Genomic DNA, 54,192 nt, shown 5'->3' with positions numbered 1-54,192 from the left:
AATTGCCCAGGCGCGCGGCGACCAACTTCGGTCGCCGCTTCCCGGTGGTGATCCACCCGAACGCCAGTCACGGCAACCCGGAATGGAGAGTAGCGCGGGCGCCCTGCGGGCCCCGCGCCGGGTCCGGCTCAGAACTCGGTCTGGATCCAGTCCATGTGGGCACGCAGCTCCTTGCCCGTGGACTCGACCTGCGACTTGGCCTGCTCCTCGCGCATGCGCAGGAAGTTCTCCTGGCCGGCGCGGTTCTCGGCGATCCACTCGCGGGCGAACTCGCCCGACTGGATCTCCTCGAGGATCTTCTTCATGTTCGCGCGGGTCTCGTCGGTGATCACGCGCTTGCCGCGCGTGTAGTCGCCGTACTCGGCCGTGTTGGAGATCGAGTAGCGCATCCCCGCCAGACCCTTCTCGTACATCAGGTCGACGATCAGCTTGAGCTCATGCAGGCACTCGAAGTAGGCCATCTCGGGCGAGTAACCCGCCTCGACCAGCGTCTCGAAGCCGGCCTGGACCAGCTCGGAGGCGCCGCCGCACAGCACGGCCTGCTCGCCGAACAGGTCGGTCTCGGTCTCGTCCTTGAAGGTCGTCTCGATGACGCCGCCGCGGGTGCAGCCGATGCCGCGCGCGTAGGCCAGGGCCAGCGCCTTGGCGTTGCCGGTCGCGTCCTGGTGGATCGCGATCAGGCCCGGGACGCCGGAGCCCTCGGTGTACTGGCGGCGGACCAGGTGACCGGGGCCCTTGGGCGCGGCCAGCGCGACGTCGACGCCGACGGGCGGATCGACCTCGTTGTAGTGGACGCTGAAGCCGTGGCCGAACATCAGGAGGTTGCCGTCGGCCAGGCCGTCGCGCACCTCGGACTCGTAGATCGCGCGATGCTTCTCGTCGGGCGTCAGCATCATCACGATGTCGCCGCGGCTGGACGCGTCGGCGACGCCCAGCACCTCGAAGCCGTGGTCGCGCGCCTCCTGCACGGACTTGGAGTCCTCGCGCAGTCCGACGACGACGTTTACGCCAGAGTCCTTGAGGTTCAGCGCGTGGGCGTGTCCCTGCGAGCCGAAGCCGATGATCGCGACGGTCTTGCCGTCCAGGAGTGAGAGGTCCGCGTCGTCGTCGTAGTACATAGGACGTCTGACCCTACAAGGCGCGACCCCAATTCCCCCGGCCCGCGGCGGCCTGCGGCACGTGCTCGACACCGGGCTGACGGCCCTCGGGCGCGACCGCCGGCTGCTCGTCGTGGCCTGCGCGGCGGCGCTGCTGACCGGCGTGCTGGAGACGGTGATGCTCTACCTGATGGGCACCGTCGCGGTGGCCATGACCAACGGCACCCAGCGGGCCGAGATCTCCGCCGGGCCGCTGCCGTCGGTGGAGCTGTCGATCGGCGCGGCGGTCGCGCTGTCCGGTGCCGCGCTGCTGGTGCTGGTCGCGGTGTCGATCCCCGCCGCGCGTCTGCTGGGGTTGCTCACGTCGCGGGCCAGCGTCCGCCTGCGCACCCGCCTGGTGCGCAACTACCTGCAGACCACCGTGGGCTATCGCGCCACGCATCGCGAGGGCTACGTCGAGCAGCTGGTCGGCGAGTACGGCCAGCTCGCGGACCTCGCCGTGGTGCAGGTGGTCACGCTGATCGTCTCGCTGTGCACGCTGTCGATCCTGCTGCTGGCCGCCGTCGTGGCCAGCCCGCTGGCGGCGCTGGGCGCGGTCGTCGTGCTGACGCTCTCGACGCTGGCGCTGCGCCCGCTGACCACGCGCACGACGCGCTTCTCGCAGCGCTCGCAGGCGGTCAACCAGGAGGTGGTCAGCCGGGTCGGCCAGGCCACCAGGCTGTCGGACGAGATCGCGGCGTTCGCGGTCGGCGGCGCCGTGGCCGACGACCTCGAGCGCGACATCCGCCGCTCGGGCACCTTCGTGCGCCGCATCCGGGCCGAGCAGCGCCTGATCCCGGGCCTGTATCAGTACATCGGGCTGGGCTCGGTGCTGGTGCTGATCGCCCTGCTGGTGGTGCTCGAGCCCGACGGCCTGCCCGCGCTGGCGCCGCTGATCCTGCTGCTGATCCGGGCGCTGATGTACATGCGCCAGACGATCGTCGCGTCGCGCATGGCGGCCGAGCTCGTGCCCTACATCGACACGCTCGACGACGAGCTCGTGCGCATGCGGGCCAACCGCGAGCCGCAGGAGGGCGTCGAGCCGGCGGCGTTCACCGGGCTGCGCCTGGACGGCGTCGGGTTCGCCTACCCCGGCGCCGGGCCGGTGCTGGCCGGCGTCGACCTGACCATCGCGCCCGGCGAGATGCTCGGCGTGATCGGCGCCTCGGGCAGCGGCAAGTCGACGCTCTCGCAGCTGCTGCTGCGGCTGCGCGCGCCGACGAGCGGCACGATCCGGGCCGGCGACGTCGACCTGCGCGAGGTGGCCCCGGCGGCGTGGGCCCGCCTGGCCGCGTACGTGCCCCAGGACAGCCGCCTGATCCTGGCCACCGTCGCCGACAACATCCGCTTCTTCCGCCCGGGCGACGACGAGGCCGCCGTGCGCGTCGCGGCGCGGGCCGCGCACCTGGAGGACGAGATCCTGGCGCTGCCCGACGGCTACGACACGCTCATCGGGCCGGGCGCGCGCGACCTGTCGGGCGGGCAGCGTCAGCGGCTGGCCATCGCCCGCGCCCTGCTCCAGTCGCCCAGCGTGCTCGTGCTCGACGAGCCGACCAGCGCCCTGGACGCGCACTCCGAGCAGCTGATCGGACGCACGCTGTCGGAGCTGAAGGGCCGCGCGACGATCGTCCTGGTCGCCCACCGGCCGGCCACGCTGGAGCTGTGCGACCGGATCGTCGAGGTGGCCGACGGGACGCTGCGCGAGCTGCCGCGCGTGGGCTAGCTGCCCCGACGACGCCTCCCGCCACCCCATCCGTTGTCCGCTCGGACCCGCATTCCGGGTCGAATCGGACAACGGCCGGAGCGGCGGCGCGGTTCTAGGCCTCGGCGCGGGCCACGTGGGTGGCCGCGGGGATCTCGGCGGTGCCGTCGTCGGCGACGTACGCGGCCAGGCGCGCCTGCGCGCCCTCCATGACCTCGTCGCGCGTGGCCGGATCGAGCGCCACCAGCGCCGGGCCGAGCGACGGGGACATGTCGATCTGGCGGTCCCACCAGGCGTCCAGGTCTGGGAACGGGAAGGTGAAGGCCACGGTGTCGAGCACGACGTCGGTGAACCCCGCGTCGCGCAGCCGCTCGCCGATCGCGTCGCGGTCGCGCCAGGAGAACGGGCCGGGTGCCGTCGGGTCCGGCGCGGGTGCCAGGCCGCGCTCGCGCAGCTCCGCGCTGACGACGGAGTTCCACGGGTTGGCCTCGGGCTCGGCCCAGGCGGCCAGCGCGATCAGGCCGCCCGAGCGCAGCACGCGGCGCGACTCCAGCAGCGCCGCGTCGGGGTCGGCCAGCAGCATGTAGCCCCAGCGCGCGAAGACGGCGTCGAAGGACGCGGTCTGGCCGTCGATCCACTCGGCCTCCATGTGCTGGGCGTCGACCACATCGGACAGCCCGCGGGCGGCGGCGCGCTCCTTGATCGCCTCGACCATCGCCACCGCGCCGTCGGTGAGCACGGCGCTGCCGCCGGGGCGCAGCAGATCGGCCACCAGCAGGCCGACGTCACCGGGGCCGGCGGCCAGCTCGAGCACGCGCTGGCCCGGCTGCGGCGCGATCGCCTCGACGATCCACTCGCTGACCGGGCGCGTCGCCCGGTCCCACGCGTCGGCCTCGGACACCCACCCACGCGCGGCGCCCTCCCACGCGTCGCGCGCGTCGGCGCGGAACTGCTCGGGATCGTCGATCGGCATGGTCGGGACGCTACAGCGCGCGGCGCAGGAGCTTGCCCGACGTGGTGCGCGGAAGCGCGTCGACGAACGCGATCGCCTTGGGCACCTTGAAGGCGGCCAGGCGCTCGGCCGCGAACGCACGCAGCTCGGCCTCCGTCGCCGCGCCCCGCAGCACGACCGTGGCCACGACCGCCTCGCCCCACTGGGCGTCCGGGCGCCCGTGCACGGCGGCCTCGGCCACGGCGGGATGCGCGGCCAGGACCGCCTCGACCTCGGTGGGCGCGACGTTCTCGCCACCGCTGATGATCGTGTCGGCCTTGCGGCCGGTGATGTGCAGGCGGCCGCGGCGGTCGATCTCCCCCAGGTCGCCGGTGCGCAGCGTGGCGCCGACGCCCGGGGACACCGTCGGGCCGCGCACGATCACCTCGCCGTCGGGGGCGATCTCCACGCGGGTGCAGAACAGCGGCACGTCGGCGGTGGCGATCTGCGAGCAGGCCTCGGTCATCCCGTAGGTCGTGGTCACCGGGACGCCGGCGGCGGCGGCGCGCTCGAGCAGCGCCGGCGGGATCGCGGCGCCGCCGAGTAGCACCGTGCGCAGGTGCGCGGGATCGTGCCAGCCGGCGTCCAGCAGGCGGGCCAGCGTCGTGGGCACCAGCGAGACGAGCGTGGCCGTGCGCAGCTCGCGCAGCGCCGCGTCCACGTCGAAGCGATCCAGCACGCGCGCGGTGGTGGCGTAGATCGCGCTGCGCACGACGATCGACAACCCACCCACGTGGCTGAGCGGCAAGGGGCACAGCCAGCGCTCGTCGGGATCCAGGCCCAGCGCCACGGCCGACCCCAGCGCACTCCACAGCCAGTTGCCGAAGGTCAGCTCGATCGGCTTGGGCGCGGCGGTCGAGCCGCTCGTGTGCAGCAGCGCCGCGGGCGCGCGCAGGTCGTGCGTGTCGGTCAGCCGGGTCGGTCCGGGCGTCCCGTCGGCCAACGGGGCGTCGATCACCACGCGGCAGCTGCGCTGCACGTGGGCGCGCTCGGCGTCGCCCAGCCGCGGATCGACGGGCACGATCACCGCCCCCACGCCCCACACGGCGTGCAGCGCCACGACGAACGCGGTGCCCGGCGCCAGCGCGATCCCGACGAGGTCGCCGTCGCGCACGCCCGCGGCGCGCAACTGGGCCGCCCCGGAGCGCGCCCGGGCGATCAGCTCGGCGTACGTCAACCCGTTGACCGCCTCGCGCTGGGGGTGCGCCCGCGCGGCCCGATGCAGCCACGCCTCGACGACCATGGAAGCAGACTAGCTCTGGCCACGTCTCCCCAGATAGGTTCGCCACCCAGGGCGAACGCAACCATCCGTAGGAGGCGCAGTTGCAGGGGTTCAGGACATTCACCGTCGCCGCGTTGGCCGTGGCCGTGGCCGCCGTCGCCGTCACCGCCGCCCCGGCCCACGCGGCCGGGTTGGGCGCGGGCACCGGCCCCAGTGCCTTCACGCTGGAGACGCTGGTCAGCGGCGCCTCCGACGACCCGCGCGTGATGATGCTCGACGACCAGAACGCGCTCGTCGCGTTCGGCACCTACGCGGCGACGCCGTCCGGGCAGATCCGCGTCTGCAAGGTCGGCCCGGTCCCCGCGGCCGCCTGCGCCGCCGCCGGCCCGATCCTCACCCCCGGTCCGTCGCAGGTCGGCACCCTGGCCCTGCACCCCGGCCTGACGCCCGGCACCGTCTACCTGACCAACGGCACCGCCAACGAGACCGAGCTGTACACCTCGACGGACGGCGGCACGACGTTCACCGGCCCGGTGCGCATCTCCACCTACGCCAACGCGCAGGACTTCCTGGTGCTGCCCGACGGCCGCCTGGCGCTGGTCGGCGCGGGCAACGCCAACCCGGCGCTGGCCGTCCACTTCGTGGTCGTGCCGCCCGACGGCTCGGGCCTGACGACGCCGGGCTTCTCCATCCCCGGCGACATCGTCCAGCGGGGGATCGCCTACAACGGCGGCCGGTTCGTGATCCTGGGCAGCGGCTACGACTCGGTCGGCAGCTCGAACATCCAGGCCCACTACGCCGTCTTCAGCGGGACCGGCGATCCCAACAGCCAGGCCAACTGGACGGCCGGGACGCTGGCCTACAGCTCGACCGAGGCGCCGAACATCGCCGAAGGCGCGGGCGGCGTGGTCGCCCTGGGCGAGTCGGGCGGCAAGGTCCAGGCCTCGGTGCTCAGCGGCACGACGTTCGGGCCGTTCACCACGCTCGAGGACGACGCCTACCTCCCGAACATCACCGGCGACGCGTCGGGTCGCTACACGGCGACCTGGCAGGTCAACAGCGTCGGGCTGCGCATGGCCACCTCGCGCGACGGCACGCACTGGAGCAAGCCGATCACGATCAACCCCGATCGCCAGTTCCAGACCGACACCGCGCGCACCGCGGCGGGCAACGGCCTGGCGGTCACCCGGGCCAGCGGCGCCTACATCGCCACCCGGCTGTACGGCCAGGTCGACCTGACCCTGAAGGCGTCGCCGACCAAGGTCAAGAAGGGCAAGAAGTCGACGCTCACCGCCACGCTGCACAACGAGGGCGGGACCGGGATCTCCGGGGCCAAGATCACGTTCAAGGTGGGCTCGAAGTCGGTCGGGAGCGCGACGACGAACGGCTCGGGCCAGGCCACGCTGAAGGTCAAGCCGTCCAAGTCGACCAAGTACACGGCGGCGTTCGCCGGCAGCACGACGCTCGCCTCGTACACGTCGAACTCGGCGAAGGTCAGCGTCTCCTCCAAGTAGCGCGACGGACAACGGACGCGCGGCGCGGGCGGATAGCCTGCGCCGCATGTCTGTCACCTGGACCCCGGCCGCCGAGTACGAGGACATCAAGTACGAGCTGAGCGGCGACGGCATCGCGAAGATCACGATCAACCGCCCCGAGGTCCGCAACGCGTTCCGGCCGCAGACGGTCATCGAGCTGATCGACGCGTTCGAGAAGGCGCGCGAGGACCCCGGCGTCGGGGTGATCGTCCTCACCGGCGCGGGCGACCTGGCCTTCTGCTCCGGCGGCGACCAGCGCGTGCGCGGCGACACCGGGTACCTGACCGAGCCCGGGCAGCCCGAGGCGGTCGGGCGCTTCCACGTCACCGACCTGCAGGTCCAGATCCGCCGGCTGCCCAAGCCGGTGGTGGCCATGGTGGCCGGCTACGCGATCGGCGGCGGCCACGTGCTGCACCTGATCTGCGACCTGACGATCGCCGCCGACAACGCGCGCTTCGGGCAGACCGGCCCGCGCGTCGGCTCGTGGGACGGCGGCTTCGGCGCCAGCGTGCTGCGCGATCTGGTCGGGCCGAAGAAGGCCAAGGAGATCTGGCTGCTGTGCCGCCAGTACGACGCCCAGCAGGCGCTCGACATGGGCCTGGTCAACACCGTCGTGCCGCTCGAGCGCCTCGAGGAGGAGACGGTGCAGTGGTGCCGCGAGATGCTCGCCCTCTCCCCCTTCGCGCTGCGGCTGGTCAAGTCCAGCTTCCACGCGCACGAGGACGGCTACGCGGGCATCCAGCAGCTGGCCCACGACACGAACCTCCTGTTCTACGGCGCGCCCGAGGCGGCGGAGGGTCGCGAGGCCTACAAGGAGAAGCGCGCGCCGGACTTCTCGAAGTTCCCGAGACGCGCATGAGGATCTGGCTCATGGCCGCCCGGCTGCGGACGCTGCCGGCGGCCGTGGCCCCGGTGCTCGTCGGCACCGCGCTGGGGATCCAGCAGGGCGACTTCGACGGTTTCGCCTTCGCGGCGGCGCTGCTGGGCGCGCTGTTCATCCAGGTGGGCACGAACCTCTCCAACGACTACTCCGACGCGCGCCGCGGCGCCGACACCGAGGACCGCCTCGGCCCGGTGCGCGTGACCGCCGGCGGCCTGGTGCCCCCCGCGCAGGTGCTGCGCGCGACCTACATCAGCTTCGGCCTGGCCGTCCTCTGCGGCATCTACCTGATCGTCATCGCCGGCTGGGTGATCCTGGCCATCGGCGCCGCGTCGATCATCGCCGGCGTGCTCTACACCGGCGGCCCGCGCCCGTACGGCTACGAGGGCCTGGGCGAGCTGTTCGTCTTCCTGTTCTTCGGGCTGGTCGCCGTGTGCGGCTCCTACTACGTGCAGGTCGAGGAGCTCAAGTGGCAGGCGTTCGTGGCGTCGGTCCCGGTCGGCCTGATCGCCGCGGCGATCCTGATCGTCAACAACGTCCGCGATCTGGAGACCGACCGGCGGGCCGGCAAGCGCACGCTGGCGGTGCGGATGGGCCGCACCCGCACGCGCGTCTTCTACGTCGTCGTGCTGGCCATCTCCTACCTGACGCTGATCCCGCTGGCCCTGGGGCTGACCGCCTGGGTGCTGCTGGCCGTGCTCAGCGTGCCGCTGGCCGTGCGGCTCGTGCAGATCGTGCGCACGCGCACCGACGGACCTGCCCTCAACGGGGCGTTGGCCGGAACCGGACAGCTGCAGCTCGTGTTCTGCGTGCTGCTGTCGGCCGGCATCCTGCTGTCGTGAAGGTCACGCTGCGCACGCGCACGCTGGAGCTGCGCGAGCCGATGCCCACGGCCTGGGGCGAGCTGCGCACGCGCGACCTGATCGAGCTGGAGCTCGAAGGCGCCGACGGGCTGATCGGGATCGGCGAGGCCGCGCCCCTGCAGCACTACGACGGCGTCCCGATGGAGGCGGTGCTGGCCGCGCTGCGCGCCTACGTGCCGGTGCTGGAGGACGGCGACGACGTGCGCGGCGACCACCTGTACGACCGCTGCCGCGCGACCGCGGATCTGCCGCAGGCCCTGGCCGCCGTCGACATGGCGCTGTGGGACCTGGTCGGCAAGCGGCGCGAGTCGCCGGTCAGCGCGCTGATCACCGACGTCGTCGCGCCCTCGGTGGCGGTCAACGCCTCGATCGGCGCGGTCGATCGCGCCCGCGCCGCCGAGCTGGCCGCGCAAGCGGCCGGCGACGGGTACCGCTGCGTGAAGCTGAAGGTGGGCATCGGCGACGACGCGGGCCGCGTCGCCGCGGTGCGCGCCGCGGCCGGACCGGCGATGGCCCTGCGGCTGGACGCCAACGGCGCCTGGGACGTCGAGCAGGCGGTGCGCACGATCGAGGCGCTCTCGCCCGCGGGCCTGGAGCTCGTCGAGGAGCCGGTGCACGGGATCGACGCGATGCGCGCGGTGCGCGAGCGCACGGCGGTCCGCGTCGCGCTGGACGAGACCGCCGCCGTGCCCGGCGCGCTCGCCGCGGGGGTGGCCGACGCGGTGTGCCTGAAGCTCGGCCGCGGCGGCGGGATCAGCTCGCTGCTGGTTCAGGCCACGCTCGTGCGCGCCGGTGGCGCCGAGGCCTACCTGGCCTCGACCTATGACGGCCCGCGGGGCATCGCCGCCGCGGTGCACGCGGCGGCGGCCCTGGGGATCGAGCTGCCCTGCGGGCTGGCCACGCTCTCGCTGTTCGCCGACGAGACGCTGGCCGCCGCGCTGCCGGTGGTCGACGGCATGATGGCCACGCCGACCGGCCCCGGTCTGGGACTGGGCTAGGCGCCTAGTGCCCTGACACTAGGAGCGCAGCGTCGCCGCGCGGGCGGCGGCGATCAGCGCCGCGACCACCGCGAACGCACCGGCGGCCAGGAACGCCGCGGGGACGCCGGCGCCGCTGATCAGGATGCCGCCCACGGCGCCACCGGCGGCCAGGCCGGCGAACAGGCCCGAGCCCAGCCAGGTGAACGCCTCGGTGGTCGTGCCCTCCGCGGCGACGGACCCGACGAGCGAGTAGAGCGTCGCGAACATCGGCGCGGCGATCGCACCGGAGGCCGCCAGCATCAGGCCGAGCGTCCACAGATCGGGCATCAACGCCAGCGCCGCGGTGGGCAGCGCGGTGGCCGCGACGAGCAGCACGAGCGCGCGCGCCTGATCCTCGGGCGCGCCGCGGCGCGCGGTGACCAGCCCGGCGATCAGGCTGGGGATCGACCAGACGGCGAGCAGCACGCCGAGCGCGGCGTTGCTGCCGGCGTGGTCGGCGGCACCGGCCAGCGCCACCTCGGTCGCGCCGTAGGCGCCGCCCATGCCCGCGGCGACGAGCAGCAGCGTGCGGATGCCGGGCACCGACAGCGCGCCGCCGCGCGGGCGGGCCCGCACGTCGGCGGGGACGTCGCGCGACTCCGGCGAGGCGGCGAAGGCCAACGTGCCGGCCAGCAGCGCCGCGGCGGCGCCGAGCAGGCCGAAGGCGGGCGACAGCGCGGCCAGCGCGGTCACGAAGACCAGCGGCCCGAGCATGAAGGAGATCTCCTGCAGCGCGGCGTCCAGCGCGAGCGCGCCGTGGCGGTCGTCGGCGGACAGGTTGCGTCCGAACAGCGCGCGCAGGCACGGGGCGATCGGGGGCAGGGTCAGGCCGGCGACCAGCGCCAGCGGCAGCAGCACGAGGGGGCTCGTGCCCGCCGGCAGGACGCCGCCGATGGCCAGCGCGGCGGTGGCGATCGTCGCGGTCACGGTGAGCACGCCGGTCTGCCCGCGGCGGTCGATCAGCCGGCCGAGCAGCGGCGCGCCGGCGGCCATGCCCAGGCCGAGCACGGCCGAGACGAGGCCGGCCAGGGCGAACGAGCCGCCCAGGTCGCGGGCGCGCAGGATCAGCAGCAGGCCCATGGCCGCCTCGGGCGTGCGCGCGACCATCGAGAGCGCGAGCAGCCGGGCGACGCCAGGGGCGCGCAGCGGGTGACGACGGGTGGAGGTGACGGGGACAGCGACGGACATAACTGATGAACAGATTAACAGCTATCCATGCGCACGCACGGATCGCGAGCGTGCGATCCGTCACTCCTGCGGGCGGTCCGCGGCGCCTACGGCGCGAGGCGCTCGCGCAGGGCGTCGTCGAGCATCGCCGTGGCGGTGTCCATGTCGACGAAGCCCCAGCGCAGCGACGGGCCGAGCCCGTCGATCAGCGTGGTCAGCAGCAGGGCGGCGCCGGCGCCGTCGACGCCCGCGCGCACCGACTCGTCCTCCAGGCCCGCCGCGATCAACTCCTGGATGCGGGTGGACCACGCGTGCTGGCGCTCGAGGATCACGTCGCGCAGCTCGGGCGCGACCATGCCGTGGGTCCACAGCTCCTGCCACAGCCGCCAGCTCAGGGCGACGATCGGGTCGCCCTGGGAGTCCAGGCACAGGAGCAGCTCGATGCGCAGCGCGGCCAGCGCGTCCGGCGCCCCCGCCGAGCGCTCCGTGATGACCGCCGTGGCGCGCTCGTCGGCCTGCACGAACGCCGCGCGGATCAGATCGTCGCGCGAGCGGAAGTGGTTGGAGACCAGCGGCTGGGAGACGCCGGCCTCGTCGGCCACGTCGCGCACCCGGAAGCCGCCCACGCCGCGCGCGGCGATCGCCCGACCGGCCGCCTCGACGATCTCGGCCCGACGGGCCTCGGCGCTCATCCGCTGACTCATGTGACCGCCAGCGTAGAGACCGAGGCCCGGAGGCCGTCTAGAACGGGTACGTCGCCGGCTCGGCGCGCTCCGTCGTCCAGCGCCACTGGCTGAACTCGTGCAGGTTGGCCTCGCCGCCGAAGCGCCCGCCGTTGCCCGACGCGCCCACGCCGCCGAACGGCACGCGTGCGTCGTCGGCCACCGAGCCGTCGTTGATGTGGGCCATGCCCGTGTTCAGGCCGTTGGCGATCGCCCGTCCGCGACCCGGGCTGCTGGTGAAGATGCCGGCCGACAGCCCGTACTCGGTGTCGTTGGCCAGCGCGATCGCCTCCTCGTCGTCGGAGAAGGTCATCACCGGGGCGACCGGACCGAAGATCTCCTCACGCCAGCCGCGCATGTCCGGCTTCATCTCGGCCAGCACGGTGGCCGGGAAGTACGGCGCGTTGCCCTCCCCGCCGGCCAGCACCTGCGCGCCCTGGCCGATCGTGTCGGACACGATCGACTGGACCTTGTCGAACTGGCTGGGGTTGATGATCGGCCCCAGCGCCACCTGCTCGGTGTTGGGGTTGCCGACGGGCAGGTGCGCCGCCCGCGCGGCCAGCTTCTCCAGGTACTCCGCGGCGACCTTCTCGTGCACCAGGTGGCGGCCGGAGGCCATGCAGATCTGGCCCTGGTGCAGGAACGAGGCCCACGCGCCCGAGGACGAGGCCGCGTCCAGGTCGGCGTCCTCCAGGATGATGAAGGAGCTCTTGCCGCCCAGCTCCAGCGACACGCGCTTGAGGTTCTCGCCGCAGGAGGCGCCGACCTTGCGCCCGGCCGCGGTCGAACCGGTGAACGACACGAACGTGATCTCGGGCGCGGTGCACACCGCCGCGCCGGCCTCGCGACCGCCCGGCAGGACGTGCAGGACGCCCTCGGGCAGCCCGGCCTCCTCGAAGATCCGCGCGAACACGTAGCCGCCGCACACGGGCGTGTTCGGATCGGCCTTGAGCACGACGGTGTTGCCCAGCGCCAGCGCCGGGGCGACCGAGCGCATGCCCAGGATCAGCGGGAAGTTCCACGGCGTGATCACGCCGACGACGCCGATCGGCACGCGCTGGGCGATCGACAGCTTGCCCTCGGTGGGGATCACCTCGCCGCGCAGGCGCGGCGCCAGCGACGCCGCCTCGCGCAGCTCCTTGATCGCCTCGCCGACCTCGAAGTCGCCCTTGGGCTGGATCGAGCCGCCCTCGCGGACGATCCAGCCGGCGATCTCCGCGCGGTGGGCCTCCAGCGCGTGCGCCGCCTTGATCAGGATCTCGGCGCGCTCGTAGGGGTCGGTGGCGGCCCAGGCGGGCTGCGCCTTGTGGGCCAGCGTGGCCGCGCGATGGACCTCCGCCGGAGATGCGCTGGCCACGTCGGCCAGGGTCTCGCCGGTGGCCGGCTCGGTCGTCGGCGCGGTCTCACCGGCGTCGATCCAGCCGCTGCTGAAGAGCTTGTTGAGGATGTGCGGCCCGAGCAGTTCGGGCGCCGCGGTCGCTGCCATGGTCTCTCTCCTCCTGGGGTACGAAGTCTTACTGTCAGACGTTATCGCGGGCCGTCAGTCGGTGTCGACGTATTGGCGGGCGTAGAGCGCGACATGCAGCGTCAGCAGCACGTCGGCGTCGGACAGGTCGACGCCCAGCAGCTGCTCGATGCGGGTCAGCCGGTGGTACAGCGCCTGGCGGTTGAGGTGCAGGGCGCGCGCCGTCTCGGCCTTGCGCCCGCCGTTGGCCAGCAGCGCCTCCAGCGTGGGCAGCAGCACGAGCTTGCGCTGGCGGTCGTGCTCCATCAGGGGGCCCAGCACGCGCTGGACCAGCGCGGCCAGGTCGGCGTCCTCGCGCCAGGTCCACAGCAGGCGGCGCAGCTCCAGCGCGGGCACGTCGTGCCAGGGGCGCTCGGGCAGCCCCACGGCGCTGGCCGCGCTCTCCTCGGCCAGGCGCAGCTCGGCGCCGGCGGCGGCCGGGGGCACCGTGCGGCCCACGGCGAGCGTGACCGTGCCCGCGCCCAGGCGCCGGCCGAAGGCGGCGCGCAGCGCCTGCGCGGCGTCGTCGGCGGCCGGCCCGCGCTGCTCGGCATCCCGCAGCGCGATGACGGCCAGCACCGTGCTCGTCGTCGTGCGCCGCCCGACCACCGCCTGCAGCCCGCGGTCGGCCATGCGCTGGCGCGCGTCGCGCAGCGCGGTCGACCACTCGGCGGGCGCGGCGGTGAGGCCGGCCCGCAGCTCGGCGGCCACGGGCAACAGCAGGTCGGGCGCGGTCTCCAGCCCAGCGGCGACGGCGGCGCGGGCGACGTGATCGGCCTCGATCCGCCCGTCGGCCAGGTTGGCCAGGAACGAGCCGCGCTCGCGCGCGACGAGCTCCTCCTCCTGGCGGGCGCGCAGCAGCGCCAGCGCGACGATGTCGGCGGCGTGGTCGACGACCACCCCGGCCAGCGCGTCGAAGGGCGGGCGCAGGTCGCCGACGATCAGGCGGCCGTCGGACTGGTGGGCGCCCATGCGCACCGCGCCGGCCCGGACCGTCGGCCCGTCGGGCGCGCGGCGGCTGGTCTCCCACACGTCCAAGGCATCCAGATCGGCGTCCGGCGCCGGCGCGTGCGACAGCAGCCGCCCACCCGGGCCCTCCAGGAACACCGGCGCGTGCAGCGTGGCGGCCAGCGCGGCCAGCACCTCGGGGATGCCCTGGCCGTCGAGCATCAGCCCGGTCAGGCGCCGCTGGATCTGCTCGCCGCGACGCAGCAGCGCGTAGTGCGAGGAGACGATCTCGGTGTGCACCGCCTCGGTCACCGTGACGAAGGCGATCTCGCGGTGCAGCGCGACGAGCGGCAGGTGGTTGCGCCGGGCGGCGTCGAGGATCGGGCCCGGCATCTCCGAGAACGCGGTCCCCAGCTCGATCACCAGCGCGGCGACCTGCTGCTCGGCCAGGCCGTCGACGTAGCGGCGCTGCTCGCCCGCCTTCGTGCCGATCGCCATGCCCGTGGTCAGGAGCATCTCGCCGCCGATCAGCAGCGACGCGATGTTCGCCACCTCGCCGGCGTGGACCCAGCGGATCGGCCGGTCGAGCCGGTCGTGGCCGGCCAGCACCTGCGGCATGCCGCGGCGCATCACCGGCAGCGCCAGCGCCTGGCGGACGGTCATCTCCGGCTGGATGTCGGCCACGGTCGCGCGCTCCACGCGGCGTAGTCTGACGCCTGCCGTCCGCGTCAGCGCGGGGGCAGGCGAACGACGGGCACCGAAAGCAGCACGGGGGTGTTCGGCGACGCCATTCGCACGTCACATTGCGCCTCGCTCCCGCGCCCGGGCGCCGAACCGTCATTCAGTCGCGCTGAGCGCCACACAGGCGCGAGTCGTTTCTCGCTCCCGCTCAGCGAGAGCGATCGTTCGTCGTTCAGCCAGCGAGGTCCGGATGGACCGACTCGGCCTCGTAGTCGAGGACCGTCGAGGCGAGGCGTTCGCCGATCAACGGTCCGAACTTCATGAGGTTCGACCCCGAGAAGGCGATCACCCGGCCGGCCCGGCGCGCGGCGAACCCGTCGTCGTCGGCGTCCAGGTAGGGCGCCTTCACCGACACGCAGCGGATCTCGTCGACCGGGGTCGGATCCAGGCCAGGCAGGTGCTGTGGGATCCACTCGGCGTGCTGGGCGTAGACGCCCGGGATGTACTCGTCCATCGACATCGCCTCGATCGGGACGTGCTGCGTGGAGTACTCCAGGCCCATGGCGAACCGGCCCGTCGTGCCCAGCGGCAGGCCGTAGCCGTTGCCGCCCACGATCACGCAGGCCGACGGGAGCACGTTCGGGCCGGTGTAGGTGAGGCGCACGTGGTGGAAGAAGCGCAGCTCCATGTCGATGCCCACGGTCAGTGCGAGCGGCTGCGTGTCGACGCCGGCGCACACCACCACCCAGTCCGCGCTCAGCGACGAGCCGTCAGCCAGGACGACGGCGCCGTCGGCGGAGACCGAGCGCACGTCCGCGATCCGCACGTCCACCCGCGACGCCAGGGCCTGCAGCGTGCGGCGCACGCGGATCCCGCCGGCCAGCGGATCGAGCAGTCCAGACGCGTACCCGTGCGCGTCGCCCATGATCGGGACGCGCTGCGCGATCTGTGCGCCGGTCAGCGGCTCCCAGGGCGCGCCCACGGCGTCCATCGCCACCGCCCGCCGGTCGGCCGACTCCGGCCCGGCGAGCACGAGCCCCTCCTCCCCCAGCAGCCGCCCGGCACCGAGCTCCGCCTCCCAGCGGCGCCAGCCGTCACGGGCGGTGAAGGCCAGCTCGCCCAGGCGCGGGGTCATGTGGGCGATGCGGAAGATCCGGGCCAGGCCCGCGGACTGCTCGGCCCCGATCGCCTCCCGCTCGAGCACCGTGACGTCGACACCCCGGCGCGAGAGCTCGTACGCAGCGCCGAGACCGCAGATCCCGGCGCCGACGACGATCGCCGACGGGCTCAGACGCCCACGCCCATGTACGCCCCAGCGTCGGCCAGCACCTCGCCCAGGCGCCCGACGATGTCGTCGAGCAGCGCCACGTCGGCGATCAGCGGCGGGGCGATCTGCAGCACCGAGTCACCGCGGTCGTCGCAGCGGGCGATCACGCCCGCCTCGAGCAGCCGCTTGGGCAGGAACCCGCGCAGCAGCCGGTCGCGCTCCTCCTTGGTGAACGTGCGGTTGGCCTCGTCGCCGACCAGCTCGATGGCCCAGAAGAAGCCCCGGCCACGCGTGTCGCCGACGATCGGCAGCGACCGCAGGCCGGCCAGCTGGTCCTCGAGGTGGCCCTCCAGCGCGTAGACGTTCTGCAGCAGGCCCTCGCGCTCGAAGATCTCGATGTTGCGCAGCGCGACCGCGGCGCACACCGGGTGACCGGCGAACGTGATGCCGTGGCGCAGCGCGCTGTTGGACCCGTGCAGCGACTCGGCCACGTCGTCGCTGACCATGACGGCGCCCATCGGCAGGTAGGCCGACGTGATGCCCTTGGCCGTCGTGGCCATGTCGGGCACGACGCCCTCGCGCTCGATGCCCAGCCACTCGCCCAGGCGCCCGAAGCCGCAGATGACCTCGTCGGAGACCAGCAGCGCACCGATCTCGTCGGCGATGTCGCGCAGCCCCTGCCAGTAGCCCGCGGGCGCGGTCAGGCAGCCGCCGGCGTTCTGGACCGGCTCGGCGATGATCACCGCGACGTTCTCGGCGCCGAGCTCGTCGATCGTGGCGCGCAGCTCGCCCAGCAGCCGGGCGCAGAACGCCTCGGGGTCGTTGCCGTCCGGCGCGCGGAACGCGTTCGTGTTGGCCACGTGGGTGACGTCCACGGGCGACGGACCGAAGAGCTCCTTGAAGGCGGGCACTCCGGTGAAGGACAGCGCGCCCAGCGTCACGCCGTGGTAGGCGTTGCGGCGGGCGATCGCCTTCGTGCGCTGCGGCTGGCCGATGGCCACGAAGTGCTCACGGGCGATCTTCCAGGCCGCCTCGACGGACTCCGAGCCGCCGTTGGTGAAGAACACGTGGTTGAGGTGGCCGGGCATGCGCTCGGCCAGCGCGTCGGCCAGCTCGATGGCCGGCGGGTGCGCGGTGGCCCAGTTCGTGTTGAACGGCAGCGCCTGCATCTGGGCGGCGATGACCGACGTCATCTCCTCGCCGAACGAGTAGCCGATCTGGGCGCAGAACAGCGACGACAGCGCGTCGACGTAGCGGTTGCCCTTGGTGTCGAACACGTACGGGCCCTCGCCGCGCTCGATGACCAGCAGGTCGCGGTCGTCGGCGTAGGCGGCCGAGTGGTTGGTGAAGTGCAGGAGCAGATGCTCGCGCGCGTTGTCCTGAAGCAGCTGGTGGCTCATCGGTGGTGGTTCCTCACGCTCGCAGGTCGGCGGCCATCTCCCGGAACACGCTGACGTAGGCGTCGATCGCTTCGTCGGTATGCGTCACCGACAGCGTCCACTCCTCCTCGCGTCCCGGCGTCATGAAGATGCCGCGGTTGGCGTTGTAGAGCCAGGCCAGATCCGCCAGCTCGGCGTCCTGGTGCTCCTTGAACGTCTCGTAGTCGATGACCTTCACCGGGGCGAAGGTCACGCAGCCCTTGGAGCCGACGCCGACCGCGTAGCCGGGCAGCTCGAACTCGTCGACGACCGCCTGGCACCCGCCGACGATCCGGTCGTTGAGGTGGTCGAGGTGGGCGTAGGCCCCGGGGGTCAGCACCTCGAGCAGGCTGGCGCGTGCGCTGGCCATGCCCAGCGGGTTCCCGTTGTAGGTGCCCACCTGGTAGACGGTCCCGTCCTCGACGATCGCGGCGACCTCCTCGGTCATGCCGATCGCGCCGGTGGGCAGCCCGCCGCCCAGGGACTTGGCCAGCGTGACCATGTCGGGCACGACGCCGAAGCGCTCGACGGCACCGCCCGCGGCGATGCACAGGCCGGTCTTGACCTCGTCGAAGATCAACACGATGCCGTGCTTGGCGGTGATGTCGCGCACGGCCTGCAGGTAGCCGTCCTCGGGCAGCACGACCCCGAGGTTCATCATCGCCGCCTCCATGATCACGCAGGCCGGCTTGCGGCCCTGGCGATCGAGCTCGACGATCCGGCGCTCCATCGACTCGGCGTCGTTGAAGTGGACGGCGAAGACGTGGTCGACGGTCGACTGCGGGATGCCGCCGCCGTAGGGCAGCGACACCGGGTGGTCGTGGTCGCCGATCTTGTCGTACTCGACGCCGATCGAGACCATCACCGTGTCGTGGTGGCCGTGGTAGCTGCCGAAGATCTTCAGGACGTCGTCGCGGCCGGTCAGGGCGCGGGCGATGCGGATCGCGTCCATCGTCGACTCCGAGCCGGAGTTCGTGTAGCGCCAGCGCGGAAGCTCGAAACGGCGCACGAGCTCCTCGGCCACGACGATGGCGTCCTCGGTCGGCGCGGCGAAGTGCGTGCCCTGGGCGTAGCGGGCGTTGACCGCCGCGCCGATCGCCGGGTGCGCGTGGCCCTGGACCATCGAGCCGAAGCCGTTGTGGAAGTCCCACAGCTCGTTGCCGTCGACGTCCCACACCTTCGGGCCGTCGCCGCGCTCCAGGTAGATCGGCCAGGGATCGCGCACCTGGTAGTTGGAGGCCACCCCGGCGGCCAGCGGCTGGCGCGCGCGCTCGTACATGCGCCCCGAGCCCGGCGTGCGCTCGTCCAGCTGCTTGGCCTCGCGCTCGGTCAGCTCCGCGATGCGCTCGCGGGAGATCGACGTGGCGGTGGTGGTCATGACTCCCCCAGGTTGAACATGACGTGCTTGACGCGGGTGTACTCCTCCAGCGAGTACGCCGACAGGTCCTTGCCGTACCCGGACTGCCCGAAGCCGCCGTGCGGCATCTCCGACAGGAACGGGATGTGGTCGTTGACCCAGACGCAGCCGAAGTTCAGCTCGCGCGTGAAGCGCAGCGCCTGGGTGACGTCCTGCGTCCAGATCGACGACGACAGGCCGTAGACGCAGTCGTTGGCCCAGGCCAGCGCCTGGTCGGCGTCGGCGGCGCGCTGCACCGAGACGACGGGGCCGAACACCTCGCGCTGGACGATCTCGCTGTCCTGCGCGGGGCCGGCGACGACCGTCGGCTGCACGAAGAACCCGCGCTCGCCGGTGGCCTGGCCACCGGTCAGCACCTGCGCGCCCGCCGCGGCGGCGCGCTCCACGAAGCCGAGCACGCGCGCGCGCTGGCGGGCGGAGATGACCGGACCGAGCTCGACGTCGTCGGCGAACGGGTCGCCCACGACGAGCGACTCGACCGCGGGCACCAGGCGCTCGAGCAGCCCGTCGTAGGCGCCGTCGGTGGCGATCACCCGGCAGGCGGCGGTGCAGTCCTGGCCGGCGTTGAAGAACGAGGAGACGCGCAGGTTGGCCGCCACCGCGTCGAGGTCGGCGTCGTCGAGCACGACGACCGGGGCCTTGCCGCCCAGCTCGAGGTGCACGCGGGCCAGCGTGTCGGCGGCCGCGCGAGCGATCGCCTGGCCGGTGCCCACCGACCCGGTCAGCGAGATCATCCGGATCGCCGGATCCCTGACCAGGCTCGTGCCGACCGGATCGCCGTGCCCGGTGACGACGTTGAGGACGCCCGCGGGCAGCACCTGCGCGGCCAGCTCGGCCAGGCGGATCGTGCTCAGCGGGGTCAGCTCCGACGGCTTGAGCACGATCGTGTTGCCGGCGGCCAGCGCCGGGCCGATCTTCCAGATGGCCATGGCCAGCGGGTAGTTCCACGGGGTGATCTGCCCGACGACGCCCAGCGGCTCGCGGCGCACCATCGACGTGTAGCCGTCGAGGTACTCGCCCGCCGCCTTGCCCTCGAGCACGCGCGCGGCACCGGCGAAGAAGCGCAGGTGGTCCGAGCAGGCGGGGATCTCCTCGGCCGCCGCGGCGCGCGGCTTGCCGGCGTTGCGGGCCTCCAGGTCGGTCAGCTCGTCGGCGTGCGCGTCCAGCAGGTCGGCCAGCGCGAGCAGCGCGGCGGCGCGATCCGCGGGGGTCGTGCGGCCCCAGTCACGCGCGGCGGCGGATGTGGCGGCGACGGCGCGGGCGACGTCGTCGACGCCGCCCAGGGGCACCCGCGCGATCACCGCCTCGGTGGCCGGGTTGATCACGTCCTCGAGCGCCCCGGCGACCGCGGTGACGGTCTGGCCGGCCACGACGTTGCCGAAGGTGACCTGCTCGGTGGCGCTCATGTGCAGATCATGCCCGTTCGAACGTCGTTCGACATACGGACAGGTCGTCGGAGCCTGCGCTCATCTTCCCGACACCAGGTCGGCCAACCGGGCCAGACGGCTGTCCCGCCCGCTCGCGCGAGCCGATTCGCGGCGGTCGGCGGCCCGGTACAGCCCGTAGACCAGGTGCGCCCCCAGCCAGCGCAGCGGTTCGGGCTCCCAACGCCGCGCGGTGCGCCCGACCCAGGGCAGCGCCGTCCGCTCGCTGTCGCGCTCCAGGACCAGGTCGGCCAGCGTGCGCCCGGCCAGGTTCGTCGTCGAGACGCCGTTGCCGACGTACCCGCCGGCGATCCCCAGACCGGTCGCCCGATCCAGCCGCACGGTCGGCGACCAGTCACGCGGAACGCCGAGCACGCCGCACCAGGCGTGGTCGATCGGCACCGGGGTCGCCGCCGGGAAGAAGTCGTGCAGGAGCTCGATCAGCTGGCGCGCGGTGGCCGCCTGGGTCTGCCCGTTGTGGTCGGTGCGCGAGCCGAAGCGGTAGGGCACGCCCCGGCCACCGAAGGCGATCCGCCCGTCGGCGGTGCGCTGCGCGTAGATGTAGGCGTGGGCCTCGTCGCCGAGCACGGCGGGTTGGGCCCAGCCGATCTGGTCCCACACGTCCTCGGGCAGCGGCGCGGTGACGACGATGGCCGAGTTGAGCGGCAGCCAGTCGCGCTGGTGGCCGGCCAACGACGCGGTGAACCCCTCCAGGCAGACGAGCACCGTGGCGGCCTGGACCCGCCCGCGCGGCGTGGTCGCGGCCCCCGCGGCGACCGACGTGACCGGCGTGGACTCGTGGATCGTCACGCCGAGGCGCTCCACGGCGGCGGCCAGGCCCCGGACCAGCTTGGCCGGCTGGACCCGGGCGCAGTGCGGGTTCCAGGCGCCGGCCTGCGCCCCGTCGACCCGGATGCGCGCCTCCAGCGCGGCCCGGTCCAACGGCAGCAGGTCGTGGCCCGGCTCGGCCAGCTCCGCCTCCAGACGAGCGACCTGGGCGGCGCTGCGGGCCACCTTCAGCTCACCCGCCTTGACGATGTCCGCGTCGATCCCCTCCCGCGCGCAGACGGCGATCACCTCGTCGATCGCGCCCCGCAGCGCGTCGCGGGAGAGCCGATCGGCCGGACCGTTGTGGTGGTCGCTGAGCCAGCCGCCGTTGCGCCCCGACGCGCCGAACCCGGCGAACTCGCGCTCGAGCACGACGATGTCGAGGTCGGGCTGGGCGCGCTTGAGGTAGTAGGCGCTCCACAGCCCGGTGAAGCCGGCACCGACGATGCACACGTCGGCCCGGCGGTCGTCGGGCAGCGGCGCGCGGCGCGTCGGCAGGCCGATCTGGTCGTACCAGAAGGAGACCGCGCCGTTGCGCATCAAGGGCGCAGCGCCCGGGCCAGCGCGCCCGGTGCCTCCAGCGGGAGAGCGTGCCCGACGCCGGCGATCACCACCACCTTGGCCCAGGGCATGCGCGTGTGCAGGCGCCGGGCGATCTCGCGGTAGCGCTCGTCCTCGGACCCCACGACGATCGTCACCGGCAGGTTGAGGTGCGCCAGCCGCTCCCACACGTGGGGCATCGCACCGGTGCCGAAGCCGCGCAGCGAGGCGGCCAGCCCGGCCGGGTCCTGGGTCAGCCGCTCGGCCCGCGCCGCGGCGCGCGCCGCGTCGCCCTGGGTGGCCCACAGCGGCAGCGCGCCCCAGCGGTCGGCGAACGCCTCGATCCCGTCGCGCTCGAGGTCGTCGGCCAGCGCCTCGTCGTCGGCCCGCCGGGCGGCCGCCTTCTCGGGGTTGCGGATGCCCGCGGTGGTGGAGATGAGGATCAGGCGGCGGATGCGCTGCGGCGCGGCCAGCGCGACGTGCAGCGCCAGCCGCCCGCCCATCGAGTAGCCGGCCAGCGCGAAGCGCCCCGGGGTCAGCGCGAGCACGTCGGCCACCAGCTGGTCGGTGTCGATCGGCCGCGCGGCCGCGTTGGCGCCGTGGCCGCGCAGGTCCGGCGCGATCGTCTCCAGGTCGGGCGCCCATTCGGCCAGCCGGGTCCGCGTGGCGGCCCACGCCGCGGAGGTCTGCGTGAAGCCATGCAAGAGCACGAGCGGGTCGGCCATGAGCACACGATTACAGTCCTGGTCGCCGCCATGTCCGCCCGTGCCGACAGCCACCTGCTCCTGCGCGCCTTCGTCGACGAGCTCGTCCGCTGCGGCGTGACCGACGCCGTCACCTCCCCGGGCTCGCGCTCGACCCCGGTCGTGCTGGCGCTGGCCCGCGCCGCCGGCCTGCGCGCGCACTCGCAGGTCGACGAGCGCGCGGCGGGGTTCTTCGCGCTGGGGATCGCCAAGGCCACGCGCCGGCCGGTGGTCATCGCCTGCACGTCGGGCACCGCCGCGGCGGAGTACCTGCCCGCGGTGATCGAGGCCCACGAGGCCGGGGTGCCGCTGCTCGTGCTGACCGCCGACCGCCCGCCCGAGCTGCGCGACGTCGGCGCCGGCCAGACCGTCGATCAGGTCAAGCTCTACGGCAGCGCGGTGCGCTGGTACGTCGATCTCGGGCTGCACGAGGCGACGCCCGCGTCGGTGCGCTTCGCCCGCACGCTGGCCTGCCGGGCCGTGTGGGCGACCAGCGGCGCCGCCGGGCGGCCCGGCCCCGTCCACGTCGACGTGCCGCTGCGCGAGCCGCTCGTGCCCGTCGCCCCGCTGGAGGACGATCCGCAGCCCGGCCGCCCCGGCGGCGCGCCCTGGCTGGCCCGGCCGGCGGCGGCGCCCGCGTCCAGCGCCGGCACGCTGACCGCCGCGGTGATCGACCACGCGCGCGTCCTCGTGGTGGCGGGGCGCAGCGAGCGCGACCCGCACCTGCCCGACGTGATCGAGGCGTTCGCCGACGCGGCCGGCGCGCCGCTGCTGGCCGACACGCTGTCGGGCGCGCGCCGCTCGCCCAACGCGATCGCCCACTACGACGCGCTGCTGCGCGACGGGCGCTTCGCCGCCGCGCAGACGCCGGACCTGGTGCTGCGCGTGGGCGATCTGCCGACCTCCAAGCCGCTGCGCGGCTGGCTGGCCGCGCTCGATCCGTCGATCCCGCAGCTGGCCTTCGATCCGGAGGCGGTGTGGCACGACCCGGAGGGGACGCTGCACGCCTCGCTGACCGGCGACCCGGGCGCGTCGCTGCTGCACGCGGCGGCCGACCTGGCCGAGCGCGGGCTCGGACGGGAGGGCGGGCCGTGGCTGGACAGCTGGCGCGCCGCCGACGCGGTGGCCGCCGAGGCGATCGGCGCGACGCTCGGGGGCGAGGCCCTCAACGAGCCGCTCGTGGCCCGCACCCTGGCCGCGGCGCTGCCCGCCGGCGCCGTCCTGTTCGTCGCCTCCTCGATGCCCGTGCGTGACCTGGAGACGTTCACGGCCGCGCGCGAGGACGCCCCGCGCGTGCTCTGCAACCGCGGCGCCAACGGGATCGACGGGACGGTGGCCAGCGCGCTGGGCGTCGCCGCGAGCGGCCCGCCGACGACGCTGCTGATCGGCGACGTCGCGCTGGCCTACGACCACAGCGCCCTGCTCGCCCTGACCCGTGGCGGCGCGCCGCTGACGATCGTGCTGATCGACAACGCGGGCGGCGGCATCTTCGACTTCCTCCCCGTCGGCAGCCCCGGGCAGGCCGACGTGTACGAGCGCCACGTGGCCACGCCGACCGGCCTGGACCCCGAGCGGATCGCCGCGCTCTACGGGCTGGAGTACGCCCCGGTGGCCACCGTCTGCGCGCTGCGCGACGCCGTCGCCGCGCCGGCCGCGACCGCCCGCCTGCTGCACGTGCGCACCGTGCGCAGCGAGAACGTCGCGCTGCACCGCCGCGTGTGGGACGCGGTGGCCGCCGCGCTGTGACGGTCAGTCGCTGCGGCTCAGGTCGCCCGAGCCGTTGAGCGTCGAGCGCACCTCGGGGTCGCCCGCGTAGTCGATGTCGCCGCTGCCGTCGATCGTGGCCTGGAGCGCGCGGTCGACCGACACGCCGGCGTCACCGCTGCCCTGGATCGACACGGCCGCCTCGGCCGCGCGCAGGTCCTCGAGATCCAGATCGCCGGAGCCGTTGACCGTGGCGTGCAGCGTCTGGACGCGGCCGTGCGCCTCGACGTCGCCCGAGCCCTGGATCGACAGGTCCAACGCCGGCACCGCGCGCTCGCCGAGCTCGAGATCCAGATCGCCCGAGCCGCGCACCTCGCCCGAGGTCAGGCGCGGCACGACGACGTCCACGCGCAGCTCGTGGCCGCCGAAGCTGACCGTGTGGTGATCGTCGCGCCCGATGACCAGCGTGCCGTCGCGCACCTCGGTGCGCACGTCGTCCACGGCGTCCTGGCCGCCGCGCACGACGACGCCGGCGCGGTCGCCGAGGCGCACGTGGACGTCGGCCGAGCCCTGCACGCTGACGCGCTCGAAGGCCGGCACGGCCCGCGTCTCGCTGACGCTCGGGCCGTCGTCGAAGCGCACCCCGCAACCGGTCACCACCATGGCGGAGAGCAGGCCGGCGGACAGGAGCGTGAGGGCTGGACGGAGCATGGCGACGACGCTACGCGCGGTCGCCGCGACCGGGAAGGCGGCCACCCGGTCAACCGGGGGTGCGGGTAGCCCCTCCGCTCACAGGGCGAGAACCGGAAGCAGCGCCTGCAGCTTGGTCTCGGTCTCGGCCAGCTCGGCGGCCGGATCGGAGTCGGCGACCACGCCCACGCCGGCGAAGCACCGGGCCAGCGGGCCGCGGACCAGCGCGCTGCGCAGCGCCACGCAGAACTCGCCGTCCTCGTGCGCGTCGGCCCAGCCCACCGGTCCCGCGTACCAGCCGCGATCCAGGCCCTCCAGCGCGGGGATCAGCGGGCCCGCCACGGCCAGCGGCTCGCCGCCCACCGCCGGGGTCGGGTGCAGCGCGCCGGCCAGCTCGAGCGCGCTGACCGGGTGGCCGAGCTGGGCCCGGATCGGCGTGGCCAGGTGCTGGATGTTGGCCATCTGCACGACGACCGGCTCGGGCGCGGCGGTCACCCACAGCGCGTGCGGGCGCAGCGAGCGCTCGATGCGCCGCACGACGATCGCGTGCTCCTCGCGGTCCTTGTCGGAGCGCAGCAGCTGCTCGCCGAGATGGTCGTCGACGGCCGGATCGGCCGAGCGGCGCGTCGAGCCGGCCAGGCCGAGCGTCGACACGCGCAGGCCGTCGCGGCGCATCAGCAGCTCGGGGCTGGCCGCGATGAACGACGCGTCGCCCCGGCTGACCGCGAAGACGAAGCAGGAGGGGAACGCGTCGCGCAGGATCCCGTGGATGGCGGCCACGTCGTGCGGCGCGGGCGCGTGCACGGCCACCTCCCGGGCCAGGACGATCTTGGCCAGCTCCCCCGCCCGGATGTGCTCGACCGCGCGCGCGACCGCCGCCTCGTAGTGCTCGGGCGGCATCGTCGAGGCGACCTGCACGCGGCCGGCCGGCTCGGGGTCCAGCAGCGGCAGCGGCACCTGGCGCAGCGCGGCCAGCCGCGCGTCCAGCCGGGCCAGCAGGTCGTGCGCGGTCACGTCGGGCGTGGCCAGCGCGCACAGCGTCATGCGCACCTCGCCCGCGCGGCGGTGCAGGGAGACCTCCGGGATCTGCAGCGACGCGGGTGGGAAGCCGGCCCAGTGCGGCGCCGCGGCGCCCCCGTCGGCGAAAGCGAAGCCGCCGACGGCCACGGGGCCCGTGCCGGGCGGCCCGTCGGGCGCGTCGAGCACCGCGTCGGCGATCAGCGCGCGCCACTCGGCCGCCACGCGCGTGAAGCGATCGGGTCCGTCCGCGCGCAGCTCGCGCACGCAGCCCAAGGCGGCCAGCGCGCTGCCGTCGCGGTCGGGCTGCTCGAAGACGAAGGCGGGCTCGTCGCCGGCGCGTGAGGCGAAGACGACGGCGGCGGGATCGACGCCGGCGTCCAGGCGCACGGTGATCGCGGCCAGGGCGGCGCCGTGCGAGCGGGCCCGGCGCAACGCCCGCGCGATGTGCTTCTCCAGCCGTCCGCGGTCGCGCGTGGAGAGCGCGAACCGATCGGGCGACAGGGTGTCGACGGGCACGAATCGAGGATAGTTGCGCGCCGCATGCGCCGCTCGAACGTCCCCGACATCGCGCTCGTCGTGCTGGCCCAGAGCTCTCAGGCGCTGGTGATCGGCGGCGTCGCGCTGTTCCTGCCGCTGATCCGCTCCGATCTGGGCATCAGCTTCACGCAGGCCGGCGCGCTGGATGCCGCCTCGATCTTCGTCTACGCCTGCATGCAGATCCCGGCCGGGCTGCTCGCCGACCGGTTCGGCCCGCGCCGGCTGTTCATGATCGGCCTGCTCGGCGTCAACCTGCTGGCGCTGAGCTTCTCGCTGCTGGACAGCTACGGGCTGCTGGTGGCCAACCAGGCGCTGTCGGGCTTCTTCCGCTCGCTGGTGTTCGCGCCCGGAATGCTCCTGATCACGGCGCTGTTCCGGCCGCAGCGGCGGGCGACCGCGTTGGGGCTGTTCATCGCCGGCGGCTTCTCCAGCAACATCTTCCTGAGCCTGCTCGGGCCGCTGCTGGAGCCCACGCTGGGCTGGCGCGGCCTGTTCGCCTGCTTCTCGGGCATCGGGCTGATCGTGCTGACGCTGTTCTGGCTGCGCACCCGCAACCGTCCGCCGGCGCCGCGGCCGCCGCACGTGCCGCTGCGCGAGGCGCTGCAGGTCCTGCGCGAGCACGCCATGTGGGCGCTGGCGGTGATCCAGTACGTGCGCCTGGCCGTCGTCTTCGGCGTCAACGTGTGGCTGCCCACGTTCATCGTCGACGAGCGCGGCTACTCGCTGCAGACGGCCGGGGCGGTCGTGGCCATGAGCGCGGCGCTGACCGCCCCGTCGAACTTCCTGGGCGGCTACCTGTCCGATCGGCTCGGGCGCCCGCTGGCGGTGATCGGCGGCGCCATGATCGTGCTCGCCGCCACCACCCTGCTGCTGCCGCGGGTGCACGGCATCGGCCTGCTGCTGGCCGTCATCGCCGTCAACGCGACCGTGATGCAGCTCTACTTCGGCCCGCTGTTCGCCGTGCCCGTCGAGATGTTCGGCCTGCGCTCTGCCGGCCTGGTCAGCGGCTTCGGCAACTTCTTCGCCAACATCGGCGGCTTCACGTTCGTCTACGTGCTCGGGGCCGTCAAGGACGCCACGGGCTCGTTCGAGTCCGGCTTCACCGCGCTATCTGTGGCCTGCCTCGTGTCGCTCGGCGCGACCGTGTGGCTGGCTCGGGGTGCCGACCGCGGCCCACGAGCCGCAAGGAGGGCGCGGTAGCCGCTGCCGCGGGGAGGCGGGCCCCCCTTGCGTTCTCTCTCAGGTCTCGCCGCGCCCTCGGGCGATGGCGATCTCGCCGGTGCGCATCATCTCGACCAGGCCGAACGGGCGGACCATCCGCTCGAAGGCCTCGATCTTGTCCGTCGTGCCCGTGACCTCGATGGTCAGCGAGCGCTTGGTCACGTCGACGACCTTGCCGCGGAAGATCTCGCAGATCTGCATGACCTCGGCGCGTTGAGCGCCGTCGGCGGAGACCTTGAAGAGCACGAGCTCGCGGGCGACCGTGTCGGCCGGATCGAGGTCGCGGATCTTCAGCACGTTGATCAGCTTGTGCAGCTGCTTGGTGACCTGATCGATCGGGTGGACCGCGCCATCGAGCGTCAGCGTGATGCGCGAGATGCGCGCGTCGTCGGTCGGGCCGACGGTCAGCGTGTCGATGTTGAAGCCGCGGCGCGCGAACAGGCCGGCGATGCGCGTCAGCACGCCCGGCTTGTTCTCCACGAGGATCGACAGCGTGTGCTTGCGCCCGGAGCGCATCGCGACCGACGCCTCCAGGTCCTCGAGGCTCAGCAGCTCCTTGGTTCCCGGCTCGCCCATGACCCTGCTCACCCCACCATCTCGCGCGCGGCGGCGCCCGGCGCGATCATCGGGAACACGTTCTCTTCCTTGGTCACGCGCACGTCGACGACCACCGGGCCGTCGATGGCCAGCGCGGCCTTCATGTCCTCGACCAGCGTGCCCTTGTCGGTCAGACGCAGGCCCGTGGCCCCGTAGGCCTCGGCGAGCTTGACGAAGTCGGGGAACTCGCCCATGTCGACGTGGCTGTAGCGGCGATCCCAGAACAGCTCCTGCCACTGGCGGACCATGCCCAGGTAGCCGTTGTTCATGATGAAGACCTTGATCGGGATGCCGTTCTGCGCGCAGGTGGCCAGCTCCTGGGCGTTCATCTGCACGCCGCCATCGCCGGTGATGCAGACCACGGTCGCGTCGGGCTGGCCGACGGCCGCGCCCATCGCCGCGGGCAGGCCGTAGCCCATGGTGCCCAGGCCGCCGGAGTTGATCCAGCGGCGCGGCTTGTCGAAGTCGTAGTACTGCGCCGTCCACATCTGGTGCTGACCGACGTCGGAGACGACGATCGCGTCGCCGCCGGTCGCCTCGTACAGCGCCTGGATCATGAACTGCGGCTTGATCTCGTCGTCGGTGCTGTCGTCGTAGCGCAGCGGGTGGCGCTCCTGCCACGCGTCGATGCGCTGCCACCACTCCTCCAGGCGCCGGGGATCCGGCTCCAGCGAGCGGTACTCGGCCACCAGCTTGGTCAGCACGTTCTTCGCGTCGCCGACGATCGGGATGTGCGCCGGCACGTTCTTGGAGATCTCGGCCGGATCGACGTCGATGTGGATGAACTTCGCGCGCGGGGCGAACTCGCTGAGCTTGCCGGTGACGCGGTCGTCGAAGCGGGCGCCGATGCAGCAGACCAGGTCGGCCTCGTCGATGGCGTAGTTGGCCGTGCGCGTGCCGTGCATGCCCAGCATCCCCAGCCACTGCGGGTCCGGTGCGGGGTACGCGCCCAGGCCCATCAGCGTGCAGGTGATCGGGAAGCGGTCGGCCCGCACCAACGCGGTCAGCTCCTCCGACGCGTTGGCGTTCACGACGCCGCCGCCGGCGTAGATGACCGGGCGCCGGGCGCTGGCCAGCGCCTTGGCGGCCTGGCGGATCTGCTTCTGGTTGCCGTCGAACGTCGGCTGGTAGCCGGGCAGCTGCACGTCGGTGACCGGCTCGTAGTCGATCTCGGCCCGCGACAGGTCGGTCGGGATGTCGATGACCACCGGGCCGGGGCGGCCGGTGCGGGCGATGTGGAAGGCCTCGTGGATCGCCCGCGGGATCTCGTTGGGGTGCTGGATCATGAAGCTGTGCTTCACGATCGGCATCGTGATGCCGAGCATGTCGGCTTCCTGGAAGCCGTCGGTGCCCAGCAGGTCGGTGCGCACCTGGCCGGTCAGGAAGACCACCGGCGTGGAGTCCATCATCGCGTCGGTGATCGCGGTGACCAGGTTCGTGGCGCCCGGGCCGGACGTGCCCAGCGCGACGCCGACCTTGCCGGTGGCGCGGGCGTAGCCCTCGGCCGCGTGGCCGCCGCCCTGCTCGTGGCGGACCAGGACGTGCTTGATGCCCGCGTCGACGAACGCGTCGTAGGTGGGAAGGTTGGCGCCGCCGGGGTAGCCGAATACGACGTCCACACCCTCCGCCTTCAGGCACTCCATGACGGCATCGACCGCACGCATGCGCAAACCCTCCTTCCTGCTTCCTGCCAACTCGGGATTCAGGCCGGTCGCTCGGCGACCGGCGCGGACTGCTCAGTGTATCCCGGGTCGAGCTCGGTTCCGCACCGCGTGCAGATCGCGTCGTAGAACTTCACGCGCTTGCCGCACGTGGGGCACTGGGCGTCCGGCTCGGCGTTGTCGAAGCGGTAGAGCACGACGGCGATCAGCCCGATGAACGGCGGGATCAGGCAGATCAGGAACCAGACGAAGAACGACGATCCCTTGAAGCGGCCGATCCAGCCGCCGGCCAGGCCGCAGCAGAGCGCGAGGAAGACGAAGGCGCCGCCGGCCACGGCGCGGTCAGAACTGCCGGATGGCCCAGACCACGCCGACGATCGCGAGGATGACCGCGGCGATCCAGGCGATGGCGACGACGGCCCCGATGACGACCTTGATCAGCAGCCACGCGGCGATCGCGATGACGATGACGGCAAGGACGCGCTTCAGGAACGACGATGACGATGAGGAACTCTGCTCCATGATGGCGCGGAGTCTACGCGCGCCATCTCAAGGCGAGATCAGCGGATCAGTCGTAGATGCGCTTCAGGTGCGCGTAGCGCGAGTCGCCGGCCTTGCGTGTGCCCTCGACACGAAGGCGGGCGAGGCGGTAGCGGCGGACCGATGCGCTGTCCCGACCGCGCGCGGCGCGGGCGGGGCCGACGAGCACCAGGCGGTTGGCGGCGGCGATGGATGCGGTCATGCGCAGCATGATGAAGTCCCCTGCTCTGGATGGCTTTGGACTGCAGGCCAGAGTTCGCGCGGTGGCCCTGGACACAGTGTCGGACCGACCCAAAGCGTCCAGGTGAAGATCCGGTGAGGCGCCCCGGGGTGCAATATGTCCTGCAATGGCGATCCCCCGACTGCGACCCACCGATCTGGCCGAGCGCGTCTCCGACGAGGTCGAGCTCTACCACCGCACCTACTCGACGCTCCTGCGCTCCTCCGGCGAGACGCTGCTGCGCGTGCTCGAGTCCTCCCACCGGGCGATGGAGTCCAGCCTGCATGCCGGTGCCGCGTCGGACGCGTTGGACCTGGGCGCGTTCCTGTACGCGCTGAACCGCCTGCCGGGGACCATCTCGCGGGCCCGGCTGATCGTGCTCGGCCAGGAGGCCAAGGCCTTCCAACGGGCCGGCCTGGGCGACCTGAACGCCTGGGAGACGGTCGAGGCGCCCGCGCGGCGCCGGCGCTGGCACGACAACGGCGAGGGCATGCTCGCCGTGCTGATCGCCTCGTCCTCGGACCTCGACGACCTGATCCCCACCCTGGTCGCCTACCAGATCGAGTGGAACAAGCTGCACCAGGCGGCGCAGCTGGCCGAGGTGCCCGAGGAGGTGCGCCCGAGCTGGTGCGCCGAGCAGTTCGGCGGCTCGGACGACGACTGGGACCGCGTGGCCGAGGCCTGGAGCGGCGACCTCGGCGCGTTCCTGGACGCCATCCGCGAGATCGAGCTCGAGCTGCGCATCCGCATGCTGGGCGGCAGCGAGGTCGGCTACGGGCGGGTCACGCGGCGCTGGTGGGAGCCGATCCTGACCTGCCTGCGCGAGCAGGGGCTGGGCGACCGGCGGCTGTACCTGGTCTCCTCCAACACGCACTCGCTGATCAACCTGGTGACGGGCACGGCGCGGCTGCGCGAGGACGAGATCATCGCCTGGGTCGAGGCCAACGGGCCGCGCTACCTGCGGGCCGAGCTGGAGAAGCTGCGCTCGGGCCAGACCCGCGGCTCGTGGGACAACCTCCTCTACTACTGCACGCGGCTGTTCTACGACGCGGCGCCCGAGGACGGCGAGCTGTGGGCCGAGCGGCGCGCGCACGAGCGCGAGATCGGCGTCACCCACCTGCCCAGCTCCACCGCGGTGCGCGTCTCCGCCCAGGTGATCGACCCGTCGCGCTGGGACGCCTCGGTGCTCGACCCGCGCCTGGCCGACGTCGACGCCGCCGCGCTCAGCGGCTTCGACGGCGTGATCGTCAACATCGACTACCCGCTGGGGGTCGGCGCCTACAACATCCTGCGCGAGATCGGCGAGTCGACCGACACGCTGCGCGGCGTGTACGTGCTCGGCAAGGCGGCCACGCTGAACGCCGACGTCGGCGACGTGCTGATCTCCAACGTGATCCACGACGAGCACTCGGGCTCGACGTACTGGCTGGACAACGCGTTCAGCTTCGACGACATCCAGCCCTGGCTGATGTTCGGCTCCGGCCTGGACAACCAGCGCGCGGTGACGGTCAAGTCGACGTTCCTGCAGAACCGCGCCTACCTGGACTTCTACTACCGCGAGGCGTTCACGGTCGTCGAGATGGAGGCCGGCCCGTTCTGCAACGCGGTCTACGAGATCGCCGACCTGGATCGCTATCCGATGGGCGAGTCGGTGAACTTCGCCAAGCTGCCGATCGACTTCGGCGTGATCCACTACGCCTCGGACACCCCGTACACGCAGGCGCGCACGCTCGGCGCGCGCGGGCTGTCCTACTTCGGGATGGACTCCACGTACGCGTCGTCGCTGGCCATCCTGCGCCGCATCCTCACGCTCGAGGACGCGCTGACCCACTGAAGGGCCGCACGCTGGCGCTTGGGCATGCGGGCCCGCACGCGCCCCGGGGCGCCGCTGAAGGCCATGTTGGCCACGGTGGCGAAGCCGGCCTCGTCGCTGCGCAGCGCCAGGAGCAGGTGGGCGATGCGATCGGCGCTGGGCAGGTCGGGCTCGCGCACCTGGACGCACCAGCACTCGACCCGGTGGCGGCGGCGGATCAGCAGCGCGCCCGCCTCGCCGATCACCCAGGTCCCCCACGCGCCCGGCTCGGTGACCAGGCCGGTGCGCGCGTACAGCTCGCGCGCCTCGTGGCCGACCAGATCGCCCAGCAGGCCGGCGGCGACCCGCTCTGGCTCGGCGCCGGCGCGGCGGCGGGGCTTGACGACGTTGGCGCCGCGCTGGGCGTAGAGCGCCGGGATCACGTAGGCGTGCGCGGCGCACAGCAGCGCCACGGGCACCAGCAGCGGCTGCAGCCAGACCAGGACGACGGCGGCGGCCAGGAAGGGCACCACGTGGCCGACCGTGGTCAGCGTCCACAGCACGTCGCGCCGGTTCAGGTGGCGCGCGTCGACCCGCGCCCGCCAGGAGACCGACGCGAGCTCCGGAAGCGCCGTTGTCCGCTCCGACCCGGTATCCGGGTCGGAAGCGACAACGGACGCGTCAGCCGCCACTGATCGGCAGGCGCAGGATCACCAGGTCGGCGTCGACCGGGAGCTCGCGCACCTGCTCGGCGTGACCGGGGCCGGTGGTGACCATGGCCAGGTACCCGCGGTCCAGCTGCTCGCGGAACGCGGTGACGGCGACGTCGATCGCGGCCGCGTCGGTCGCGGTCCATTCGGCCAACGTCGTGTGGCCGGTGCGGTCCATCCGGATGAGCTTCGGCATGCTGTCCAGCGATGCTACGCCCGATCGCCCTCACCGCAACCGCCGCGGCCACCCTTGGCGCGCTGGCCCTCGTCCCGTCCGCCGTGTCCGCCGCGACGCCGCAGTGCACCACCGCCGACCTGTCGGCCAAGGTCGGACAGGCCGACGCGGGCGCCGGCCAGCGCAACGCGCCGCTCGTGCTGACCAACCACTCCGGCCACACCTGCCAGACCGCCGGCTACGTCGGCCTGCAGCTGGCCACCAGCAGCGGGAAGAAGCTGCCGACGTCAACCTCGCGCAGCGGCGGCAGCGCGCCCACGGTCACGCTCAAGCCCGGCCAGCAGGCGGTCACGCAGCTGCAGTGGACCGTCATCGCCACCGGCAGCGAGCCGACCGACGGGCCGTGCGAGGGCACGCCCAGCGACCTGCTCGTGATCCCGCCCAACCAGACCACGCAGACCGCCACCGCCTGGAAGAACGGCCCCGTCTGCGCGGCCGGCAAGTTCACCATCACGCCACTGAAGAAGAAGGGTTAGCGTCACGCCATGGACATCACCATCCGTCACTCGCCGAGCTTCGCGATCGCCCGCTGCACGCTGTCGGGGGGTGAGCAGCTGAAGGCGGAGTCCGGGGCCATGTCGGCCACCTCGGCCGGCGTGGAGATCGAGGCCAAGATGCAGGGCGGCCTGATGAAGGGCCTCAAGCGCTCCGTGCTGGGCGGCGAGTCGCTGTTCATGACGACCCTGACCGCGCCCTCCCAGGGCGGCTGGGTCGACGTCGCCGCGCGCCTGCCCGGCGATCTGATCACGCTGCCCGTCGACGGCGCCGTCAACCTCACGCGTGGCTGCTACCTGGCCTCCGAGGCGAGCATCGAGATCGACACCAAGTGGGGCGGCTTCAAGAACGTCTTCGGTGGCGAGGGCGGCTTCCTGATCCACGCCAGCGGGCGCGGCCAGGTGCTGACCTCCTGCTACGGCGCCCTGGACCAGATGCAGCTGGGCGCCGGCGAGTCGGTGGTGATCGACTCCGGCCACGTCGTCGCCTTCGACCCGTCCGTGTCGTTCACGACGCGCAAGGCCTCCAGCGGCATCATGAACACGCTGAAGTCGGGCGAGGGCTTCGTCATGGAGTTCACCGGCCCGGGCCTCGTCTACACGCAGACCCGCAACCCCGACGCCCTGGTCGCGTGGCTGACCGAGGTGCTGCCCTTCAGTCGCTCCTAGGCGGCTAGAGACCCAGCTGCTCGCGGACGAGGCGGGTGACCTCGCCTCCGTCCGCGCGGCCCTTGGTGGCCTTCATGACCGAGCCGATGATCGGCCCGATCGCCTTCATGTTGCCCCCGCGGATCTTCTCGGCCGCGTCGGGGTTGGCGGCGATCGCCTCGGCGACGGCGGTGGCCAGCTCGTCGCCGCCGCCCATCGCGCCCAGGCCCTCGGCCTCGACGATCGCCTGCGGGTCGCCGCCCTCGGCCACGAGCTTGTCCAGCACCTGACGCGCGGCCGCGGTGGTGATCGTCTTGTCGCTGAGCAGGCCGACGAGCGCGGCCAGCGCCGCGGGATCGACCTTCGAGGCGGCGGGGTCGCCCTCGTCCAGGCGGGTGGCCAGCTCGGTCACCCAGTTGGCCACCGTCGCCGGCTCGGGCGAGTCGACGGACAGGACCGACTCGAAGTAGGCGGCCAGCTCGACGCGGTCGGCCAGCTGCTTGGCGATGTCCTCGCCCAGCCCGAGGTCGGTGCGGTAGCGCTCGGCCCGGGCGGCCGGCAGCTCGGGCACCTCGGCCCGCGCGCTCTGGAGCATCTGCGGCGTGATCGAGATCGGCACGAGGTCCGGCTCGGGGAAGTAGCGGTAGTCGTGCGCCTCCTCCTTGGAGCGCAGCGACGTGATCCGCTCGGTGCGCGGATCGAAGTGCAGCGTCTCCTGGACGACCGGCTCGCCCGCCTGCAGCAGCGCGGTCTGGCGCGCGACCTCGGCGTGGATGCCCCGCTCGATGAAGCGGAACGAGTTCATGTTCTTCAGCTCGGTCTTCGTGCCCAGCTCGGTCGAGCCGACCGGGCGGATGGAGATGTTGGCGTCGCAGCGCAGCGACCCCTCCTCCATGTTCACGTCGCTGACGCCGAGCTGGCGCAGCGTCACGCGCAGCTGCTGCAGCCACTCGCGCGCCTGCTCGGCCGAGCGCACGTCGGGCTCGGTGACGATCTCGGCCAGCGGCGTGCCGCCGCGGTTGTAGTCGACGACGGAGTTCTCCGAGCCGTGGATGCGACCGGACTCACCGAGGTGCACGAGCTTGGCCGCGTCCTCCTCCAGGTGCACGCGATGGATGCGCACGTCGCCCAGGCGGCCGCCGCTGCACAGGGGCAGATCGAACTGGCTGATCTGGTAGCCCTTGGGCAGGTCGGGATAGAAGTAGTTCTTGCGGTGGAAGATCGATCGCGGTGCCAGCTCGGACTCGACCGCCATGCCGATCATCAGGCCGTAGTGGATCGCCCGCTCGTTGACCACCGGCAGCGCGCCCGGCAGGCCCAGGCAGACCGGGCAGGTGTGGATGTTCGGCGGGTCGCCGAAGCTCAGCGCGCACGAGCAGAACATCTTCGTGGCGGTCTTCAGCTGGACGTGGATCTCCAGCCCGATGACGGGTTCGTACTCGGTGGGCATCAGCGGATCTCCAGAGCGTCGAAGCCGACCGCCTGCTCCAGCGCGAAGGCCGCGTCGAGGATGCGGTTCTCGCTGAACGCCGGGCCGCCGAGCTGGAAGCCCACGGGCAGGCCGTCGCTCAGGCCGGCGGGAATCGAGATGGCCGGGATGCCGGCCAGCGAGAACGGGATCGTGAACAGGTCGCCCAGGTACATGGCCAGCGGGTCGTCGGTCTTCTCGCCCAGCTTGAACGCCGTCGTCGGCGCGGTCGGCGTGGCGATCAGGTCGCAGCGGCCGAACGCGGCGTGGAAGTCCTCGGCGATCTTCGTGCGCACCTGCTGGGCGCGCCCGTAGTAGGCGTCGTAGTAGCCGGAGGACAGCGCGTAGGTGCCGATCAGGATGCGTCGCTTGACCTCGTCGCCGAAGCCGTCGTGGCGCGTGTGCGTGTACATGGCCAGCAGGCCCTCGTCGCCGCCGCGGCGCAGCCCGTAGCGGACGCCGTCGAAGCGCGACAGGTTCGACGAGGCCTCGGCCGGGGCGATGATGTAGTAGGCGGCCAGCGCGTGTTCGGCGTGCGGCAGCGTGATGTCGACGATCTCCGCCCCCAGCGCCTGCGCCGTGGCCAGCGTCGCCTCGAAGGTGGCCGTCACGCCGGCCTCCACCCCGTCGACGGCGAGCATGTCGCGCGGGACGCCGATGCGCAGCCCGTCCAGGCGCTCGCCCGTCGGCAGCGCGATCGACTCGGGGTGCTGCAGGCTGGTCGAGTCGGCGGGGTCGCGACCGACCATGTGCGCGTACAGCAGCGCGGCGTCGGTCACGTCGCGGGTCAGCGGCCCGGCCTGATCCAGCGACGAGGCGAAGGCGATCATGCCGTAGCGGCTGACCGAGCCGTAGGTGGGCTTGAGGCCGACGATGCCGCACATCGCGGCGGGCTGACGGATCGAGCCGCCCGTGTCGGTGCCCAGCGCCCACGGCGCGGTGCCGGCGGCCACCACGGCGGCGCTGCCGCCCGAGCTGCCACCGGGGACGCGCTCGTTGTCCCAGGGGTTGAGCACCGGTCCGTAGGCGGAGTTCTCGTTGGAGGAGCCCATCGCGAACTCGTCCTGGTTGGTCTTGCCCAGCAGCGGCGCGCCGGCGGCCGTGAGGCGCTCGACGACCGTCGCGGTGTAGGGCGGCAGGTAGCCCTCGAGGATCTTCGACCCCGACTGGCTGGGCACGCCCTCGGTGCAGAACAGGTCCTTGACGGCCAGCGGCACCCCGTTGAGCGGACCATCGCCGCTGGCGGGCGCCGCGTCGTCGGGCGCCACCCAGGTGTAGGCGTTCAGCGTGTCGGCGGCGGCGCGCTGACGATAGGCGGCGAAGGCCTCGGCGGCCGACACGTCGCCCCGGCCGATGGCGTCGGCCAGCTGCTTGGCGGTCAGGTCGATCATGCCTGCGGGCTGGGGACGAGGAAGCCGTCTTCGGTGCGCGCGGGCGCCTGGGAGAGCGCGACCTCGCGGTCCAGGCACGGGCGGGGCACGTCGGCGCGCAGCGCGTTGGCCACCTCGACGACGTGCGACGTCGGCTCGACGCCCTCGAGATCGAGCTCGGAGATGCGCTCGATGTGGTCGAGGATCGAGGACAGCTCGCCGGCCATCCGCTCGGTCTCGGCGTCGGTCAGCTGCAGGCGCGCCAGGCGCGCGACGTGGAGAACCTGCTCGCGGTCGATCATGCGAGGTTCAGAGTAGAACCCCGCCGCGCCTCAGCGACGGACGTGGGCGCGCATGGCCACCCACGAGCCCGCGGCCACGCAGGCCACCGAGGCCAGGCCGACCCAGGCCGCCCAGCCCGGGCTCGAGCGCAACGCGAGCTCGATGGCCAGGATGATCGTGGTGATCGCGGCGAAGGCGAAGCCGAACACCTCGGCGGCCACCGGATAGGCCTGCGAGCGCTGGAACGCGGTGGTGATCAGCAGCACGACGCCGAGCACCGCGCTGATCAGCACGAGCACCAGCAGCACGGTCAGCGACGACCAGCCGGTGCGGTCGCCGAACCACGGGCCGAACAGCGCGCCGAACAGGACGGCGCCGGCCAGGCCGGCGACGATCTCCCCGACGGTGAGCTTGCGCAGCGTCATCACTGCACCTGAAGACGAGCGGCGAGCACCGTGTTGCGCAGAAGACCGGCGATGGTCATCGGACCGACACCGCCGGGGACCGGCGTGATCGCGCCGGCCACCTCGGCCACCTCGGCGAAGGCGACGTCGCCCACGAGGCCGTCCGCCGTGCGGTTGATGCCGACGTCGATGACGATCGCCCCGGGCTTGACCCAAGCGGCCTTGACCATCTCGGGGCGGCCGACGGCGGCGATCAGGATGTCCGCGCGGGCGCACGTGCCGGGCAGGTCACGGGTGCGCGAGTGGCAGACGGTGACCGTCGCGCTGGCGCCGATCAGCATCTGCGCCATCGGCTTGCCGAACAGGTTGGAGCGGCCGATCACGACGGCCTCGGCGCCCTCGAGCTGCGCGTCGACCGAGGCGAGCAGGTCCATCACGCCGGCGGGCGTGCACGGGCGCAGGCCCGGCAGCCCGAGCGCGAGGCGCCCGGCGCTGATCTCGGTCAGGCCGTCGACGTCCTTGTCGGGATCGACCAGGCCGGTGAGCGCCACGCCGTCGAGATGCGCGGGCACCGGCAGCTGGACGATCATGCCGCTGCACTCGGGATCGGCGTTGAGGCGCTCGATCAGCTCGGCGACCTGCTCATGGGTGGCGTCGGCGGGCAGGCGGTGGTCGAAGGAGGCGATCCCCGCCTCGCCGCTGGCCTTGTGCTTGCCGGAGACGTACACCGCGGAGGCCGGGTCGTCGCCGACCATGATCGTCGCCAGGCCGGGCGGTCGTCCGTGCTCGGCGGCGAAGGCGTCGGCGTCCTGCTTGACCTGTTCGCGCAGACGGAGCGCCACGGCGCGTCCGTCGATGATCGTGGCTGGCACGAGGCGGGACCCTAATGGGCCAGGCGGACTCAGCGCTTGCTGATGGGCGCGTACTCGGCCATCAGCTTGCGCTCGGACCCGTCCTTGGCGAAGCGGATGACCACGATCCCGCCCGGCTCGACGCCGATCACCACGCCCTCGCCGAAGGCCGCGTGCTGGACGTCGTCGCCCAGGCGGAAGCCGATCTCGTCGACCGCCGGCGCGTCCGCGCGCGAGGCCGCCCAGGACATGCGCGGCACGCCCGCGGGCCGGATGTCGTTGCTGACCTCGCGGTCGGTGAACTCGATCGGGATCTCGTCGAGGAAGCGGCTGCGCAGGCCGTACTGCGTCGCGCCGAAGACCATCCGCTGGCGCGCGAAGGTCAGCGTCAGCTCGCGCTTGGCCCGGGTGATGCCGACGTAGCAGAGGCGCCGCTCCTCCTCCAGCGAGCCCTCGTCCAGCGCGCGCGAATGCGGGAACACGCCGTCCTCGAAGCCGGTGACGAAGACGGTGTCGTACTCCAGGCCCTTGGCGTTGTGCAGCGTCATCAGCGTGACCAGGCCCTCGTCCTCGCGGGCGTCGGCGTCGGCGATCAGCGCCTTCTCCTGCAGGAACAGGTCGAGCGTGTTGGCGTCGGGCTCGGCGGTCGCGTCGAACTCGCTGGCCGCGTCGACGAGCGCCTCGAGGTTCTCCAGGCGGCCCTGGGCCTCGAAGGTGCGCTCGGCCTCCAGCGCGGTGAGGTACCCGCTCTCGTGGAGCACCGCGTTGAGCAGGTCGGCGATCGGGACGTTCTGGTCGGCCGTCTCCTTCAGCGCGGTCATCGTGTCCATGAACCGGCTGAACGCCTTGACCGCGGCCGTGCCCAGACCGGGGACCGCGGCGGGGTCGGCGGCGGCCTCCCACACGCTGATGCCCATCGTCGCCGCGAAGCCGGTCAGCCGGGCCATCGACGTCTGCCCGATCCCCCGGCGCGGCGAGTTGGCGATCCGCGTGAACGCGACGATGTCCTGCGGGTTGGCCAGCCAGGCCAGGTAGGCGATCGCGTCCTTGATCTCGGCGCGGTCGTAGAACTTCGGGCCGCCGATCACCTGGTAGCCGACCTTCTGCTTGGCGAACTCGTCCTCCAGCACCCGCGACTGCCCGTTGGTGCGGTAGAAGACCGCGAAGTCCTGGCGCTGCGCCCCCTCGTCGATCATGCGCTCGATGTCGCCGACCACGAACCGCGCCTCGGCCCGCTCGTCGTCGAGCTCGCGCACCCGGATCGGGTCGCCCTCCCCCAGGTCCGTCCACAGCTCCTTGGCGATCTGCCCGCGGTTGTGGCGGATCACCGCGTTGGCCGCGTCGAGGATGGTCTGCGTCGAGCGGTAGTTCTGCTCGAGCTTGATCGTCGTCGCGTCGGGGAAGTCGTCCTGGAAGTCGAGGATGTTGCGGATGTCGGCGCCGCGGAAGCTGTAGACCGACTGCGCGTCGTCGCCGACCACCGCCAGGTTGCGGTCCTCGCCGGTCAGCAGCTGCAGCCAGCGGTACTGCGCGTGGTTGGTGTCCTGGTACTCGTCGACGAGCACGTGGCGGAAGGTCTGCGTGTAGCGGTCGCGGACCTCCTGGAACAGCTCGAGGACGTTGACCGCGCGCACGAGCAGGTCGTCGAAGTCCATCGCGTTCATGCGATGCATCTCGCGCTCGTAGGTCTCGTAGGCGTCGGCGACGACCTCCTCGAAGCGGCTGCCGACCAGCTGGCGGTAGTCGTCGGGCGAGCGCAGCTTGTTCTTACAGTCGGAGATCTGGTTGTGGATCGCCGACGGCGTGTAGCGCTTGGTGTCGTGGCCGTGCTCGTCCAGCGCGCGCTTGGTCAGGCGGCGCGCGTCGGACTGGTCGTAGATCGTGAACTGACGCGTGTAGCCCAGCCGTGGCGCCTCCGCGCGCAGCATGCGCGCGCAGGCCGCGTGGAAGGTCATCACCCACATGCCGCGGGTGCGCCGGCCGAGCAGCAGCTCGACGCGCTCGCGCATCTCCTGCGCGGCCTTGTTGGTGAACGTGATGGCCAGGACCTCGTCGTGACGGATCTGGCCGGTGTGCACGAGCCAGGCCAGGCGATGCGTGAGCACGCGCGTCTTGCCCGAGCCCGCGCCGGCCAGGATCAACAGCGGACCGCCCGGATGCGTGACCGCGGCGCGCTGGGGTTCGTTGAGCCCCGAGAGGAGCTCTTCGAGGCGATCTGCGGCGGGAGGCGGCACGACGCTTCCGAGGATACGAGCGGCACCGGAGCGAACAGTCGTTCGACCGTCCGTGCGCCACAACACACCGGTTTGTGGCCGCTAATGTTTGTTAGCGAACAATCGATGGGTACCCTTGTTGCACAGACAACAATCGAGTGCGGTGCGTGGACGGAACCTCGCGCATGAGCCGGCTCGGAAATGGAGTTCCCCTTGAAGCGATCCCATCGGGTCGCCGCGATCCTGGGTGCGGCAACCGCCGCCGCCCTGGTCCCGGCCACCGCGTTCGCGCACACGACCGCGGGCACCACGTCCTGCGTCCTGAACAGCAGCGACGTCCCGACCATCACGACCAACGTGCAGGCCTCGAGCTTCGGCGCCAGCGGCAACGGCGGCGGCGGTCAGAACACCGTGCGCTACGAGGTCCAGATCGACGCGGCCACGACCTCCGGGCAGTTCTCGTTCCCGGGCACGGCGGGCAGCAAGGCCGTGGTCAGCGCGTCCACCGCCGGCAGCCACACGGTGAAGGTCTACACGCAGTGGTCGGCCGCGGAGACGCGTGACGGCAACGCCCAGGCGCGCACCCAGGTGGCCAGCGCGTCGGTGACCTGCCCGACCCCGCCCACGACGCCGCCGCCGACCCCGCCGACGACGCCGCCCACCACCACGCCGCCGACGACTCCGCCGCCGACGACGCCCCCGGTCGAGACCCCGCCGGCCGAGACCCCGCCGGCCCAGACCCCGCCGCCGGTGGAGACGCCCCCGGTCGTGCCCACCCCGCCGGTGACGACGGGCGTGCCGCAGTCGGCGCCCAGCAAGTCGACCCCGAAGAAGACGACGGCCAAGAAGGGCAAGAAGGCCAAGAAGCACACGGCCAAGCGCCACACGCACAAGGCCAAGAGCAAGTCCCGCGCCCACAAGCCGAGCGCCGGGAAGCACCCCGGGTTCACCGGCTGATGGCCGCGGCGACCACGCCGCCGCCCCGGACCCAGGAGATCGTCGCCGTGACGCGCGCCCAGACCGCGCGCGTCCGGCCGGCGGTCTCCGCGCCAGCCGTCGAGCGCGTGCCCGCGCGCCGGCCGATCACCGCGGAGCGCACCACGCTCCCGGTGCTCGGCCACGCGACGCGGGCCGGCGCCCGCTGGCTGCATGTGGCGCTCCCGGGACGGCCCAACGCCCATACCGGCTGGATTCGCACGCGCGGCACGCGCACGGAGCACACGCCGTGGCGGGTCATGGTGGACCTGTCCCGCCGCCGCGTCGAGGTGCGCTACGCCGGGCACGTGAAGCGGCGGTTCAGCGCGATCGTCGGGGCGAGCATCACGCCCACGCCGACCGGCCGGTTCTTCGTCGAGGAGAGCGTCCGCCTGAGCACGGACATGGTCGGCGCCCCCTACGCGCTCGCGCTCAGCGCCCGGTCGACCGTGCTCCAGGAGTTCGACGGCGGCCCGGGACAGATCGCCCTGCACGGCCTCGACAACGTCGGCGGAACGCTCGGCACCGCCGCCTCCCACGGCTGCGTGCGCCTGAGCAACGGGTCGATCGCCTGGATCGCCACGCGCATCGGGCCCGGCGTGCCGGTGACGATCGAGCGCTGAGCGGTACTAGCCTCCCGCCCATGCGCCTGTGCGACGAGGTCCGCGCCAACGCAGCGGCGGTGACCGCGAAGGCCACGTCGGTGCGCATCGACGACGAGGCGGCGGCGCGGGTGGAGCTGACGGAGGCCGATGCGGCCGAGCTCGATCCGACGCGGCACTTCCTGGAGGGCTCGCCCGCCGAGGTCGCGCAGTACCTGCTGGTGCTGGACACGATCAACTTCGGCTCGGGCTGGTTCCCGACGATCCGCAAGCGGGCGAACTGCAGCGGCTACTTCACGGTCGCCTGGGGCCTGACCGACCGGTTCCGCGCCCATGGCGCCTGGACCAACGCCGACCTGCGGGCGATGACCGCGGGCGAGATCGCCGATGCGCTGGGCCAGTCGCCCGACCACGAGCTGATGGCGCTGTTCGCGCAGGCGCTGCGACAGCTGGGCGCCTTCCTGGGCGAGCGCACCGCGCTGGACCTCGTGGCCGAGGCCGACGGCAGCGCGGAGCGGATGGCCGAGCTGCTCGCGGGCGGGATGACCATGTACGCCGACCGGGGGTTCTACAAGCGCGCGCAGATCGTCCCCTGCGATCTCGCGCTGGCGGGCGTGGCCCGCTTCACCGACCTGCAGCGCCTGACGATCTTCGCCGACAACCTCGTCCCACACGTGCTGCGCATGGACGGCGTGCTCGCGCTGGACCCGCGCCTGGAGGCGCACATCAACGCCGAGCGCCTGCTGCGGCCGGGACCACAGGAGCGCGAGCTGCGCGCGGGTGCCGTCCACGCCTGCGGGCAGATCGCCCGCCGGCTGGGGATCAGCGAGCAGGAGCTCGACTGGATCCTGTGGACGCGCGGCGGCGCCCCGTCCTACAAGGCGGTGCCCCGCCCGCGCTGTCGGGTCGTCTGGTACTGAGCGTCAGCCGCCGGCCGGGCTGGGCCCGCTGCGGCGGCGCAGCGGCATGACCTCGGCCACGGGCTGGGCCGCCCGGTCCGGGTCGCCGCCGAGCTCGACGACCATCCGCTCCAGCGCGCCGATGCGGCTGGAGAGGCCGGCCAGGGCATCGGCGATCGGATCGGGCAGGTGCAGCCAGTCAGCGTCGGGGCCCTCGGGCCGGACGCCGTCGATGCGCACCGGATGACCGGGGTTGCCGACGACCGTGGAGTTGGGCGGCACGTCGTGGATGACCACGCTGTTGGCGCCGATCTTCGCGCCGTGGCCGATGGTGATCGGGCCGAGCAGCTTGGCCCCCGAGCCGATCGTCACGTTGTCCTGCACCGTCGGGTGGCGCTTGCCGGTGGCGAATCCGGTGCCGCCCAGCGTGACGCCCTGGTACATCGTCACGCAGCTGCCGATCTCGGCGGTCTCGCCGATCACCACGCCGGCCCCATGGTCGATGAACAGCCCGTTGCCGACCCGCGCGGCCGGATGGATCTCGATCCCGGTGACCGAGCGGGTGGCCATCGACAGCGCGCGTGGGACGAACGGCACGCCGGCGCCCTGCAGCGCGTGGGCCACGCGATGGGACAGCACGGCCTGCACGCCGGGCCACATCGCGAGGATCTCGGCGCGGCCGACATCGCGAGCGGCAGGGTCGCGCTCACGCGCGGCGGCGACGTCTCGGCGCACTTCGCCCGCGACGCGGGCCAGGGTGGACAGGCCGAACATGCCCGGTCAATGCTACGGAACGGCGAACGCCGGCCCGATTCAGGCGGGCGCGAAGAAGGGCGTCGACAGGTAGCGCTCGCCCGAGTCGGGCAGCACGGTGACGATGCGGCGGTTCTTGGACTCGGGCCGCTTGGCGATCTCCAGCGCCGCCCACAGCGCCGCGCCGCAGGACATGCCGCCGAGGATCCCCTCGGTGCGGGCCAGGGCGCGCGCGGTGTCGATCGCGTCCTCGTCGCTGACCGTGACGATCTCGTCCAGCAGCTCCCGGTCGAGGACGGGTGGGACGAAGCCCGCGCCGATCCCCTGGATGCGATGCGGTCCGGGCAGCCGGCCTGAGAGCACCGCCGACGAGCGCGGCTCGACCGCGACGATCTGGCAGTCGGGGTTGTCGGCCTTGAGCACGTCGCCGGTGCCCGTGATCGTGCCGCCGGTGCCCACGCCGGCGACGAAGACGTCGACCGAGCCGAGCGTCTGCAGGATCTCCGGGCCGGTCGTGCGCCGGTGCGCCTCGGGGTTGGCCGGGTTGGAGAACTGGTCGGGCAGGAACACGTCGTCGCGCTGGGCCATGGCGCGCGCGGCCTGGACCGCCTCGTCCATGCCGCCCATCGACTCGGTGATCTCGACGCGCGCGCCGTACAGGCGCAGCAGCGCGTCGCGCTCGCGGCTCATGCCCTGGGGCAGCGTCAGCACGAGGTCGTACCCCTTGGCCGCGCACACGAAGGCCAGCGCGATGCCGGTGTTGCCGGAGGTCGCCTCGACGATCGTGGAGCGGCCCGGCTCGATCAGGCCCTCCCGCTCGGCGGCCTCGATCATCGCGATGCCGATGCGGTCCTTGACGCTGCCGCCGGGGTTGAACGACTCGACCTTGGCGTACAGCTCGACGCCCTCGGCGGCATCGCGTCCGAGCATTCGCGTGAGGCGAACCATGGGCGTCTTGCCCACATACTCCGCGATGTTGACCGGGATTGGCGCCATTGCCGACCTGCAGACTAGTGGAGGCCGCGCGGAGGCCGAGCGCACCAGGGAACTCGCTGCTGGCGCCCATTCAAACCCAAATCAAACCGAAGTCCTACCCAGGGCAAACCCTGGCGGCCCATAGTCCTTCTCATCCGCTGAACGGGAAACAGCGGGACCACTGGAGAAACTGACATGGCCACCATCATCATCGCCGCTCTCGTCATCGTTCCGATGATCCTTCTCGTCGTCGACCTGTTCCGCGGCAAGGACCGTCGCGACGCCGCCCGCCGCTCGTACGGCGCCCAGCTCAACGAGAGCTAGCACCAGCTTCGTTCCCCAGTTCCCCGAAGGTCCCCACCATCAGCGAGGTCGCGCTTCCGCCGGAGCGCGGCCTCGTTGTCTTTGTGGACGAGGACTGTTTGTCCGATCGCCAGGGTACGTTCACGTTCATGACCACGCCAGCGCAGTACCCCGCCGCCTGTCCCGCTTGCGGCGCCGTGCTGTTCTCCGGCGTCTGCCTGCCCTGCGGCAGCCGTAACCCCCGGCGTTAGCCGCTCGGCGCGCAGCTCGAGCGCGCCGTCCCCAGCCCGAACGTCACCCGCTGGTGAGCGCTATCCAACCATGCGCACCGTCTCCAGCGCGAGCGGCGCGGGCAGCGTCCCATCGGTGACCAGCACGGCCAGCTCACGGGCAGCGCGCTCGGTCAGACCGCCGTCGATCTGCGCGCCGAACCGCGCGTCGATGCCGTCGGGGAAGTCGCGGTAGGCCACCGACGGCGTGGCCAGCAGCCGGTCGTCGAGCACGACCGCCAGGTGCTGCGGGTCGCCGCCCGCCTCGGCGGTGCCGCGGTCGCGGCGCGCGACCGCGCGGGTCAGCGTGCGCCATGCGGCCAGGCCGTCGGGCGTGAAGTCGAACGTGACCTTCGACTCGCCGGTGCCCGTGGTCCCGTCGTCGCGAAACGGCTGCGGGTTGCGGATCGTCGCGCCGGTCAGCGCCGGGCGGTCGCGCAGCACGTACCAGCGGTCGCTGTCGACGCCGCGCGCGCGGATGGCGATCGTGCCGGGACAGGCGGCCGCGCGCTGGCGGGCCGCGTCGCGCGTCAGGCCGAACGCCGTGCTCCCGGCCTGCGCGCCGCCGGTGACGCGCGTGTCGTCGGGATCGATCCGGCAGCCCTCCCCCACCACGTTGGGCTCCCAGTCGTAGAAGCGCAGCGGCGAGTCGGCGGCCAGCTGACGCGCCAGCGATCGCGCCTCCCCAGGATCCGTGCCGGGCAGCTGCACGACGACCCGGCGCTCACCGGCGGCGCGGACGGTCGCGTCGGAGATCCCCAGCCGCTGCAGCCGGGCCCGGAGGATCGCGCCGTCGGGCTGCGCATCAGCGCGCGTCGCGAAGGTCAGCTCGACCGCGCGGTCGTCGCTGCCCCCGCATCCGGCGGCGGTGGCCGCGGCCAGCGCGATCGAGGCGAGAAGGGTGAGCCGGCGCAGCATCCACCGGTTGTACGCGACGCGCGGCCGGGTTGGCTCAGTGCGCCCGTCACACGCTGCGTCACACGCCGCTGGGTCACCGTGCGCCGATCCACGACACCAACCCGAAAGGAACCCATGCCCAAATTTGTCATCGAACGCAAGATCACCGGCCTGGGCGACACGTCGCCCGCGGAGCTGCAGGCCATGTCGCAGCGCTCCTGCGACGTGCTGCGCCAGCTCGCGCCCGCGGTCCAGTGGCAGCACAGCTACCTGACCGACGACACGATGTACTGCGTCTACGTCGCCCGCGACGCCGATGCGGTGCTCGAGCACGCGCGCCGTGGGGGCTTCCCGGCCGACAGCGTCCGTGCGGTCGTCGGGATCATCGATCCGACGACCGCCGAGGCGGCGTAGGCTCGACTGCCGTGAGCGATCTGGCCATCCATCTGCTGGGCCGCCCGCGGGTGCGGTGCGGGGGCGATCCGGTCCCCGCTCCGCGCGGTCACAAGGCGTGGGGCGTCCTGGCCTACCTGCTGCTGACCGAGCGCGCGCCGAGCCGCGCCGAGCTCGCGGGTCTGCTGTTCGCCGACGCCGACGACCCGCTGGCGGCGCTGCGGTGGAACCTCAGCGCGCTGCGGCGCACGCTCGGCGCCGCTGCCGAGCTGACCGGTGACCCCGTCCGCCTGACGCTGCCGCCCGACACGTTCGTCGACGTCACCACCGTCGCCGCCGTCGCATGGTCCGCGGCGATCGCCGTGCCCGAGCTCGAACGCGAGCTGCTGGAGGGCGCCGCCTTCCCGGCCTGCCCGTCGTTCGAGATCTGGCTGGTCACCGAACGCCGCCGGCTCGCGGCCGCCGCCGAGGCGGTCCTGCACGAGGGCGCGCTGGCCCGGCTGGCGCGCAGCGACCCGCGCGGCGCGGCCGAGCTGGCCGCGCGGCTCGTCCGGGCCAACCCGCTGGACGAGAACCATCAGGCGCTGCTGGTGCGCAGCCTGTCCACCGCGGGCCAGACGGACGAGGCGACGCGCCAGCTGCAACGCGGGACCGAGCTGCTGCGCCGCGAGCTGGGCGTCGAGCCGAGCCCGGCGCTCGCCCAGGCGGCGCGATCCAGCGACGGTGGACACGGGACCACGGGCCCGGTGGGCGGGCGGATGGCCGCACAGGCCCAGCTCGATGCCGGGGAGGCAGCGATCGGCGCGGGCGCCCTCGACGCCGGGCTGGAGTGCCTGCGCCGCGCGGTGGCCGACGCGCGTGCGCTGGGCGATCCGGCCCTCGGCGCGCGGGCGCTGCTGGCGCTCGGCGGCGCGCTGGTGCACGCCGCCCGCGGCCGGGACGAGGAGGCGTCGGCCGCGTTGCACGAGGCGCTGGCCACCGCGCTGAGCTCCGACCAGACCGCCACCGCGGCGGCGGCATCGCGCGAGCTGGGCTACGTCGAGTTCCTGCAGGGTCGCTACGACCGGGCCGACCACTGGCTGCGCGGCGCCGAGACGCTGGCGGCCGGCGACCCGGGTGAGCTGGGCCGGATCGGATCGGTGGCCGGCTCGGCCTGCACCGACACCGCCCACTACCGCCGGGCGCTGACCCGGCTGGCCATCGCCCGTGAGCAGAGCGAGGCCGCGGGGGACGCCCGGCGCGTGGCCTACACGCTGAGCATGGTCGGACGCGCGCGGCTGCTGCGGGGCGAGCTCGACGATGCCGCGGCGGCGCTGGACGAGTCGCTGCAGATCGTCGAGCAGGAGCGCTGGATCGCCTTCACGCCGTGGCCCGAGGCGCTGCGCGGCGACGTGGACCTGGCCCGCGGCGACGTCGACCGCGCCGCCGACCGCTACGAGCACGCCTTCGCGCTGGGCTGTCAGCTCACGGATCCCTGCTGGGAGGGGATCGCCGCGCGCGGGCTCGGGCTCGTCGCCGCCCAGCGCGGGCAGACGCCGGCCGCGCTGGACTGGCTGGTCGACGCACGACGCCGCGGCGCCCGGCTGCCCGATGCCTACCGCTGGGTCGAGGCCTACACGCTCGATGCCCTGTGCGCGATCGCGGTCGCCGGCGACGCCCCGGCCGCGCCGGCCTGGGTGGCGGAGCTCACCCGGATGGCCGCTCGCTGTGGCATGCGCGAGCTGTCGGCCCGCGCCTACGCGCATCGCGCCGGGCTCGGTGACGCGTCCGCCGGTGCGGCCGCGGTGCTGCTGGCCGAGTCGATCGACAACCCCGCGCTGGCCGAGACGCTGGCGGCGTCGGCCCACACCCGCTAACGCAGGATCTGCTCCAGCCCCCGGCGCAGGACGTCGGTGCGGCTGCCGGCTTCGTGCTCGACGCCGATCAGGTGGTTGCCGATGGCCAGCGAGAACGCGAGCAGGCTGCGCGCCTCGATGTCGACCGCGTCGGCGCCGGGATGGATCGTGGCGATCAGCTCGCGCAGGTAGCCCATCCGCGCGTCGTCCACGCGCCGCAGCCGGGCGGCGACGGCGGGATCGCGCCGGGCCCAGTCGCGGACGGCGAGATCGACCGGCAGCAGCTCGTCGGAGAGGGTCAGCAGGCCGGCGCGCAGCACCTTCTCGCGCGGATCGCCGCCCCGGGTCTCGACCTGCTCGCGGGCCTCGTCGGTGCTGCGCCGCTCCCAGGTGTCCAGCAGCTCGTCCAACAGCGCCTGGCGATCGGCGAAGAAGCCGTAGAAGCCGCCGCGCGTCACGCCCAGGGTCTTGGCCAGCGGATCGATGCGCACCGCGTCGGGACCGCCGGCGGCGAGGGCGTTGAGGCCCTCGTCGACCCAACGGCTGCGGGGCGTGCGGACAGGCGGCGGCATGGGGCCGAAGCTACGCGATCAAGCGGTTTGACGGCGAGGCGAAGACGTTATATACAGTACTGCATGTATCGATCAAGCGACACCGGTGAGGTCCGTCAGATCGACGCCTCGCCCGACATCCGCGCCCACAGCACGCTGGAGCGCGTCGACTACGCCGACGCCTTCGTCCTGGCGCTCGCGCCCGCCGACGACCGCACCGCCGAGCAGTGGGCGCGCACGATGCTGGAAGGCGCGCCGCTGACCCGCCGCACGGCGCTGCTGACCGGCTGGACCGCGCTCGGCCTCGAGCTGCGCCTCGGCCAGGGCGACACCGGCGCCGTCCTGGGCTGGCCGATCGCCCGCAACACGGCCGGCGGGCTCCTGCTCAGCGCCGGCTCCCGGCTGGGCATGCCCGCCCAGCTGTGCTTCCGCGTCGAGGGCGCCGAGCTGCACTTCTCCACGTTCGTCCAGCTCAACAACGCGGTGACCCGCAAGGCCTGGGCCGCGGTCGAGCCGCGCCACGTGCCGATCGTGCGCGAGCTGATGGAGGGCGCGGGCCGGCGTCAGATGTAGTACATCGCGACGCCCGCCTCGCGGGCCTCGCGGTCGACCACGTCCTGCACGGTCGTGGCGGCCAGCACGTCGCGGGCGGCGGTGGCCGCCTCCAGGAAGATGCCCGTGGCGTCGCGGCCGACCGGGCCGTCGAGCAGCTCGACGATCTCCAGGACGGTGATGTCGGCCGGCTGGCGGGCGAACAGGTAGCCGCCCTTCACGCCGCGCTGGGAGCGCAGCAGGCCGGCGCGGCGCAGGACGGCGAAGAGCTGCTCGAGGAACTGCACCGGGATGTCGCGGCGGCGGGCCAGCTCGGCGATCGGCACCGGCGTGTCGCCGGGGGTGCGGCCCAGCTCGGTCAGGGCCTGCAGCGCGTAGGGCGACTTCGTGGTGATCGACAGCACGGTCCGACGATCCTACGTCACGCGCCGGGCGGGAGCTCCTCGACGGCGCTCTCGCCCGAGCCGTCGCGCGACTCCCAGGTCCAGCGCTCGTCCAGGCGCAGGCGGCCGTCGTCGAGCTCCACGACCGTCGACTCGCAGCGGCCGCTGGCGGTCTGGCCGTCGCGGTTCAGATGCACGTAGCGAAACGACAGGTGGTCGTCCTCACGCGTCCCGACCAGGAACCCGCGGACGATCTCGCCGCCGACGTAGGACGCGCTGATCACGCCCTCGGCGTTCTCCACGTAGGAGAACACCGTGCGCGTGTCGACCTCTCCGTCGGGGTTGGCGACGGCGAAGAAGCGACGTCCGTCCAGTGACGCAAGCACGCGGGCCCGCCTACCGCCGGCAGCGGCTCCGGGCCGACCCGGTGATGCGGCGGGCCGGCGTCGGCACTCCTAGAGCCACCCGCGCTCGGTCGCGAGCAGCACGGCCTGGGCGCGGTCGACGGCGCCGAGCTTGCCGTAGATGTTGTGCAGGTGGGTGCGGACCGTCGAGGTCGACAGCTCCAGCTCCAGCGCGATCTGCTTGTAGACCTTGCCCTCGGCCAGCCGCTTGAGCACCTCGAGCTCGCGGGCCGACAGCGGGCACGGGTCGATCGCGCGGTTGCGGCCGGTCTGCGGGTAGGGCAGGTCGTACATGACCGTGCGCAGCTCGCCGGGCCCCAGGCCGATGACCCGAGCGACCTTCAGCAGCTCGGTCGGCGAGACGGCGCCGCCCTGGGCGTAGTGGGCCAGCATGTCGGCGAGCCGGACGTAGGCCGCCTCCTCCGTCGCGTCGTCGGCGTGATGACGCTCGATCGCGCTGGCCACGGCCTTGGGCAGACCCCAGCGACGGGCCAGGACGCCACCGACCAGGGCGTGGTCGACGCCGAGCTCGCGGCGCTCGCGGTGGATGCGCTCCTCGGGCGTGCGCGCCTGGCCATGGACCTGGCCGGGGTAGCCCGGGTACGCGTGCATCAGGACGAGCTTGCCGATGTCGTGCAGCAGCGCGGTGACCATCAGGCGGTCGCGGTCGTCGTAGCCGGTCTCGGTGGCCAGACGATCGGCGGCGCGCTGGGTGGCCACACCGTGCAGGCGGAAGCGCTCGGGCGCCGCGTCCCACGTCGCGGTGCGCTCGAAGAAGTCAAAGGTGCGGGCCCGGGTGGCCAGCGACTGCACGGCCTCGGGCGAGAGCAGCTCGACGGCCTTGACCACCGACTCGACCTTGCCGCGCGTGCGGCCCTCGACCTGATTGGCCAGGCGCAGGACGGCGATGACCAGGGCGACGTCGGACTCGACCGCCGCGACGACCTCGCTGGCCGAGACGCGCTCCTGACCGACGACCCGCAGGAGGCGGTTGCGCGACTCCGCCAGCGCCGGGAACGACTCGAGCGCCTCGAAGGCGGCGGTCAGGCGACGACCATGGCCCTCGTTGTGGCGCCCACCCGCGGCCTGAGCGGGCGAGGACGTCGTTGCGTTGGGGCGCGGAGGATCGGCCGTGGCTGCGGCGGGTGCGGTCATATCGGGGGTTTCCTGCTCCATCACGGTGGGTTCGCATCGAATCCCGGCGAGCACCGGGGCGACTCTGACCCCGTTATCGGCAGGGGTGGACGTTTGATTGAGTCGCGGTCGTCCGCGTGCGGTCAATCAAGCGCGACGCCGAGGCGGCGCAGCGTCTCTTCCCGGCCGAGCACATCGATCATCTCGAACACGCCCGGCGAGATCGTGCGCCCGGTCAGCGCGACCCGGATCGGCTGGAAGACCTGCTTGGGCTTGGTCTCCCGCGCGGCCACCACGCCGCGCAGCGCGGCGTCGATCGTCTCGACGTCGAACGGCTCCAACCCGCCCAGCACCGCGCGCACATCGGCCAGCACCGCGCGCCCGTCCTCGCCCAGCCACTGCTCGCGCGCCTTGAGGTCGTCCGGGACGGGACCGTCGAACAGCGCGCCGCTCAAGGGCCAGAAGTCGGCCAGCGTGGAGATCTTCTCCTGGGAGATGGCCACCGCCGCGCGCAGGCCCGTGCGCCCGGTGAACGCCTCCAGGCGGTCGGTCAGCTCATCGACCGACAGGTTGCGGATGTAGATGCCGTTCATCCACTTCAGCTTCTGCTCGTCGAACCGCGCCGGGTTGCGCTGCACCCGCTCCAGCGCGAACTGGGAGACGAGCTCGTCGCGCGAGAGGATCGTCTCGTCGTCGGCGGCGCCCCAGCCCAGCAGGGCCAGGTAGTTGATGACCGCCTCGGGCAGGTAGCCGGCGTCGCGCAGCTCCTGGACGGAGGCGGCGCCGTGGCGCTTGGACAGCTTCTTGCCGTCCGGCCCGTGCAGCAGCGGCAGGTGGCAGTAGATCGGCTGCGGCGCGCCCAGGGCCTCGAGCACCAGCAGCTGCTTGGGCGTGTTGGAGTAGTGGTCGTCCCCGCGCACCACGTGGGTGATGCCGGCGTCGAGGTCGTCGACGGCCACGGCCAGGTTGTAGAGCGGTGAGCCGTCGGCCCGGGCGATCACCGGGTCGTCCATGTGGACGTGCTGGAAGGGCGTCTCGCCGCGCACGAGGTCGCGCATGATCGTGGCGCCCTCGTCGGGCACCCGCAGGCGAACGGCGCCCTCGTCCTCGGCCTCCCCCCGGAAGCCGCGATCGGCCCCGTGCTCGGCCTTGTAGGCCTTGACCGTCTCCGCGTTGGCCGTGGAGCGGTAGGCGTGCCCGCTGGCCAGCAGCTGCTCGATGACCGCGCGATGGCGGGGCTCATTGGCCGTCTGGAAGATCGGGCCCTCGTCGTAGTCCAGCTCCAGCCAGCGCAGCGCGTCGAGGATCTGCTCGACGTTCTCGGGCGTGGAGCGCTCGCGGTCGGTGTCCTCGATGCGCAGGACGAGCGTGCCGTCGGCGCCCTCGTGGCGGGCAGCCAGCCAGTTGTACAGGGCCGTGCGCGCGCCACCGATGTGGAGCGCGCCGGTCGGAGAGGGAGCGAAGCGGACGCGCATGAAGCGCTGATGCTATTGCTCTAGGGCATGCTCATCGGTGCGCACGTCTCCCCCGCCGGCGGCCCGGCCAAGGCCGTCGAACGCGGCGCCGAGGTGGGCGCCACCGTCGTCCAGATCTTCAACCAGAGCCCCCGCATGTGGAAGCCGTCGCGCTACAGCGACGAGCAGATCGTCGACTACCACGAGGCGATCGACGACTCGCCCGTCGACGGGCTGCTGATCCACGCGGTCTACCTGCTCAACTGCGCCTCCGAGGACCCGGAGATCCGCCAGAAGTCGCTGACCTCGCTGATCGCCTCGCTCCAGGCCGGCGACCGGCTCGAGGCGCTCGGGGTCGTGCTGCATCCCGGCTCGGCGCTGAAGGGCGAGATCGGGCCGGCCATCAAGCGCGCGGGCGCGGTCATCCAGGAGGCGTTGGCCGAGTCCGAGCGCTGCCCGCTGCACCTGGAGAACACCGCGGGCGCCGGCGGCACGCTGGGCCGGTCGTTCGACGAGCTGGGCGCCTTGTTCGAGGCCGCCGGGGGCGACGACCGGCTGGGGATGTGCCTGGACTCCTGCCACCTGTACGCCTCGGGCTACGACATCCGCACGGCCGACGGGCTGACGCACGTGCTCGACGACTGCGTCGCGCAGGTCGGCATCGAGCGCCTCGGCTCACTGCACCTCAACGACTCCCAAGGCGCGCTGGGCTCCAACCGCGACCGACACGCCAACCTCGGCGAGGGCGAGCTGGGCGAGGATGGCTGCGCCGTGTTCCTGTCCGAGCCGCGCTTCCAGGACCTGCCGGTGATCATGGAGACGCCGAAGGCCGGCGAGCAGCCACATCAGGTCGAGCTGGCCAACGAACTGCGCGCCCGCGGCTTGAAGGCCCGACAGCGAGGGTAGTTGCGACCTCCCACCCCCGGTCCAGCGGAAAGGTGGAAGGTCGCGCGAGCGAGCCTAACCGCTTTGCGGTAGACCGGGCAACAAGTTGGCGCGTGGTCAAACAGCGCTAGGCGGCGAGCAGCGCTTCGCCCAGAACCTGGTCGAGCTCGGCGCGCAACGCCGGTGTGGGCGCGACCTTGTACTCGGCGCCCAGACGCAGGCGGCGGAGCCCCGCGGACGTCTGCACCTGCAGCACGACCTCGC

55 protein-coding genes and 1 riboswitch (2 of these 56 cut by a window edge) are annotated in these 54,192 nt (G+C 73.0%); of the genes, 18 read left to right on the top strand and 37 right to left on the bottom strand.

Features of this window, described 5'->3' with window-relative positions:
• Positions 1 to 81: riboswitch (ZMP/ZTP riboswitch) on the bottom strand; it reaches 3 nt to the left of the window's first position.
• Positions 82 to 128: 47 nt separating this feature from the next.
• Positions 129 to 1,118, bottom strand: a complete 990-nt coding sequence (gene ilvC / locus ACZ5UI_RS05725; protein WP_464195133.1) for a ketol-acid reductoisomerase — start codon at positions 1,116 to 1,118, stop codon at positions 129 to 131.
• 61 nt (positions 1,119 to 1,179) lie between these two features.
• Between ilvC and ACZ5UI_RS05720 the strand changes: the two genes are divergently transcribed.
• Positions 1,180 to 2,859: an ATP-binding cassette domain-containing protein gene (locus ACZ5UI_RS05720; RefSeq protein ID WP_464195130.1), complete on the top strand. Its 1,680-nt coding sequence runs from the start codon at positions 1,180 to 1,182 to the stop codon at positions 2,857 to 2,859.
• A 94-nt stretch (positions 2,860 to 2,953) separates the two neighbouring features.
• Here ACZ5UI_RS05720 and ACZ5UI_RS05715 read toward each other — a convergent pair whose 3' ends face one another.
• On the bottom strand, positions 2,954 to 3,811 hold the full coding sequence (locus ACZ5UI_RS05715) for a class I SAM-dependent methyltransferase (protein WP_464195128.1): 858 nt from the start codon (positions 3,809 to 3,811) through the stop codon (positions 2,954 to 2,956).
• A 10-nt stretch (positions 3,812 to 3,821) separates the two neighbouring features.
• The gene (locus ACZ5UI_RS05710; protein ID WP_464195126.1) at positions 3,822 to 5,072 is read right to left on the bottom strand and encodes an AMP-binding protein; all 1,251 of its coding nucleotides are present in this window, start codon (positions 5,070 to 5,072) and stop codon (positions 3,822 to 3,824) included.
• Positions 5,073 to 5,152: 80 nt separating this feature from the next.
• Between ACZ5UI_RS05710 and ACZ5UI_RS05705 the strand changes: the two genes are divergently transcribed.
• Genes ACZ5UI_RS05705 through ACZ5UI_RS05690 form a run of 4 tightly spaced genes read left to right on the top strand, consistent with a single transcriptional unit; the run spans position 5,153 to position 9,327 of the window.
• Positions 5,153 to 6,565 carry an Ig-like domain-containing protein gene (locus tag ACZ5UI_RS05705; protein ID WP_464195124.1) on the top strand — a complete coding sequence of 471 codons (1,413 nt, stop codon included), beginning with the start codon at positions 5,153 to 5,155 and terminating at the stop codon, positions 6,563 to 6,565.
• Positions 6,566 to 6,611: 46 nt separating this feature from the next.
• On the top strand, positions 6,612 to 7,445 hold the full coding sequence (menB, locus tag ACZ5UI_RS05700) for a 1,4-dihydroxy-2-naphthoyl-CoA synthase (RefSeq protein ID WP_464195122.1): 834 nt from the start codon (positions 6,612 to 6,614) through the stop codon (positions 7,443 to 7,445).
• Positions 7,442 to 8,308: a 1,4-dihydroxy-2-naphthoate polyprenyltransferase gene (locus ACZ5UI_RS05695; protein WP_464195120.1), complete on the top strand. Its 867-nt coding sequence runs from the start codon at positions 7,442 to 7,444 to the stop codon at positions 8,306 to 8,308. The genes menB and ACZ5UI_RS05695 overlap by 4 nt, the downstream gene beginning before the upstream one ends.
• On the top strand, positions 8,305 to 9,327 hold the full coding sequence (locus ACZ5UI_RS05690) for a mandelate racemase/muconate lactonizing enzyme family protein (protein ID WP_464195118.1): 1,023 nt from the start codon (positions 8,305 to 8,307) through the stop codon (positions 9,325 to 9,327). The genes ACZ5UI_RS05695 and ACZ5UI_RS05690 overlap by 4 nt, the downstream gene beginning before the upstream one ends.
• 18 nt (positions 9,328 to 9,345) lie before the next feature.
• Here ACZ5UI_RS05690 and ACZ5UI_RS05685 read toward each other — a convergent pair whose 3' ends face one another.
• From ACZ5UI_RS05685 to ACZ5UI_RS05640, 10 genes are all read right to left on the bottom strand, one after another.
• The gene (locus ACZ5UI_RS05685; protein ID WP_464195116.1) at positions 9,346 to 10,536 is read right to left on the bottom strand and encodes an MFS transporter; all 1,191 of its coding nucleotides are present in this window, start codon (positions 10,534 to 10,536) and stop codon (positions 9,346 to 9,348) included.
• Positions 10,537 to 10,622: 86 nt separating this feature from the next.
• Positions 10,623 to 11,219, bottom strand: coding sequence for a TetR/AcrR family transcriptional regulator (locus tag ACZ5UI_RS05680; RefSeq protein ID WP_464195114.1), 597 nt, complete (start codon positions 11,217 to 11,219; stop codon positions 10,623 to 10,625).
• Between the two features lie 37 nt (positions 11,220 to 11,256).
• Positions 11,257 to 12,723 carry a benzaldehyde dehydrogenase gene (locus ACZ5UI_RS05675; RefSeq protein ID WP_464195112.1) on the bottom strand — a complete coding sequence of 489 codons (1,467 nt, stop codon included), beginning with the start codon at positions 12,721 to 12,723 and terminating at the stop codon, positions 11,257 to 11,259.
• A gap of 54 nt (positions 12,724 to 12,777) precedes the next feature.
• A complete protein-coding gene (locus ACZ5UI_RS05670; protein ID WP_464195110.1) occupies positions 12,778 to 14,388 on the bottom strand; it encodes a PucR family transcriptional regulator in 1,611 nt (536 codons plus the stop codon).
• A 214-nt stretch (positions 14,389 to 14,602) separates the two neighbouring features.
• Entirely contained in the window at positions 14,603 to 15,628 is a 1,026-nt protein-coding gene (locus ACZ5UI_RS05665) for an NAD(P)/FAD-dependent oxidoreductase (RefSeq protein WP_464197762.1), read from the bottom strand.
• 29 nt (positions 15,629 to 15,657) lie between these two features.
• Complete coding sequence (locus ACZ5UI_RS05660; RefSeq protein ID WP_464195108.1) at positions 15,658 to 17,037, bottom strand: aspartate aminotransferase family protein; 1,380 nt, start codon at positions 17,035 to 17,037, stop codon at positions 15,658 to 15,660.
• Between the two features lie 13 nt (positions 17,038 to 17,050).
• Positions 17,051 to 18,433: an aspartate aminotransferase family protein gene (locus tag ACZ5UI_RS05655; RefSeq protein ID WP_464195106.1), complete on the bottom strand. Its 1,383-nt coding sequence runs from the start codon at positions 18,431 to 18,433 to the stop codon at positions 17,051 to 17,053.
• Positions 18,430 to 19,878, bottom strand: a complete 1,449-nt coding sequence (locus tag ACZ5UI_RS05650; protein ID WP_464195104.1) for an aminobutyraldehyde dehydrogenase — start codon at positions 19,876 to 19,878, stop codon at positions 18,430 to 18,432. The genes ACZ5UI_RS05655 and ACZ5UI_RS05650 overlap by 4 nt, the downstream gene beginning before the upstream one ends.
• A gap of 60 nt (positions 19,879 to 19,938) precedes the next feature.
• A complete protein-coding gene (locus ACZ5UI_RS05645) occupies positions 19,939 to 21,264 on the bottom strand; it encodes an NAD(P)/FAD-dependent oxidoreductase (RefSeq protein WP_464195102.1) in 1,326 nt (441 codons plus the stop codon).
• Positions 21,264 to 21,989 (bottom strand): alpha/beta fold hydrolase, encoded by a 726-nt coding sequence (locus ACZ5UI_RS05640; RefSeq protein ID WP_464195100.1) that lies wholly within the window; start codon positions 21,987 to 21,989, stop codon positions 21,264 to 21,266. The genes ACZ5UI_RS05645 and ACZ5UI_RS05640 overlap by 1 nt, the downstream gene beginning before the upstream one ends.
• Before the next feature lie 30 nt (positions 21,990 to 22,019).
• Between ACZ5UI_RS05640 and menD the strand changes: the two genes are divergently transcribed.
• Positions 22,020 to 23,753 carry a 2-succinyl-5-enolpyruvyl-6-hydroxy-3-cyclohexene-1-carboxylic-acid synthase gene (gene menD / locus ACZ5UI_RS05635; protein ID WP_464195098.1) on the top strand — a complete coding sequence of 578 codons (1,734 nt, stop codon included), beginning with the start codon at positions 22,020 to 22,022 and terminating at the stop codon, positions 23,751 to 23,753.
• A gap of 3 nt (positions 23,754 to 23,756) precedes the next feature.
• On the opposite strand, the gene ACZ5UI_RS05630 is transcribed toward menD, so the two are convergent.
• Positions 23,757 to 24,422: a head GIN domain-containing protein gene (locus ACZ5UI_RS05630; RefSeq protein ID WP_464195096.1), complete on the bottom strand. Its 666-nt coding sequence runs from the start codon at positions 24,420 to 24,422 to the stop codon at positions 23,757 to 23,759.
• A gap of 78 nt (positions 24,423 to 24,500) precedes the next feature.
• The gene (locus ACZ5UI_RS05625; protein ID WP_464195094.1) at positions 24,501 to 25,937 is read right to left on the bottom strand and encodes an isochorismate synthase; all 1,437 of its coding nucleotides are present in this window, start codon (positions 25,935 to 25,937) and stop codon (positions 24,501 to 24,503) included.
• A 24-nt stretch (positions 25,938 to 25,961) separates the two neighbouring features.
• Between ACZ5UI_RS05625 and ACZ5UI_RS05620 the strand changes: the two genes are divergently transcribed.
• A complete protein-coding gene (locus ACZ5UI_RS05620) occupies positions 25,962 to 27,158 on the top strand; it encodes an MFS transporter (protein WP_464195092.1) in 1,197 nt (398 codons plus the stop codon).
• 39 nt (positions 27,159 to 27,197) lie between these two features.
• Here the strand turns inward: ACZ5UI_RS05620 and ilvN are convergent, their stop codons facing one another.
• The 5 genes from ilvN to ACZ5UI_RS05595 all read right to left on the bottom strand — a co-directional run bounded on the left by ilvN (position 27,198) and on the right by ACZ5UI_RS05595 (position 30,179).
• Positions 27,198 to 27,695 carry an acetolactate synthase small subunit gene (gene ilvN / locus ACZ5UI_RS05615; protein WP_464197759.1) on the bottom strand — a complete coding sequence of 166 codons (498 nt, stop codon included), beginning with the start codon at positions 27,693 to 27,695 and terminating at the stop codon, positions 27,198 to 27,200.
• Between the two features lie 68 nt (positions 27,696 to 27,763).
• Positions 27,764 to 29,440 carry a biosynthetic-type acetolactate synthase large subunit gene (gene ilvB, locus ACZ5UI_RS05610; RefSeq protein WP_464195090.1) on the bottom strand — a complete coding sequence of 559 codons (1,677 nt, stop codon included), beginning with the start codon at positions 29,438 to 29,440 and terminating at the stop codon, positions 27,764 to 27,766.
• Between the two features lie 38 nt (positions 29,441 to 29,478).
• Positions 29,479 to 29,772 carry a hypothetical protein gene (locus ACZ5UI_RS05605; protein WP_464195088.1) on the bottom strand — a complete coding sequence of 98 codons (294 nt, stop codon included), beginning with the start codon at positions 29,770 to 29,772 and terminating at the stop codon, positions 29,479 to 29,481.
• A 7-nt stretch (positions 29,773 to 29,779) separates the two neighbouring features.
• Positions 29,780 to 29,959, bottom strand: coding sequence for a hypothetical protein (locus ACZ5UI_RS05600; RefSeq protein ID WP_464195086.1), 180 nt, complete (start codon positions 29,957 to 29,959; stop codon positions 29,780 to 29,782).
• Between the two features lie 46 nt (positions 29,960 to 30,005).
• Entirely contained in the window at positions 30,006 to 30,179 is a 174-nt protein-coding gene (locus ACZ5UI_RS05595; protein WP_464195084.1) for a hypothetical protein, read from the bottom strand.
• Positions 30,180 to 30,324: 145 nt separating this feature from the next.
• Here ACZ5UI_RS05595 and ACZ5UI_RS05590 point away from each other — a divergent pair, with 145 nt between their 5' ends.
• Positions 30,325 to 32,031: a DUF6909 family protein gene (locus ACZ5UI_RS05590; protein ID WP_464195082.1), complete on the top strand. Its 1,707-nt coding sequence runs from the start codon at positions 30,325 to 30,327 to the stop codon at positions 32,029 to 32,031.
• On the opposite strand, the gene ACZ5UI_RS05585 is transcribed toward ACZ5UI_RS05590, so the two are convergent.
• Positions 31,947 to 32,552: a hypothetical protein gene (locus ACZ5UI_RS05585; protein WP_464195080.1), complete on the bottom strand. Its 606-nt coding sequence runs from the start codon at positions 32,550 to 32,552 to the stop codon at positions 31,947 to 31,949. The two genes, ACZ5UI_RS05590 and ACZ5UI_RS05585, sit on opposite strands and share 85 nt — an antisense overlap.
• 118 nt (positions 32,553 to 32,670) lie before the next feature.
• The gene (locus ACZ5UI_RS05580; protein WP_464195078.1) at positions 32,671 to 32,895 is read right to left on the bottom strand and encodes a hypothetical protein; all 225 of its coding nucleotides are present in this window, start codon (positions 32,893 to 32,895) and stop codon (positions 32,671 to 32,673) included.
• Between the two features lie 11 nt (positions 32,896 to 32,906).
• On the opposite strand from ACZ5UI_RS05580, the gene ACZ5UI_RS05575 reads away from it, so the two are divergent.
• Together ACZ5UI_RS05575 and ACZ5UI_RS05570 are read left to right on the top strand one after the other, a co-directional pair.
• Positions 32,907 to 33,410 (top strand): DUF4232 domain-containing protein, encoded by a 504-nt coding sequence (locus ACZ5UI_RS05575; RefSeq protein WP_464195076.1) that lies wholly within the window; start codon positions 32,907 to 32,909, stop codon positions 33,408 to 33,410.
• Positions 33,411 to 33,419: 9 nt separating this feature from the next.
• Positions 33,420 to 34,097, top strand: coding sequence for a TIGR00266 family protein (locus tag ACZ5UI_RS05570; protein WP_464195074.1), 678 nt, complete (start codon positions 33,420 to 33,422; stop codon positions 34,095 to 34,097).
• Positions 34,098 to 34,101: 4 nt separating this feature from the next.
• Here ACZ5UI_RS05570 and gatB read toward each other — a convergent pair whose 3' ends face one another.
• The 6 genes from gatB to ACZ5UI_RS05540 are packed head-to-tail and all read right to left on the bottom strand — an operon-like array spanning position 34,102 to position 40,685.
• The gene (gatB, locus tag ACZ5UI_RS05565) at positions 34,102 to 35,526 is read right to left on the bottom strand and encodes an Asp-tRNA(Asn)/Glu-tRNA(Gln) amidotransferase subunit GatB (RefSeq protein ID WP_464195073.1); all 1,425 of its coding nucleotides are present in this window, start codon (positions 35,524 to 35,526) and stop codon (positions 34,102 to 34,104) included.
• Positions 35,526 to 36,935: an Asp-tRNA(Asn)/Glu-tRNA(Gln) amidotransferase subunit GatA gene (gene gatA, locus ACZ5UI_RS05560; RefSeq protein WP_464195069.1), complete on the bottom strand. Its 1,410-nt coding sequence runs from the start codon at positions 36,933 to 36,935 to the stop codon at positions 35,526 to 35,528. The genes gatB and gatA overlap by 1 nt, the downstream gene beginning before the upstream one ends.
• Positions 36,932 to 37,216 carry an Asp-tRNA(Asn)/Glu-tRNA(Gln) amidotransferase subunit GatC gene (gene gatC / locus ACZ5UI_RS05555; protein ID WP_464195067.1) on the bottom strand — a complete coding sequence of 95 codons (285 nt, stop codon included), beginning with the start codon at positions 37,214 to 37,216 and terminating at the stop codon, positions 36,932 to 36,934. The genes gatA and gatC overlap by 4 nt, the downstream gene beginning before the upstream one ends.
• Before the next feature lie 30 nt (positions 37,217 to 37,246).
• Positions 37,247 to 37,621 (bottom strand): hypothetical protein, encoded by a 375-nt coding sequence (locus ACZ5UI_RS05550; protein ID WP_464195065.1) that lies wholly within the window; start codon positions 37,619 to 37,621, stop codon positions 37,247 to 37,249.
• Positions 37,621 to 38,472 carry a bifunctional methylenetetrahydrofolate dehydrogenase/methenyltetrahydrofolate cyclohydrolase FolD gene (gene folD, locus ACZ5UI_RS05545; RefSeq protein ID WP_464195063.1) on the bottom strand — a complete coding sequence of 284 codons (852 nt, stop codon included), beginning with the start codon at positions 38,470 to 38,472 and terminating at the stop codon, positions 37,621 to 37,623. The genes ACZ5UI_RS05550 and folD overlap by 1 nt, the downstream gene beginning before the upstream one ends.
• 29 nt (positions 38,473 to 38,501) lie before the next feature.
• Positions 38,502 to 40,685: an ATP-dependent helicase gene (locus ACZ5UI_RS05540; RefSeq protein ID WP_464195061.1), complete on the bottom strand. Its 2,184-nt coding sequence runs from the start codon at positions 40,683 to 40,685 to the stop codon at positions 38,502 to 38,504.
• Between the two features lie 192 nt (positions 40,686 to 40,877).
• Here ACZ5UI_RS05540 and ACZ5UI_RS05535 point away from each other — a divergent pair, with 192 nt between their 5' ends.
• Genes ACZ5UI_RS05535 through ACZ5UI_RS05525 form a run of 3 tightly spaced genes read left to right on the top strand, consistent with a single transcriptional unit; the run spans position 40,878 to position 43,161 of the window.
• Positions 40,878 to 41,621, top strand: coding sequence for a hypothetical protein (locus ACZ5UI_RS05535; protein ID WP_464195059.1), 744 nt, complete (start codon positions 40,878 to 40,880; stop codon positions 41,619 to 41,621).
• Complete coding sequence (locus tag ACZ5UI_RS05530; RefSeq protein WP_464195057.1) at positions 41,621 to 42,262, top strand: L,D-transpeptidase; 642 nt, start codon at positions 41,621 to 41,623, stop codon at positions 42,260 to 42,262. The genes ACZ5UI_RS05535 and ACZ5UI_RS05530 overlap by 1 nt, the downstream gene beginning before the upstream one ends.
• Before the next feature lie 20 nt (positions 42,263 to 42,282).
• Positions 42,283 to 43,161: a queuosine salvage family protein gene (locus ACZ5UI_RS05525; RefSeq protein WP_464195055.1), complete on the top strand. Its 879-nt coding sequence runs from the start codon at positions 42,283 to 42,285 to the stop codon at positions 43,159 to 43,161.
• Positions 43,162 to 43,164: 3 nt separating this feature from the next.
• Here the strand turns inward: ACZ5UI_RS05525 and epsC are convergent, their stop codons facing one another.
• Both epsC and cysK read right to left on the bottom strand, forming a co-directional pair.
• On the bottom strand, positions 43,165 to 43,914 hold the full coding sequence (epsC, locus tag ACZ5UI_RS05520) for a serine O-acetyltransferase EpsC (RefSeq protein ID WP_464195053.1): 750 nt from the start codon (positions 43,912 to 43,914) through the stop codon (positions 43,165 to 43,167).
• Between the two features lie 39 nt (positions 43,915 to 43,953).
• Complete coding sequence (gene cysK, locus ACZ5UI_RS05515) at positions 43,954 to 44,889, bottom strand: cysteine synthase A (RefSeq protein WP_464195051.1); 936 nt, start codon at positions 44,887 to 44,889, stop codon at positions 43,954 to 43,956.
• Between the two features lie 174 nt (positions 44,890 to 45,063).
• On the opposite strand from cysK, the gene ACZ5UI_RS05510 reads away from it, so the two are divergent.
• Positions 45,064 to 45,192: a hypothetical protein gene (locus ACZ5UI_RS05510; RefSeq protein WP_464195049.1), complete on the top strand. Its 129-nt coding sequence runs from the start codon at positions 45,064 to 45,066 to the stop codon at positions 45,190 to 45,192.
• Between the two features lie 290 nt (positions 45,193 to 45,482).
• On the opposite strand, the gene ACZ5UI_RS05505 is transcribed toward ACZ5UI_RS05510, so the two are convergent.
• On the bottom strand, positions 45,483 to 46,358 hold the full coding sequence (locus ACZ5UI_RS05505) for a SecDF P1 head subdomain-containing protein (RefSeq protein WP_464195047.1): 876 nt from the start codon (positions 46,356 to 46,358) through the stop codon (positions 45,483 to 45,485).
• 114 nt (positions 46,359 to 46,472) lie between these two features.
• Between ACZ5UI_RS05505 and ACZ5UI_RS05500 the strand changes: the two genes are divergently transcribed.
• The gene (locus ACZ5UI_RS05500; RefSeq protein WP_464195045.1) at positions 46,473 to 46,751 is read left to right on the top strand and encodes a DUF4242 domain-containing protein; all 279 of its coding nucleotides are present in this window, start codon (positions 46,473 to 46,475) and stop codon (positions 46,749 to 46,751) included.
• Positions 46,752 to 46,762: 11 nt separating this feature from the next.
• Entirely contained in the window at positions 46,763 to 48,586 is a 1,824-nt protein-coding gene (locus tag ACZ5UI_RS05495) for an AfsR/SARP family transcriptional regulator (protein ID WP_464195043.1), read from the top strand.
• Here the strand turns inward: ACZ5UI_RS05495 and ACZ5UI_RS05490 are convergent.
• Complete coding sequence (locus ACZ5UI_RS05490; RefSeq protein ID WP_464195041.1) at positions 48,583 to 49,137, bottom strand: TetR/AcrR family transcriptional regulator; 555 nt, start codon at positions 49,135 to 49,137, stop codon at positions 48,583 to 48,585. The genes ACZ5UI_RS05495 and ACZ5UI_RS05490 overlap by 4 nt on opposite strands.
• Positions 49,138 to 49,200: 63 nt before the next feature.
• On the opposite strand from ACZ5UI_RS05490, the gene ACZ5UI_RS05485 reads away from it, so the two are divergent.
• Entirely contained in the window at positions 49,201 to 49,689 is a 489-nt protein-coding gene (locus ACZ5UI_RS05485) for a hypothetical protein (protein ID WP_464195039.1), read from the top strand.
• On the opposite strand, the gene ACZ5UI_RS05480 is transcribed toward ACZ5UI_RS05485, so the two are convergent.
• From ACZ5UI_RS05480 to gltX, 4 genes are all read right to left on the bottom strand, one after another.
• A complete protein-coding gene (locus ACZ5UI_RS05480; protein ID WP_464195037.1) occupies positions 49,680 to 50,072 on the bottom strand; it encodes an RrF2 family transcriptional regulator in 393 nt (130 codons plus the stop codon). The two genes, ACZ5UI_RS05485 and ACZ5UI_RS05480, sit on opposite strands and share 10 nt — an antisense overlap.
• Before the next feature lie 17 nt (positions 50,073 to 50,089).
• Positions 50,090 to 50,437: a hypothetical protein gene (locus tag ACZ5UI_RS05475; protein WP_464195035.1), complete on the bottom strand. Its 348-nt coding sequence runs from the start codon at positions 50,435 to 50,437 to the stop codon at positions 50,090 to 50,092.
• Between the two features lie 69 nt (positions 50,438 to 50,506).
• Positions 50,507 to 51,610: an HDOD domain-containing protein gene (locus ACZ5UI_RS05470; RefSeq protein ID WP_464195033.1), complete on the bottom strand. Its 1,104-nt coding sequence runs from the start codon at positions 51,608 to 51,610 to the stop codon at positions 50,507 to 50,509.
• 122 nt (positions 51,611 to 51,732) lie between these two features.
• A complete protein-coding gene (gene gltX / locus ACZ5UI_RS05465) occupies positions 51,733 to 53,064 on the bottom strand; it encodes a glutamate--tRNA ligase (protein WP_464195031.1) in 1,332 nt (443 codons plus the stop codon).
• 27 nt (positions 53,065 to 53,091) lie between these two features.
• Here gltX and ACZ5UI_RS05460 point away from each other — a divergent pair, with 27 nt between their 5' ends.
• On the top strand, positions 53,092 to 53,949 hold the full coding sequence (locus ACZ5UI_RS05460; RefSeq protein ID WP_464195029.1) for a deoxyribonuclease IV: 858 nt from the start codon (positions 53,092 to 53,094) through the stop codon (positions 53,947 to 53,949).
• 106 nt (positions 53,950 to 54,055) lie between these two features.
• Here the strand turns inward: ACZ5UI_RS05460 and dnaE are convergent, their stop codons facing one another.
• Positions 54,056 to 54,192: the 3' end of a DNA polymerase III subunit alpha gene (dnaE, locus tag ACZ5UI_RS05455; RefSeq protein ID WP_464195027.1), read on the bottom strand. The gene runs 3,376 nt beyond the window's last position; the window shows 137 of its 3,513 coding nt (coding positions 3,377–3,513); its start codon lies off the right edge, out of view; its stop codon occupies positions 54,056 to 54,058.

This window comes from Conexibacter sp. JCM 18997, from assembly GCF_055391915.1.
The sequence above is the reverse complement of the archived record's forward strand: the minus strand, read 5'-3'. Positions and strand labels throughout refer to the sequence as shown.

What these genes read in the sequence shown, in the direction of transcription:
- ilvC (WP_464195133.1), bottom strand. Translation starts at nt 1,118, where the DNA reads ATGTACTACGACGACGACGCGGACCTCTCACTCCTGGACGGCAAGACC.
- ACZ5UI_RS05715 (WP_464195128.1), bottom strand. Translation starts at nt 3,811, where the DNA reads ATGCCGATCGACGATCCCGAGCAGTTCCGCGCCGACGCGCGCGACGCG.
- ACZ5UI_RS05710 (WP_464195126.1), bottom strand. Translation starts at nt 5,072, where the DNA reads ATGGTCGTCGAGGCGTGGCTGCATCGGGCCGCGCGGGCGCACCCCCAG.
- menB (WP_464195122.1), top strand. Translation starts at nt 6,612, where the DNA reads ATGTCTGTCACCTGGACCCCGGCCGCCGAGTACGAGGACATCAAGTAC.
- ACZ5UI_RS05695 (WP_464195120.1), top strand. Translation starts at nt 7,442, where the DNA reads ATGAGGATCTGGCTCATGGCCGCCCGGCTGCGGACGCTGCCGGCGGCC.
- ACZ5UI_RS05685 (WP_464195116.1), bottom strand. Translation starts at nt 10,536, where the DNA reads ATGTCCGTCGCTGTCCCCGTCACCTCCACCCGTCGTCACCCGCTGCGC.
- ACZ5UI_RS05680 (WP_464195114.1), bottom strand. Translation starts at nt 11,219, where the DNA reads ATGAGTCAGCGGATGAGCGCCGAGGCCCGTCGGGCCGAGATCGTCGAG.
- ACZ5UI_RS05675 (WP_464195112.1), bottom strand. Translation starts at nt 12,723, where the DNA reads ATGGCAGCGACCGCGGCGCCCGAACTGCTCGGGCCGCACATCCTCAAC.
- ACZ5UI_RS05660 (WP_464195108.1), bottom strand. Translation starts at nt 17,037, where the DNA reads ATGAGCCACCAGCTGCTTCAGGACAACGCGCGCGAGCATCTGCTCCTG.
- ACZ5UI_RS05655 (WP_464195106.1), bottom strand. Translation starts at nt 18,433, where the DNA reads ATGACCACCACCGCCACGTCGATCTCCCGCGAGCGCATCGCGGAGCTG.
- ACZ5UI_RS05650 (WP_464195104.1), bottom strand. Translation starts at nt 19,878, where the DNA reads ATGAGCGCCACCGAGCAGGTCACCTTCGGCAACGTCGTGGCCGGCCAG.
- ACZ5UI_RS05645 (WP_464195102.1), bottom strand. Translation starts at nt 21,264, where the DNA reads ATGCGCAACGGCGCGGTCTCCTTCTGGTACGACCAGATCGGCCTGCCG.
- ACZ5UI_RS05640 (WP_464195100.1), bottom strand. Translation starts at nt 21,989, where the DNA reads ATGGCCGACCCGCTCGTGCTCTTGCATGGCTTCACGCAGACCTCCGCG.
- menD (WP_464195098.1), top strand. Translation starts at nt 22,020, where the DNA reads ATGTCCGCCCGTGCCGACAGCCACCTGCTCCTGCGCGCCTTCGTCGAC.
- ACZ5UI_RS05630 (WP_464195096.1), bottom strand. Translation starts at nt 24,422, where the DNA reads ATGCTCCGTCCAGCCCTCACGCTCCTGTCCGCCGGCCTGCTCTCCGCC.
- ACZ5UI_RS05620 (WP_464195092.1), top strand. Translation starts at nt 25,962, where the DNA reads ATGCGCCGCTCGAACGTCCCCGACATCGCGCTCGTCGTGCTGGCCCAG.
- ilvN (WP_464197759.1), bottom strand. Translation starts at nt 27,695, where the DNA reads ATGCGCTCCGGGCGCAAGCACACGCTGTCGATCCTCGTGGAGAACAAG.
- ilvB (WP_464195090.1), bottom strand. Translation starts at nt 29,440, where the DNA reads ATGCGTGCGGTCGATGCCGTCATGGAGTGCCTGAAGGCGGAGGGTGTG.
- ACZ5UI_RS05600 (WP_464195086.1), bottom strand. Translation starts at nt 29,959, where the DNA reads ATGGAGCAGAGTTCCTCATCGTCATCGTCGTTCCTGAAGCGCGTCCTT.
- ACZ5UI_RS05595 (WP_464195084.1), bottom strand. Translation starts at nt 30,179, where the DNA reads ATGACCGCATCCATCGCCGCCGCCAACCGCCTGGTGCTCGTCGGCCCC.
- ACZ5UI_RS05590 (WP_464195082.1), top strand. Translation starts at nt 30,325, where the DNA reads ATGGCGATCCCCCGACTGCGACCCACCGATCTGGCCGAGCGCGTCTCC.
- ACZ5UI_RS05580 (WP_464195078.1), bottom strand. Translation starts at nt 32,895, where the DNA reads ATGCCGAAGCTCATCCGGATGGACCGCACCGGCCACACGACGTTGGCC.
- ACZ5UI_RS05575 (WP_464195076.1), top strand. Translation starts at nt 32,907, where the DNA reads ATGCTACGCCCGATCGCCCTCACCGCAACCGCCGCGGCCACCCTTGGC.
- ACZ5UI_RS05570 (WP_464195074.1), top strand. Translation starts at nt 33,420, where the DNA reads ATGGACATCACCATCCGTCACTCGCCGAGCTTCGCGATCGCCCGCTGC.
- gatB (WP_464195073.1), bottom strand. Translation starts at nt 35,526, where the DNA reads ATGCCCACCGAGTACGAACCCGTCATCGGGCTGGAGATCCACGTCCAG.
- gatA (WP_464195069.1), bottom strand. Translation starts at nt 36,935, where the DNA reads ATGATCGACCTGACCGCCAAGCAGCTGGCCGACGCCATCGGCCGGGGC.
- gatC (WP_464195067.1), bottom strand. Translation starts at nt 37,216, where the DNA reads ATGATCGACCGCGAGCAGGTTCTCCACGTCGCGCGCCTGGCGCGCCTG.
- ACZ5UI_RS05550 (WP_464195065.1), bottom strand. Translation starts at nt 37,621, where the DNA reads ATGACGCTGCGCAAGCTCACCGTCGGGGAGATCGTCGCCGGCCTGGCC.
- ACZ5UI_RS05530 (WP_464195057.1), top strand. Translation starts at nt 41,621, where the DNA reads ATGGCCGCGGCGACCACGCCGCCGCCCCGGACCCAGGAGATCGTCGCC.
- ACZ5UI_RS05525 (WP_464195055.1), top strand. Translation starts at nt 42,283, where the DNA reads ATGCGCCTGTGCGACGAGGTCCGCGCCAACGCAGCGGCGGTGACCGCG.
- epsC (WP_464195053.1), bottom strand. Translation starts at nt 43,914, where the DNA reads ATGTTCGGCCTGTCCACCCTGGCCCGCGTCGCGGGCGAAGTGCGCCGA.
- cysK (WP_464195051.1), bottom strand. Translation starts at nt 44,889, where the DNA reads ATGGCGCCAATCCCGGTCAACATCGCGGAGTATGTGGGCAAGACGCCC.
- ACZ5UI_RS05510 (WP_464195049.1), top strand. Translation starts at nt 45,064, where the DNA reads ATGGCCACCATCATCATCGCCGCTCTCGTCATCGTTCCGATGATCCTT.
- ACZ5UI_RS05505 (WP_464195047.1), bottom strand. Translation starts at nt 46,358, where the DNA reads ATGCTGCGCCGGCTCACCCTTCTCGCCTCGATCGCGCTGGCCGCGGCC.
- ACZ5UI_RS05500 (WP_464195045.1), top strand. Translation starts at nt 46,473, where the DNA reads ATGCCCAAATTTGTCATCGAACGCAAGATCACCGGCCTGGGCGACACG.
- ACZ5UI_RS05490 (WP_464195041.1), bottom strand. Translation starts at nt 49,137, where the DNA reads ATGCCGCCGCCTGTCCGCACGCCCCGCAGCCGTTGGGTCGACGAGGGC.
- ACZ5UI_RS05485 (WP_464195039.1), top strand. Translation starts at nt 49,201, where the DNA reads ATGTATCGATCAAGCGACACCGGTGAGGTCCGTCAGATCGACGCCTCG.
- ACZ5UI_RS05470 (WP_464195033.1), bottom strand. Translation starts at nt 51,610, where the DNA reads ATGACCGCACCCGCCGCAGCCACGGCCGATCCTCCGCGCCCCAACGCA.
- gltX (WP_464195031.1), bottom strand. Translation starts at nt 53,064, where the DNA reads ATGCGCGTCCGCTTCGCTCCCTCTCCGACCGGCGCGCTCCACATCGGT.
- ACZ5UI_RS05460 (WP_464195029.1), top strand. Translation starts at nt 53,092, where the DNA reads ATGCTCATCGGTGCGCACGTCTCCCCCGCCGGCGGCCCGGCCAAGGCC.